We start from the raw sequence: 57671 nt of genomic DNA, 5'->3' as shown, positions 1-57671 counted from the left end.
GTATAATCTAGGGGCGTTGCTTTATATTTTTTAGGTATTTTTAAAGTGGGTTTTTTCTTACATCTTAAGATCTTTAAAGATTTTAAAAAGCTAATACAGCAATAGTTGGACATTAAGGACATAGCTCTTTAATTTCAATCATTTACAAGGAGTTTGATAAAGATATGGGTAATCATTTTTCTAAATTAGGATTTGTTTTAGCGGCTTTAGGGAGCGCGATAGGTTTAGGGCATATCTGGCGCTTTCCTTACATGACTGGGGTGAGCGGTGGGGGTGCTTTTGTTTTATTGTTTTTATTTTTATCCTTAAGCGTTGGTGCGGCGATGTTTATCGCTGAAATGCTATTAGGACAAAGCACTCAAAAAAATGTAACAGAAGCTTTTAAAGAGCTTGACACTAACCCTAACAAACGCTGGAGATACGCAGGGCTTTTGCTTATTTCTGGGCCTTTAATACTGACTTTTTATGGCACCATTTTAGGTTGGGTGCTTTATTATTTAGTGAGTATTAGTTTTAATTTGCCTAACAATATCCAAGAATCTGAACAAATTTTTACTCAAACTTTGCAGTCTATAGGGTTACAATCCATAGGGCTTTTTAGCGTTTTATTCATAACCGGATGGATTGTTTCTAGGGGGATTAAAGAAGGCATTGAAAAACTCAATTTGGTTTTAATGCCCTTACTCTTTGCCACTTTTTTTGGTTTGCTTTTCTATGCGATGAGCATGGATTCTTTTTCTAAAGCTTTCCATTTCATGTTTGATTTCAAACCAAAAGATTTGACTTCTCAAGTGTTCACTTATTCCTTGGGGCAGGTTTTCTTTTCTTTAAGCATCGGTTTAGGGATCAATATCACTTATGCTGCGGTTACGGATAAAACGCAGAATTTGCTTAAAAGCACCATTTGGGTGGTTTTATCAGGGATTTTAATTTCTCTTGTGGCAGGGCTTATGATTTTCACTTTTGTGTTTGAATATGGGGCGAATGTCTCACAAGGCACAGGGTTAATTTTCACTTCTTTACCGGTGGTTTTTGGCCAAATGGGAGCGATAGGCGTTCTTGTTTCAATTCTTTTCTTGCTCGCGCTCGCTTTTGCTGGCATCACTTCTACGGTGGCTTTATTAGAGCCAAGCGTGATGTATCTTACCGAAAAGTATCAATACTCTCGTTTTAAGGTTACTTGGGGTCTTGTAGCGCTAATTTTTGTGGTAGGCGTGGTGCTGATTTTCTCGCTCCATAAGGATTATAAAGACTATCTCACTTTCTTTGAAAAAAGTCTTTTTGATTGGTTGGATTTTGCCTCAAGCACCATTATCATGCCTTTAGGCGGGATGGCAACCTTTATTTTTATGGGCTGGGTTTTGAAAAAAGAAAAATTGCGTCTTTTGAGCGTGCATTTTTTAGGCCCTAAATTGTTTGCAACTTGGTATTTCTTGCTTAAATATATCACCCCTTTAATTGTGTTTTCCATTTGGTTGAGCAAGATTTATTAAAAAATATTTAGCATGGGAAAATTTTCTAAATTAGGCTTTATTTTAGCCACTTTAGGTAGCTCTATCGGTTTAGGGCATATCTGGCGCTTTCCTTATATGGTAGGCCATAATGGGGGGAGTGCGTTTGTGCTTTTGTATCTGGCGCTAACCTTGAGTTTAGGCGTTGCTATGCTTTTAGTGGAAATGCTGATTGGGAATTTGGGTAAAAAAGATGTTGTTTCTAATTATCAAATACTGGATCCTAAAAGGAAAAAATATTACCCTTTCACTTCTTTTTTTATTTTAGGCGGCCCTCTCATTTTATCCTTTTATGCGGTGGTGTTAGGCTGGGTGCTTTACTATCTTTTTGTAGTAACTTTTGATTTGCCTAAAGATTTAGAGCAGGCTAAAATGCAATTTAGCATGCTCCAAAATGGCAGTTTAATCTGGCCTGTTATTGGCTTTAGTGCATGCTTATTGCCGACAATATGGTTTGTTTCTAGGGGGATTGAAGAGGGGATTGAAAAATTAAATGTAGTGCTTATGCCGTTATTGTTTGTGATTTTCATAGGGCTTTTAATCTATGCGATGACTTTAGAAAGCATGCCTAAAGCTTTGCACTTTTTATTTGATTTTGAGATTCAAAAGATTGATTTTAAGATTGTTATGGACGCTTTAGGGCAGATGTTCTTTTCTTTGAGTTTGGGGGTAGGCACGATTATTACTTATTCAGCTTTCACGCCCAAAAAAGAAAATCTGTTCAAAAGCTCTTTATTTATTGTCTTGCCCGGTATTTTAATCTCTTTGATTGCCGGGGTGATGATTTTTACCTTTGTGTTTGAATACCATGCGGATGTTTCTCAAGGGCCAGGGCTTGTTTTTATTTCCTTACCTTTGACTTTCGCTAAAATGGGAACAAGCGGGCAGATCGTTTCGCTTTTTTTCTTTATGGCGCTTGTTTTTGCCGGGATCACCTCTACGGTTTCTTTGATAGAGCCTTTAGCGCTTTATTTAATCAATCGTTTTAATTTTTCGCGCACTCAAGCGTCGCTATGGATAGGGGTTGTTGTGTATGTTTTAGGAGTTTTAGTCATCCTTTCTATGAATGAACGATACGCTAAGTTTTTGAGTTTTGCTCATAAGAGCGTGTTTGGGTGGCTGGATTTCATCACTTCTTCATTTTTAATGCCTTTGGGAGGCTTGTTTTCAGTCTTGTTTGTGGGGTGGGTTTTAAATAAAAAGCACTCTTTTTTAGCCACGAAGCATTTCTTTAACGCAAACGCTTTTAAAGCGTGGCATTTTAGCGTTCGTTTTATCGCGCCTGTAGTGATTTTAGCGATTTTCATCTTGCAATTTAAGTGAAATAAGGATGCTTGATGAAAAGCATTTTGCTCTTTATGATTTTTGTAGTTTGTCAGTTAGAAGGCAAAAAATTTTCACAAGATAATTTTAAGGTGGATTATAACTACTATTTGCGCAAACAGGATTTGCACATCATTAAAACGCAAAACGATTTGTCCAATGCCTGGTATCTCTCTCCACAAAAAGCCCCCAAAGAACATTCTTGGATGGATTTTGCTAAAAAATATTTAAACATGATGGATTATCTAGGCACTTATTTTTTGCCTTTTTATCATAGTTTCACCCCCATTTTTCAATGGTACCACCCCAATATCAACCCGTATCAACGCAATGAGTTTAAGTTCCAAATTAGTTTTAGAGTGCCTGTGTTTAGGCATATTCTTTGGACTAAAGGCACGCTTTATCTGGCTTATACCCAAACTGACTGGTTTCAAATTTACAATAACCCCCAATCCGCTCCCATGCGAATGATCAATTTCATGCCTGAACTCATTTATGTTTATCCTATCAATTTTGAACCTTTTGGGGGTAAAATAGGGAAATTTTCTGAGATTTGGATAGGTTGGCAACACATTTCTAATGGCGTAGGGGGTGCGCAATGCTACCAGCCTTTTAATAAAGAAGGCAATCCCGAAAACCAGTTTCCAGGACAACCTGTAATCGTTAAAGATTATAACGGGCAAAAAGATGTGCGCTGGGGGGGGGTGTCGTTCGGTGAGTGCGGGGCAACGCCCTGTGTTTCGTTTGGTGTGGGAAAAGGGAGGTTTGAAAATCATGGTCGCTTATTGGCCCTATGTCCCTTATGATCAATCCAACCCTAATTTGATTGATTATATGGGGTATGGTAACGCTAAAGTTGATTACAGGAGAGGGCGCCATCATTTTGAATTGCAACTTTATGATATTTTCACGCAATACTGGCGTTATGATCGCTGGCATGGAGCTTTCCGCTTAGGCTATACCTACCGCATTAACCCTTTTGTGGGGTTTTATGCGCAGTGGTTTAATGGCTATGGCGATGGCTTGTATGAATACGATGTTTTTTCCAATCGTATAGGGGTAGGAATACGCTTAAACCCTTAAAAAGCGTTCTTTTATGCTATAATTAAGACCAAAAATTCAAAGGGATTATTCAGCTATGAAAATCAGTGTTAGTAAAAACGATTTAGAAAATGCTTTGCGCTACTTGCAAGCTTTTTTGGATAAAAAGGATGCTTCTTCTATCGCTTCACACATCCATTTAGAAGTCATTAAAGAAAAGCTTTTTTTGAAAGCTAGCGATTCCGATATTGGGCTAAAAAGCTATATTTTTACGCAATCTAGCGATAAAGAGGGCGTTGGCACGATCAACGGGAAAAAGTTTTTGGATATTATCTCATGTTTAAAAGACTCTAATATTATTTTAGAAACTAAAGATGACAGCTTGGTGATCAAACAAAATAAAAGCTCTTTCAAACTCCCCATGTTTGACGCTGATGAGTTTCCTGAATTCCCTGTTATTGAGCCAAAAGTGGGTTTAGAAGTCAATGCCCCCTTTTTAACCGATGCGTTTAAAAAGATCGCTCCTGTGATTGAGCAAACCAGCCATAAAAGGGAATTAGCCGGTATTTTAATGCAATTCAATCAAAAACATCAAACCCTTTCAGTGGTAGGCACGGATACCAAACGGCTCTCTTACACGCAGTTAGAAAAAGTTTCTATCCATTCCACTGAAGAAGACATCTCTTGCATTTTACCTAAAAGAGCTTTATTAGAAATCCTTAAGCTTTTTTATGAAAATTTCAGTTTTAAAAGCGATGGCATGTTGGCGGTGGTTGAAAACGAAACGCACACTTTTTTCACCAAGCTTATTGATGGGAATTACCCCGATTATCAAAAAATCCTCCCCAAAGAATACGCTTCTTCTTTCACTTTAGGCAAGGAAGAATTTAAAGAGAGCATTAAGTTGTGCAGTTCTTTAAGCTCCACCATTAAACTCACTTTAGAAAAAAACAACGCTTTGTTTGAATCTTTGGATTCTGAGCATAGCGAAACGGCTAAAACCTCTGTTGAGATTGAAAAAGGTTTGGATATTGAAAAAGCCTTTCATTTGGGCGTGAACGCTAAATTTTTCCTCGAAGCCTTAAACGCTTTAGGGACAACGCAATTTATTTTAAAATGCAATGAGCCTTCTTCGCCTTTTTTAATCCAAGAGCCTCTTGATGAAAAGCAAAGCCACTTGAGCGCTAAAATCTCCACTTTGATGATGCCAATCACATTATAAAGGCTTGATTGAATGCAAAATTACCAGAGCCATAGTATTAAGGTTTTAAAAGGCTTAGAGGGGGTTAGGAAACGCCCTGGAATGTATATTGGAGATACCAATGTGGGCGGGTTGCACCACATGGTGTATGAAGTCGTAGATAACGCTGTAGATGAGAGCATGGCGGGTTTTTGCGATGCGATTAATATCACTTTGACTAGTGAGGGGTCATGCGTTGTAGAAGATAACGGGCGAGGCATTCCTGTAGATATTCACCCTACGGAAAAAATCCCCGCTTGCACCGTGGTTTTAACGATTTTGCATGCGGGGGGCAAGTTTGATAATGATACTTATAAAGTTTCAGGCGGTTTGCATGGCGTGGGCGTTTCGGTTGTGAACGCTTTGAGCAAACGCTTGATTATGACCATTAAAAAAGAGGGTCAAATCTATCGCCAAGAGTTTGAAAAGGGTATCCCCATTAGCGAGCTTGAAATCATTGGCAAAACCAAAAGTGCTAAAGAAAGCGGCACGACTATTGAATTTTTCCCTGATGAAAGCGTGATGGAGGTCGTTGAATTTCAAGCGGGTATTTTGCAAAAACGCTTCAAAGAAATGGCGTATCTTAACGATGGCTTAAAAATTTCTTTCAAAGAAGAAAAAACCCAACTGCAAGAGACTTATTTCTATGAAGACGGCTTGAAACAATTCGTTAAAGACAGCGCTAAAAAAGAGTTGCTCACCCCCATTATTTCGTTTAAAAGCATGGATGAAGAAACGCGCACTTCTATAGAGGTCGCTTTGGCGTATGCTGATGATTACAATGAAAATACTTTAAGCTTTGTGAATAATATTAAAACTTCTGAGGGTGGCACGCATGAAGCGGGCTTTAAAATGGGCTTGTCTAGGGCGATTTTACAATATATTGATGAAAACATTAAGACCAGAGAATCCCGCCCCATTTCTGAAGACATTAAGGAGGGCTTGATTGCGGTTGTGAGCTTGAAAATGAGCGAGCCTTTATTTGAAGGGCAGACTAAATCCAAACTCGGTAGTTCGTATGTGCGTGCGTTGGTTTCAAAATTAGTCTATGATAAAATCCACCAATTTTTAGAAGAAAACCCTAACGAAGCCAAAATCATTGCCAATAAAGCCCTTTTAGCCGCAAAAGCCAGAGAAGCCAGTAAAAAAGCCAGAGAGCTTACAAGGAAAAAAGATAATTTGAGTGTCGGCACTTTGCCTGGAAAATTAGCCGATTGCCAGAGTAAAGACCCCTTAGAGAGTGAAATCTTTTTAGTGGAGGGCGATAGTGCGGGTGGGAGTGCTAAACAAGGGCGCGATAGGGTTTTCCAAGCGATCTTGCCCTTAAAAGGTAAGATTTTAAATGTGGAAAAAAGCCATTTGTCAAAAATCCTAAAATCAGAAGAAATTAAAAACATGATCACGGCTTTTGGGTGCGGCATTCAAGAGAGTTTTGATATAGAAAGATTGCGCTATCATAAAATCATTATCATGACCGATGCTGATGTGGATGGGAGCCATATCCAAACCTTACTGATGACTTTTTTCTATCGTTATTTACGCCCGCTGATTGAACAAGGGCATGTTTATATCGCTCAAGCCCCTCTTTACAAATACAAGAAAGGCAAGACAGAAATCTATCTTAAAGACAGCGTCGCTTTGGATCATTTCTTAATTGAGCATGGCATCAATTCGGTGGATATTGAAGGGATTGGCAAGAACGATTTGATGAATTTGTTAAAAGTGGCACGCCATTACCGCTATGTGCTTTTGGAATTAGAAAAACGCTACAATTTGCTAGAAATTTTACGCTTTTTGATTGAAACTAAGGACGCCTTAAGCTTTGATATGAAAATTTTAGAAAAAAGCATTTTGGAAAAATTAGAGGGCTTGAATTACCAGATTTTACGCTCTTTTGCTACTGAAGAAAGCTTGCATTTGCACGCGCAAACCCCTAAAGGCTTGGTGGAATTTAACCTAGATGACAATCTCTTTAAAGAAGTGTTGTTTGAAGAAGCGAATTACACTTACCAAAAACTTATGGAGTATAATTTAGATTTCTTAGAAAATAAGGATATTTTGGCGTTTTTAGAAGAAGTGGAAAATCACGCTAAAAAGGGAGCGAATATCCAGCGCTATAAGGGGCTAGGCGAGATGAACCCTAATGATTTGTGGGAAACGACTATGCACAAAGAAAACCGCAGCTTAATCAAACTCAAAATTGAAGATTTAGAAAAAACCGACGCAGTCTTTTCGCTTTGCATGGGCGATGAGGTAGAGCCTAGAAGAGCCTTTATCCAAGCGCATGCTAAAGATGTGAAGCAGCTAGATGTGTAAGGGATTTTGATTAACCCTAAACATTTAAATAAGCGAGAGAGCGTGAATTTAGGGGCTTATTACACGCCCCCTTATTTAGTGGATTGCACTTACAAGCTTTTAAAAAAGCATGTTGGTATTGAAGACTACACGCTTTTAGACACCGCATGTGGCAATCAAGAGTTTTTAAAGCTCCACCACCCTAAAAAAATAGGAGCGGATATTGACCCTAATTGTGGTGCTTTAATAATAAACGCTCTAGCTAATCCTAAAAGAGAAAATTATGGTATTAACCAAGATGAGCCTTTAATCATCGTGGGCAATCCCCCCTATAATGATAGAACTTCCTTTATCAAACAAAATATTAAAGATAAAGATTTCATTTTTGAGATAGACAACGATTTGAAGTCTAGGGATTTAGGGATAAGTTTTTTAAGATCTTTTGCAATTTTAAAGCCGGCGTTTATTTGCGTGTTACACCCTTTATCTTATCTCATCAAAGAAGCTAATTTTAAGCAATTAAAGCTATTTAAGGATAATTACAGGCTTTTAGACGCTTTTGTTGTTTCTTCTAAATCTTTCACTAAAAGTAACGAATTTCCTATTGTGATAGCTTTATATGAGCGAGGGCGAATGGACTATGCAGATATTAGGCGTTTTATTTTTCCAACTGATTGCGATACGACGCTATGCTTAAACGATTTTGACTATATAGCCAATTATGTGGATAAATACCCTAACGCTAAAAAGGTTGATGCATGCGTGGGCTATTTTTTCCCCATGCGAGACATTAACGCCCTTAAACGCAACAAAACTTTTTTAAACGCGCCAAGCGAAAATGCGGTGCGAATCAGTCAAGATAAATTGATCTATTACCAATATATCCATTATTTTAAGGAAATTGCCCCTAAAATCCCTTATTATTTTGGTAATTTGGATATTATTATTGAAAATTCCGCTTTTTTAGAAATTAAAGACGCTTTTTTAAAAGATAAAAGAGTGCGTTTAGAATATTTTAAAAAATTGTTTCAAGGACACGCTTGTGAGTTTGATTAAAATTAACCATGATGAAAAAGTGATTGGGATTTTTATTCCTTTAACTTCAATTTCAGGCAAAGTGCGTGTGAAAATCAGACATGCCTTTAGCGATTATGGTGTTTCAACAGCGACTAGAACAATCCCTTTTAGTTTAAAGCATTATGTAGAGTGGCAAATCGGTTATGATGTCCCCATTAAAGATAAAGAAAAATTTGAACTTACTACTTTAAAAGATAAAAAATATCATTTTTTAGGGGCTAATAATAAAGTAAAAACTCTTTATGAATTGAGCGAGATTATTTACTATGCCAAGCAATTAGATTTAATCAGTTTAGAAAATTTAGAAAATACTTTAAAATATTTAGAAAAACAAAAACAATTTATAGAAGATAATTTTATGATTACAAGAGAAAGATTTAGATCACATCAATTTGGTGGCATGGATTTTGAACTTTCACACATTTTTTATCCTTTACTCATTCATTCTTTTAATGATAATCAATTGAGCGAAATTGTTATTAGAGAACAACAATATGGTTCTAAAACCCAAGCCATGCTGTATTTTTGCTTTTCTATTTTGGAGTTAAAAACCGCTCCTCCCTTATTAAACAGAACGGCTACGCCCAAAGAACATGCTCTTTTGATTATCCATAAAACCAACGCTCCCATGTTTTTAGAAATGCTTAAAATTTTTGGACTTTTAAGCCAAGTGCACCATGACGATGTGTTAAAGATTTTAAAAAAAATACTTCAAAATTAACAATGATACGGATTGATTAAAAAGGAATACCCAACGCTATAAGGCGAGATAAAACCATTTATGAGAAACCACCATGCACCAATAAAACGCGCTCCATAAAGCTATAAAAACAAGGCTAGGCTTCAAACTTGTATCGTTTTTCTTTAACGGCTTATGTTATACTAATAAAATACAGATTCAATTGAAGGCATTAAACAACTGCATGGTATTTTTTCATAAGAAAATTATTTTAAATTTTATCTATTCTTTAATGGTTGCTTTTTTATCCCATGGGGTTCTTTTAAAAGCCGATGAAATGGCTAAAAAGCAAACTTTATTGGTGGGTGAAAGGCTTGTGTGGGATAAGCTCACGCTGTTAGGGTTTTTAGAAAAAAACCATATCCCTCAAAAACTCTACTACAACTTAAGCTCTCAAGATAAAGAATTGAGCGCTGAAATTCAAAGCAATGTTACCTACTACACCTTAAGAGATGCTAACAACACGCTCATTCAAGCCCTTATCCCTATAAGTCAGGATTTGCAAATCCATATTTACAAAAAAGGAGAGGATTATTTTTTAGACTTTATCCCCATTATCTTCACTCGTAAAGAAAAAACCCTCCTTCTTTCTTTGCAAACTTCGCCCTATCAAGATATTGTCAAAGCCACCAATGACCTCCTTTTAGCCAACCAATTGATGAACGCGTATAAAAAAAGCGTGCCTTTTAAACGCCTAGCAAAAAACGATAAAATCGCTATCGTTTATACAAGGGATTATCGTGTGGGGCAAGCGTTTGGCCAACCAACCATTAAAATAGCCATGATTAGCTCTCGCTTTAACCAATACTATCTTTTTTCCCATTCAAACGGGCGCTATTATGACTCAAAGGCGCAAGAAGTGGCAGGGTTTTTACTAGAAACCCCAGTGAAATACACCCGCATTTCTTCGCCTTTTTCGTATGGGAGGTTCCATCCTGTCTTAAAAGTCAGACGGCCTCATTACGGCGTGGATTATGCGGCTAAACATGGCAGTTTGATCCATTCTGCTTCAGACGGGCGTGTGGGTTTTATAGGGGTTAAGGTGGGGTATGGGAATGTGGTTGAAATCCATTTGAACGAATTGCGCCTAGTGTATGCTCACATGAGCGCGTTTGCTAAGGGGTTAAAAAAAGGATCATTCGTTAAAAAAGGGCAAATCATAGGGAGAGTGGGAAGCACCGGTTTAAGCACCGGGCCGCATTTGCATTTTGGCGTGTATAAAAACTCCCGCCCCATTAATCCTTTAGGCTATATCCGCACCGCTAAAAGCAAATTACACGGCAAGCAAAGAGAGGTTTTTTTAGAAAAAGCTCAGCATTCTAAGCAAAAATTAGAAGAACTTCTTAAAACCCATTCTTTTGAAAAAAATTCATTTTATCTTTTAGAGGGTTTTTAATGTCTTATTTTAAGAATGCTTTCAATCAAAAATCTTTAATAGATAATTCCAGTGTGTATTTAGAGCCTTGTTCTAGCTCTAATTTCATAGAATTAAAACGCATGCATTATAATGAAGAGAATACTAAGAAAACATGGGATATTATTAAGTCTTTAGACAGCGTGGCGGTTTTACTCTATGAAAAAGAATCCGATTGCTTTGTGATTGTGAAACAATTCCGCCCAGCCATTTATGCGCGCCATTTTCATTTTAAGTGCGATCAAGATCAAAATATTGACGGATACACTTATGAATTGTGCGCGGGGCTTGTGGATAAAGCTAATAAGAGTTTAGAAGAAATCGCTTGCGAAGAAGCACTAGAAGAATGCGGTTATCAAATTAGCCCTAAAAATTTAGAAACCATAGGCCAATTTTATAGCGCGACCGGGTTGAGCGGGAGTTTGCAAACGCTCTATTACGCTGAAGTGCATGAGGGTTTGAAGGTTTCAAAGGGTGGGGGGATTGATGCCGAAAAGATTGAAGTGCTGTTTTTAGAGCGATCAAAAGCTTTTGATTTTATAATGGATTTTCAATACGCTAAAACCACCGGATTGTCTTTAGCCATTTTATGGCATTTAAAAAAATTTAAAAATATTAAAAATGTTTAAAAGGAATTTTATGTTAAGGCTTTTGATAGGACTTCTTCTAATGAGTTTTATAAGCTTGCAATCAGCCTCTTGGCAAGAACCCTTAAGAGTGAGTATAGAATTTGTGGATTTGCCTAAAAAAATCATTCGTTTTCCGGCTCATGATTTGCAAGTGGGGGAGTTTGGTTTTGTCGTTACTAAACTTTCAGATTATGAAATCGTTAATTCTGAAGTGGTCATTATTGCCGTTGAAAATGGTGTTGCAACGGCTAAATTCAGAGCGTTTGAGTCTATGAAACAAAGCCATTTACCCACTCCAAGAATGGTCGCTAGAAAGGGGGATTTAGTCTATTTTAGGCAATTCAACAACCAAGCGTTTTTAATCGCTCCTAATGATGAACTCTATGAGCAAATCAGAGCGACTAACACCGATATTAATTTTATTAGTTCTGATTTGTTGGTTACTTTTTTGAACGGGTTTGACCCAAAAATCGCTAATTTAAGGAAAGCGTGCAATGTTTATAGCGTGGGGGTGATTTATATTGTAACCACGAACACGCTCAATATTTTAAGCTGTGAGAGTTTTGAAATTTTAGAAAAAAGAGAGCTGGATACAAGCGGCGTTACTAAAACTTCTACGCCGTTTTTTTCTAGGGTTGAGGGCATTGATGCAGGCACGCTAGGGAAACTTTTTTCAGGCAGTCAATCTAAAAATTATTTTGCTTACTATGACGCTTTAGTGAAAAAGGAAAAACGCAAAGAAGTAAGGATTAAAAAGCAAGAAGAAAGGATTGATTCTAGAGAAATTAAACGAGAAATCAAGCAAGAGGCCATTAAAGAGCCTAAAAAAGCCAATCAAGGCACAGAAAACGCTCCTACTTTAGAAGAGAAAAACTACCAAAAAGCAGAGCGCAAACTTGATGTTAAAGAAGAAAGGCGCTATTTAAGAGATGAAAGGAAAAAAGCCAATGCCACCAAAAAGGCTATGGAATTTGAAGAAAAAGAAAAAACGCATGATGAAAGAGATGAGAGAGAGACTGAAGAGAGGAGGAAGGCTCTAGGCATGGATCAAGGCAATGAAAAAGCCAATGCCAAAGAAAATGAGCAAGAAATCAAACAAGAAGCCACTAAAGAGCCAAGTCATGAAAATAACGCCACTCCAAAAGACACAGAAAACACTCCTGTCTTAAAAGAGAGTGCCATTAAAAAAGAAGCGTCAAAACCAAGCTCTAAAGAAGAAAAACGCCGCTTGAAAGAAGAAAAGAAAAAAGCCAAAGCCGAACAAAGGGCGAGAGAATTTGAAAAAAGAGCCAAAGAGCATCAAGAAAGAGATGAAAAAGAGCTTGAAGAGCGAAGAAAGGCTCTAGAAGCGGGTAAAAAATAGCATGTTAGAGAAGCAACACATCCAATATTTTAAAAACCTGGTAGGGGGAGAGGATTTTTTCACTGATTTAGCGCATTTGAACGCTTATTGCTATGACGCTACCAAAGAAAGGCATTTGCCTAGCGGTGTGATTTTCCCTAAAAATGAGCAAGAAATCAGCCAGATTTTAAAATATTGCAACGAGCATCGCATTATCGTTGTGCCTAGGGGGGCTGGGAGCGGTTTCACCGGGGGAGCGTTGAGCGTGAGCGGAGGGCTAGTTTTAAGCGTGGAAAAGCATTTGGATAAGATTTTAGAGATTGACACTAAAAATTTAATCGCTAGAGTAGAACCGGGCGTGATCAACAAGCATTTCCAAAACGAAGTGGAAAAATTGAATCTATTCTACCCCCCAGATCCAGCGAGTGAGAATCAAAGCACTTTAGGGGGGAATGTCGCTGAAAATGCCGGTGGCATGCGCGCGGCTAAATACGGCATCACGAAAGATTATGTCATGGCGATGAGAGTGGTTTTAGCGAATGGTGAAATCATAAGGGCAGGCAAAAAAACGATCAAAGATGTCGCAGGCTTTAATGTTGCAGGGCTGATGATCGCTAGTGAGGGGTGTTTGGGCGTGATTTCTGAAATCACTTTAAAGCTTTTAGTCAAACCGCCCCTAAAACAAAGCGCGATGGGGGTTTTTAACCATATTGAAGACGCCATGAATGCTGTTTATAAGACAATGAGCAGCGGCGTTACGCCTGTGGCGATGGAATTTTTGGATAATTTGAGCATCAAAGCGGTTGAGGAACGATTTTCTAAAGGCTTACCCAAAGACGCTGGAGCGATACTCATCACTCAAGTAGATGGCGTGGTAAAAGAGCAGATTGCATGGCAACTCAATGAGATAGAAAAGCATTTTAAAGCCAATGGGTGCGTGGGTTTTAAGATCGCTCAAAACGAACAAGAAGAGCAAGATTTATGGTTTTCAAGGCGTAACGCTTCTCAAAGTATTAGCGTTTATGGTAAAAAGAAATTGAATGAAGATGTAACCGTTCCTAGGGCGAGTTTGCCGAGTTTGTTGCAAGAAGTCGCCAAAATCAGCCAAAAATACGGCTTTAAAATCCCTTGTTTTGGGCATACGGGCGATGGCAATGTGCATGTGAATATCATGCTAGAAGATCCTAAAAGAGATTTAGAAAAAGGCCATAAGGCTATGGAAGAGATTTTTCAGGCCGCTATTAGTTTGGAGGGGACTTTAAGCGGGGAGCATGGCATAGGCTTGTCTAAAGCTAAATTCATGCCTTTAGCGTTTAATCATAGTGAAATGGAGCTTTTTAGGAATATTAAAAAAGCCCTTGATCCTAATAATATTTTAAACCCTTTTAAAATGGGGTTGTAAGATTGAAAAGCAAGGAAAGCGCATGAAAATCGGTGTTTATGGAGCGAGCGGTCGTATAGGGAAACTGCTTTTAAAAGAATTAAAAGGGGGGTATAAGGGATTAGCGCTGTCTAGCGTGTTTGTTAGGCAAAAATGCGAAACAGATTTCAGCTCTTTTTCGCACACCCCTTTAGTAACCAATGATTTAAAAGCGTTTGTGAGAGCTTGCGAATGCGTGATTGATTTTTCTCTACCTAAAGGCGTGGATCATTTGCTAGAGGCTCTTTTAGAATGCCCTAAAATTTTAGTTTCTGGCACGACCGGTTTAGAAAAAGAAACGCTAGAAAAAATGCAACAATTAGCCTTAAAAGCGCCGCTTTTGCATGCGCACAACATGTCTTTAGGGATCATGATGCTCAATCAATTAGTCTTTTTAGCCTCTTTGAAATTAAAAGATGCGGATATTGAAATTGTAGAAACGCACCACAATCTCAAAAAAGACGCCCCGAGCGGCACTGCGTTGAGTTTGTATGAAACTTGCGCTAAGGCTAGGGGGTATGATGAAAAAAACGCTCTTACCACTCACAGAGAAGGTTTGCGCTCTAAAGAAAGCATTGGCATAGCCACTTTAAGGGGGGGCGATGTTGCCGGGAAGCACACGATAGGGTTTTATTTAGAGGGCGAATACATAGAGCTTAGCCATACAGCGACTAACCGATCTATTTTTGCTAAAGGGGCTTTAGAAGTGGCTCTGTGGCTTAAGGATAAAGCCGCTAAAAAATATGAAATCAGCGAAATGTTTGGTTGAATGTTTTAATTCTTTTTGTATAGATGCACGCTTCTATAATGAAATCACCGCCCTTTATTAGCCTTATTAAAGGGCTTTTACTGCTATAAGGGATATTGCTGACAATCAAGCTGTATTGGAAAGGTTTGTTTTTTTAAGGATTGATCTTGCCTCGTGTGGCTAGGACACAAGTCTAGCAAGACTTACTATAATTTTAATTCAAGGAGCCTAACTAAAATAAAATGAGTGATTTTAGTTAGGGCTTTATTATAGCAAAAATTAGCAAGGCTTACAAAGGGTAGCGTTTATGGTTTGGATTTAGGGCGTTATTGTGATTGTTTTGAATTTCATTTATTTTTTGTTTAATAATAAATCTTAACTATCATAAACGCATGATTAAAGTATTTGAGTTATTAAAAATTTTAAAACAAAAGGATATAAAATGAAAACCATTAGAAATAGTATGTTTATTGGAGCGTCTTTACTCGGCGGTTGCGCTAGCGTTGAAACTCGTTTTGACGCTTTGCGTGTTGCTTGCATTAAAGACGCTGTTATGGAGAAAGAAGTGTACTACACGCCCAAAGACTTTGATAGCCCTTATTTTAGCAATCAAACTGATATTGGGTTTTAGTTGGGTTTTTAGGGGTGTTATTTTAGATACTCTCTGTTCCCTTAAAGAAAATAAATTTCTACCATAAAATAAAATCTTAAATTAAGGCGACTAAAACCCCATTTTTAAAGATTAAAAAGCGTTAAGCAAAACTTATCCAAAAAGCAAAGAAAATCAATTTTTCCAACCACTTTTTTGAGAACAAGGTATTTTTTTCTTATTCTAAACTTTTAGAGTGGGATTATTGATTTGCTCATTGTTTTAGCATGAATAAGTGGTGATAAATTCAAAGGGATGGGGTTTGCTCTCCCATGGGAACACTTCAGCGTTGAATTTAAGAGACTGATAGGCCTGGATAAATTCTTCGCTAAAGACCTGACCTTCTTTTAAATACTGCTTATCGGCTAGCATTTCTTCTAACGATCTCCTTAAAGTGTGGGGCATTTGTTTGATACCTTTTTCCCTAATTTCATCTAAAGTCAATTTGAAAAGGTTAATATCCATCGCTTCGCCGGGATCCATTTTGTTTTTAACGCCATCAATGCCCGCCATTAAAATAGCCCCAAAAGCCAAGTAGGGGTTTGATGAGCTGTCAGGAAACCTGAATTCAAACCTAGCACTGTTTTTAGAAATCCCATAAGGGATACGCACGCTCGCACTCCTGTTATTAGCCGAATAAGTTAAAATGGATGGGGCTTCATAGCCAGGAATTAGGCGTTTGTAAGAATTAGTGGAAGCGTTAGTGAAAGCGGCTAACCCTCTAGCGTGGCGCAACACGCCCCCTAAAAAATGCAAGGCAAACTCGCTCAAGCCCTTGTAAGTTTCGCCGCTAAAAAGGTTTTCGTTGTTTTTCCAAACGCTCACATGGGTGTGCATCCCGCTTCCGTTATCCCCATATAAAGGTTTTGGCATGAAAGTGGCGGTTTTCCCGTTTAAATGAGCGACCATTTTAACCACATATTTGAGTTTTTGGACATTATCAGCGGCTTCCACTAAATCCCCAAATTTCACGCCCACCTCGCCTTGCGCTTGCGCGACTTCATGATGGACAACAAAAGTTTCTAGCCCTACTTGGTTTAAGACTTTCACGATTTCTGTGCGAATATCCATCATCGTATCCGTTGGCGGCACAGGTATATAGCCTCCTTGCTTGCCCGGTCTATGCCCAAAATTCACGCCATTTTCAAAGCTTTTATCCCTATTCCATTCGCCCTCTTCGCTATCCACTTCGTAGTATTGGGAATTAGAAGCATCTTTAATCTTAATAGAATCAAAGATAAAAAATTCATTCTCCGCACCAAAATAAGCCACATCGCCCAAACCTGAATCTTTTAAATGTTGTAAGGCTTTTTTAGCGATACTTCTAGGGCATTTCTCATAAGGCTGGTTTTTATACACATCATACACATCGCAAAACACGACTGCACTCACATCCGCGCTAAAAGGGTCAATGAAATAACGCACCAAATCAGGGGTTAAAATCATATCAGAATGTTCAATGCCTTGCCAACCTTTAAAAGAGCTCGCATCAAAAGGGATCCCCTCTTTAAACATGCCATGCGTTAAAGCCCCAAAAGAATAAGCGATATGGTTCCAAGTGCCTTTAATATCGCTGAATCTAAAATCCACAAATTCCACTTCATTTTCTTTGCAAAATTCAAAAAACTCTTTGATCTTGCTTTCGCTATTTTGAGTTCTTACTATCATTAACCACCTTTAATTGTTATGAATTGAGTTTAATTGATAGGGGTGATTATAGCATTTATGGGGTAAAAAAAGTAAAATCTGTATCCAGTTTGATTAAGATGCATGCGGTAAAATCCTCTAAATCAAGGAGTGTATTATGAAAGCAGACGCAACTACACTATTAGGATTTTTTGAAGAAAATCAAAACAATCAATTTGTCATTCCTATCTATCAGAGGTTGTATAGTTGGAAAAAGGAACAATGCGAACAATTATGGGATGATATTATAAAAATTGGTGGAAATGATAAGGCGAATGGGCATTTTATCGGTTCTATTTTGTATGTGCGAGATGGTAATACGCACTCTAGCCCATTACTCATCATTGACGGCCAACAAAGGCTCACCACTATCACGCTTTTACTCATCGCTTTAAGGAATCGCTTAAGCGATGAAGTTAAAATTTTGGAAAAATTTTCGCGTAAAAAAATAGAGAGCTATCTTATTAACAGCGATAAGGACGGCGATAAGAAATTCAGACTCATCTCATCAGAGTCTGATAAAGACACCTTGCTGTCTTTGATTGATAAAGACAAAAGAAAACCGAGCGAGCCTTCGTTAAAAATAGTGGAAAATTTTAAATTATTTGAAAAATGGATCAGTGAAAACACCGACAAACTAGAAACCATTTTTAAAGGATTAGACAAACTCATGATAGTTTGGATTGCTTTAGAAAAAGAGAAAGATGATCCTCAACTTATTTTTGAGAGCATGAACTCAAAAGGTATCGAACTCACGCAAACGGATTTGATCAGAAACTATATCATAATGGAAACAGAGGTTGAAAAACAGGAAGATTTTTATAATAGATATTGGAGGGCTATGGAGGAGGATTTTAAACAAAATGAAAAATTATTTGATCGGTTTGTCCGGCATTACCTCACGATCAAAACAGGAAAGATTCCCATTGAGAAAAGAGTTTATGAAGCTTTCAAGGGTTACCAGCAAAAAGAAGGGATAGAAATAGAGGATTTATTAAAAGATTTGCAAAAATATTGCGGGTATTTTTGCCAGATTGCATTCAAAAAAGAAGCCGATAAAGATTTAAACAAGGCTTTAAGTTTTCTTGTAGATTTAGAGATGGATGTGGTGTATCCGCTATTACTAGAGCTTTATAGCGATTATAAGGATGGCGTTTTATCCAATCAGGATTTTATCTCTATTATCGCTTTAACAGAGAGCTATCTTTGCAGAAGGGCGGTGTGTGGTATTCCTTCCAACGGACTCAATAAATTCTTTCCCTCTTTTACAAAAAAGATTGATAAAAAGCAATACCTTAAAAGCGTGGAGGAGCATTTTGGGTCGCTAACAGGGAAGCAAAAATTTCCAAACGATTCTGAATTTAAAGATTCTTTTATTACGAAAGAACTTTATGATAAAAAGAAACCATGGAAAACTAAAAACTTTCTTGAAAGGTTAGAAAATTTTGACACAAAAGAACCGGTCGATACTCAAAAATGCAATACAGAACATATAATGCCTCAAACCCTTACTTTTGAATGGAAAAGGGATTTGGGTGAAAATTTTGAAGCGATACACGAGAAATACCTCCACACAATAGGGAATCTCACTCTAACCGGTTATAACGAGAAGTATAGTAACAATTCTTTCCAAGAAAAAAGAGATATGGAGAAGGGCTTCAAACAAAGCTCATTAAAGCTCAATCAAGGTTTAAAAGATTTGGAATCTTTTGGCGAAAAAGAGATTGAAAAAAGAGCTAATGATTTAGCAGATTGGGCTTTAAAGATTTGGACTTATCCAAAGCTAGACCCTGAAACATTAAAGGCTTATGATTTAAGCTCTTATAAGTTTGGCCCTGATTCAAGGGAATTGTTTGATATTTTAAGAAAAGAAATTAAGGCCCTTGATGAAAGGATAACTGAAAATTTTATGAAACATTACATAACCTATAAGCATGGCACCATTTTTGTGAGTATTGTTCCCTTAGAATATGAATTAAATCTGTATTTAAAGATGGATTTTTCTGAGTTACAAGATGAAATAGAGGAAAAACTAAAAATTAGAGATGTTTCCAAAACCGGTCATTTGGGTGTTGGAGATGTGGAAGTAAAGTTAGAAACAAAAGAGAATATCCCTTATTGTTTGGGATTGATCAAGCAGGCTTTAGAAAAACAGATGGGTGGTAGGAATAGGCAATAAAAACCCAACTTATTAAAATAAAGAGTATAATTACAAATTACTTACAACTTAAAGGGGATATGATGAAAGTTCTATTATTAGAAGATGTGAAAAATTTAGGCAAAGCGGGTGAAGTGTGTGAGGTTAAAGATGGCTATGGGAATAACTTTTTAATCGCTAACCAAAAAGCCAAACTCGCCACTAACGAAGTGATCAACAAATACAAAGCCGAAGTCAAAAAGAAAGCGGAAAAAGAAGCCCTAGAAAAGGCACAAAAATTGCAAATGGTAGAAACTTTACAGACCATCACGCTGACTATCCATAAAAAAGTCGGCGCGAACGGCTCTTTATTTGGAGCGATCACTAAAGAAGAAATCACGGAGCGTTTGAAAGAACAGCATGCGAGTTTAGATTTAGATAAAAAAGACATTGAGCTCAAACACCCGATTAAAAGCACAGGGATTTATGAGATTGAAGTCAAACTTGGATCGGGGATTGCGGGCGCATTTAAAATTGATGTGGTGGCTGAGTAGAAAATGTTTGAAGCGACAACGATTTTAGGCTATAGAGGGGAATTGAATCATAAAAAGTTCGCGCTCATTGGAGGCGATGGGCAGGTAACTTTGGGTAATTGCGTAGTCAAAGCCAATGCGACAAAAATCAGAAGCTTGTATCACAACCAGGTTTTAAGCGGGTTTGCCGGAAGCACCGCGGACGCTTTTAGTTTGTTTGATATGTTTGAACGCATATTGGAGAGCAAAAAAGGGGATTTGTTTAAAAGCGTGGTGGATTTCAGTAAGGAATGGCGCAAAGACAAGTATTTACGCCGACTGGAAGCGATGATGATCGTTTTAAATTTGGATCACATTTTTATTTTGAGCGGCACAGGCGATGTTTTAGAAGCCGAAGACAATAAGATCGCTGCTATTGGGAGTGGGGGGAATTACGCCTTAAGCGCGGCTAGGGCTTTAGATAACTTCGCTCATTTAGAGCCTAGAAAACTTGTAGAAGAGTCCTTAAAAATCGCAGGGGATCTTTGTATTTACACCAACACGAATATTAAAATTTTGGAGCTTTAATGTCTAAATTGAATATGACCCCAAGAGAAATTGTCGCTTATTTAGATGAATACATCATTGGGCAAAAGGAAGCTAAAAAGTCTATCGCTATCGCTTTTAGGAATCGTTACAGGCGTTTGCAACTGGAAAAATCCTTACAAGAAGAAATCACGCCTAAAAACATTTTAATGATTGGCTCTACTGGTGTGGGTAAAACGGAAATCGCAAGAAGAATAGCAAAAATCATGGAACTCCCCTTTGTGAAAGTGGAAGCGAGCAAGTACACAGAAGTGGGTTTTGTGGGGCGTGATGTGGAGTCTATGGTAAGGGATTTGGTCAATAACAGCGTGCTTTTAGTGGAAAATGAGCATAAAGAAAGATTAAAAGACAAGATTGAAGAGGCGGTTATAGAAAAAATCGCTAAAAAACTCCTACCCCCCTTGCCTAATGGGGTGAGCGAAGAAAAAAAACAAGAATACGCTAACAGCCTTTTAAAAATGCAACAAAGAATCGTGCAAGGCGAGTTGGATAGCCGAGAAATTGAAATTGAAGTGCGTAAAAAAAGCATAGAAATTGATTCTAATGTGCCGCCTGAAATTTTAAGGGTTCAAGAAAACTTGATTAAGGTTTTCCATAAAGAACATGATAAAGTCAAAAAAACTTTAAGCGTTAAAGAGGCTAAAGAAGCCCTAAAGGCAGAAATTAGCGACACGCTTTTAGATGGCGAATCCATTAAAATGGAAGGCTTGAAGCGTGCGGAAAGTTCAGGGGTGATTTTTATTGATGAAATTGATAAGATCGCTGTAAGCTCTAAAGAAGGAGGCCGTCAAGATCCCAGTAAAGAGGGGGTTCAAAGGGATTTGTTGCCGATTGTAGAGGGGAGTGTGGTGAATACGAAATATGGCTCTATTAAAACAGAGCATATTTTATTCATTGCAGCAGGGGCTTTTCATCTTGCTAAGCCAAGCGATCTTATCCCTGAATTGCAAGGCCGTTTCCCTTTAAGGGTGGAGTTAGAGAGTTTAACCGAAGAAATCATGTATATGATTTTAACCCAAACTAAAACCTCTATCATCAAGCAATACCAAGCCCTTTTAAAAGTGGAAGGCGTAGAAATTGCGTTTGAAGATAACGCGATCAAAGAGTTAGCCAAACTCTCTTATAACGCCAATCAAAAAAGCGAAGATATAGGCGCTAGAAGGTTGCACACCACCATTGAAAAAGTGCTAGAAGACATTAGTTTTGAAGCGGAGGATTATTCTGGGCAAAATGTTACTATCACTAAAGAGTTGGTTCAATCAAAACTAGAGGATTTAGTGGCTGATGAAAATTTAGTGAAGTATATTTTATAATGAAAACTAAGGCGGGCTTTGTAGCTCTTATGGGCAAACCAAACGCTGGAAAAAGCACTCTTTTAAACACTTTATTAAACGCTCATTTAGCCCTTGTTTCGCATAAGGCTAATGCGACCAGAAAATTGATGAAATGCATCGTGCCTTTTAAGGATAAAGAAGGGTATGAGAGCCAAATCATTTTTTTAGACACACCAGGGCTTCATCATCAAGAAAAATTACTCAACCAGTGCATGCTCTCACAGGCTTTAAAAGCGATGGGCGATGCTGAATTGTGTGTTTTTTTGGCTTCTGTGCATGATGATTTAAAAGGCTATGAAGAGTTTTTGAGTTTGTGCCAAAAACCCCATATCTTGGCTGTGAGTAAGATTGACACCGCCACGCATAAGCAGGTTTTACAAAAATTACAAGAGTATCAACAATACGCGTCGCAATTTTTAGATTTAGCGCCTTTGAGCGCGAAAAAATCTCAAAATTTAAACGCGCTTTTAGAATGCATCAGCAAGCATTTAAGCCCTAGCGCATGGCTTTTTGAAAAGGATTTGATGAGCGATGAAAAAATGCGCGATATTTATAAGGAAATCATTAGGGAGAGTTTGTTTGATTTTTTGAGCGATGAAATCCCTTATGAAAGCGATGTGGTAATTGATAAATTTATAGAAGAAGAACGCATAGATAAGGTGTATGCACGCATTATCGTAGAAAAAGAAAGCCAAAAAAAAATCGTGATAGGCAAAAACGGGGTGAATATCAAACGCATCGGGACTAACGCTAGATTGAAAATGCAAGAAGTGGGCGAAAAAAAGGTTTTTTTAAACTTGCAAGTGATCGCTCAAAAATCATGGAGTAAGGAAGAAAAGAGCTTGCAAAAACTGGGTTATATCCATCAAAGGAATAGGGATTGAAAAAAATATTATCGGCTCTGTTAATGGGGTTTGTGGGATTGAATGCTAGTGATCGTTTGTTAGAAATCATGCACCTTTATCAAAAACAAGGCTTGGAAGTGGTGGGTCAAAAGCTGGATTCTTATTTAGCGGATAAATCTTTTTGGGCAGAAGAGCTTCAAAACAAGGACACGGATTTTGGCTATTATCAAAACAAGCAGTTTTTATTTGTAGCGGATAAATCCAAGCCCAGTTTGGAGTTTTATGAGATAGACAACAACATGCTTAAAAAAATCAACAGCTCTAAAGCCCTTGTAGGCTCTAAAAAGGGCGATAAAACTTTAGAGGGCGATTTGGCCACGCCCATTGGAGTGTATCGTATCACGCAGAAATTAGAGCGCTTGGATCAATATTATGGCGTTTTGGCTTTTGTAACGAATTACCCTAATTTGTATGACACCTTGAAAAAACGCACCGGGCATGGCATTTGGGTGCATGGAATGCCTTTAAATGGCGATCGGAATGAATTGAACACCAAGGGCTGTATTGCGATTGAAAACCCGCTTTTAAGCTCTTATGACAAAGTGTTAAAAGGCGAAAAAGCGTTCCTTATCACCTATGAAGACAAGTTTTTCCCAAGCACCAAAGAAGAATTGAGCATGATTTTAAGCTCCCTTTTTCAATGGAAAGAAGCCTGGGCTAGGGGCGATTTTGAACGCTACATGCGTTTTTATAACCCCAATTTCACTCGCTATGACGGCATGAAATTCAACGCTTTTAAAGAGTATAAAAAAAGGGTGTTTGCAAAAAATGAAAAAAAGAATATCGCTTTTTCTTCTATCAATGTGATCCCTTACCCCAACTCTCAAAACAAACGCTTGTTTTATGTGGTGTTTGACCAAGATTACAAAGCCTACCAGCAAAACAAGCTCTCTTATAGCTCCAATTCTCAAAAAGAACTCTATATAGAAATTGAAAACAATCAAGTGTCTATTATAATGGAAAAATAAGAAAAATAAGGCTCTGTTTTAATTAGGGTAATCTAAGCGGATTTTTCTAATCCTTAAAGCTTTGATATAAGTTTGATTAAAAACTACAGAGCTTCCATAGCTTTTTCATAGCCAAATTCTGCGGATTTTTGCAAGAATTTTTTAGCCCTACTTTTTTGTTTTCTGGTGCCAAGCCCTTCTTTATAAGCGATCCCAATTCTATAAAGGATTTCCCCCATTTGTTGTTTGAGTAAAATAATATTGCTTGAAATTTCAGCAATATCTTCCCAAAGAAGTGTCTTATCTTTGATTTGAGTGGATTTCTTAACAAGTATTCCAAATTTCTTTCCAAATTTTATAGGATTCGCGCTCAAACCTGAAAGATCAATGAATCGCGATCCAATAAGCATACTAGTGAACGCAAGGTTTGGTAATCTAAAATTGTTAGCAAAATAATTTGTGCTTTTATTAGAAAACATGCGAACCACATGCCTGTAAGTCTTGAGCGCTTGTTTCAAATCCTTTTTCATCCCTAAGCCTTCTGCTTGCATGTATCCTAAAATTAAAGCGCCCCCTAAAAATCCGCTCCCATACCCTTTGATAGCGTTTTGTGCATAGAATTGCGCTTTTTTGTAATCCACTTTCACGCCCTTTCCCTCCAAATACATTTTGGCTATAAACACTGCCAAGCCCAATGCTGTATTCTTGCGCCAATTTAAAATCTTTAAAGGCTTGTTTGTATTGGCCTTGATTAAAATGGTCTAAACCATTTTCAAAATAATATGTCTTATGATTTCGCGCAATTTCATCCCACTGATTTCGCGCCCTTTCATCCCAATCATCACTTATGCTAATATATTCATCAGCTATACAAAGTGAAAACGGCAACAATAAACCTAATGAAAGCAATAAAGGCTTTAAAAAAGAGAGGGTGGTGCGATAAAAATCTTTAAACATGTCAAGTCCTTTTACAATTTGAGCCATTCTTTAGCCTGTTTTATCATCTTTTTTAAATTACAAACAACAGCATAATGACAACATGGAGATGGTTTTATATTTTTTGCTATAATGACATGGATTTGTTTCATAGTAGTAACAAATTGAAAATATACCATTATGGAGGTAATGCTATGGCTGACACAATCAATACAACTGAAACAACCCATGAAACAAAGAAACCAAACGCTTTTGTAAATTTTTTCAAAAACAGTTTGACTGACAAGCGTTATGATGCATTAGGTCTCATTGGAGCAGGGGTTTTATGTTGTGTCTTGAGCGGTGCTATGGGGATTGTTGGGATAATCTTTGTCGCAATAGGAATCTTTTTGTCTTTTTCTAATATCAACTTAGTGAAATTAGTTGAAAAATTGTCCAAAAAACAACCTAAAGCGGCAACAACTGTCAATAACGAAACCCAAAAATCTCAAGCAACAAGCGTTACCAACGGACCAACTGAAGCTAAAGAGAATAAAGATTGAGGTAAAACAGCGATTTTGACTGAAGAAAGAATAAGAGAAAATTTCAAAAATTTAGGTGTTCTAGTGGTTTATTACTCACTGCATGACCTACACAAGCAACCTATAGATTCTTTTTCTCTAAAGACTTCTAATATCATAGGATTCTCTATTTTTATCTGCGAACATGCACAAAAAGAAGTCATGCAAAAAGTGGCTTCAAGGCACACTGGCGATTCAAATAAGTTCAACATCAAACCCAAAGAAAAAATTGATGAGAATGTCATTAACGCATTAGAGACAAGTTTGAAATCTAAAGGGGTCGTTTCAGAAACGCTAGAAAGTATCAAAGAAGCTAAAAACAACAAAGAGTATGAGAATTTGTCCAATAGGGGGTTTTTAAGGGCTAAATTGGATCAAGGGGTAGGGATCAACTTTCAAGAGTCTCTAGGCTACAACTTGAGCGCCCTACAAAAAAAGGCAATCTCTCTGTTAAAAATCAGCCCCAATCAGATATTAGAATTAGTCCAAAAACTATATATGAAAGGGCGTATAAGCTATCCTACTGAATATTTGTTTGAAGAGACTTTCAAAAAAAATTTATATAAGATTTACAAAGACTCAGAAAATGATTGCTTCAACAAGAATGTGGCTGATGAAGAAAAAGTTCTTTTAGGGTTTCCTAACAGAAAATTCACTCCCAATGAGCTTTTTACAGCTGTATCACTTATCTTAAATGCAAGGGAATTTTGTCTCTATATCAATCTGAAAAAAAAGGAAACTAATGTTTAGAAAACTAGCAACCTCTGTATCGCTCATAGGCTTACTAACCTCTAACACTCTTTATGCTAAAGAAATAAGTGAAGCCGATAAGGTCATTAAGGCCACTAAAGAAACTAAAGAGACCAAGAAAGAAGCTAAACGACTCAAAAAAGAAGCCAAACAGCGCCAACAGATCCCTGATCATAAGAAACCTCAATATGTTTCTGTTGATGACACAAAAACTCAAGCGCTTTTTGATATATACGACACCTTGAATGTGAATGACAAAAGTTTTGGGGATTGGTTTGGTAATAGTGCTTTGAAAGACAAAACCTATCTCTACGCTATGGATCTATTGGATTACAACAACTACTTATCCATAGAAAATCCCATTATCAAAACAAGAGCAATGGGAACCTATGCGGATCTCATCATCATCACAGGCTCACTAGAACAAGTCAATGGGTATTACAACATTCTAAAAGCGCTCAACAAACGCAACGCTAAGTTTGTCTTAAAAATCAATGAAAACCTGCCTTATGCTCAAGCGACTTTTTTGAGAGTGCCAAAAAGAAGCGATCCCAATGCCCATACGCTTGATAAGGGAGCGTCAATTGATGAGAATAAGCTTTTTGAACAACAAAAACGCGCGTATTTCAACTACGCCAACGATGTGATCTGCAGACCCAATGATGAAGTGTGTTCGCCCCTAAGAGATGAAATGGTAGCTATGCCCACTAGCGATAGCGCTACTCAAAAACCTAATATCATTGCTCCTTATAGCTTGTATAGGCTAAAAGAGACAAATAACGCCAATGAGGCTCAACCATCACCTTATGCCACTCAAACCGCTCCTGAAAACAGCAAAGAGAAGCTCATAGAAGAGCTAATCGCTAACTCCCAACTCATAGCCAATGAAGAAGAGAGGGAAAAGAAACTCTTAGCAGAAAAAGAAAAACAAGAGACTGAATTGGCTAAATACAAGCTCAAAGACTTAGAAAATCAAAAGAAACTAAAAGCTTTAGAAGCAGAGCTGAAAAAGAAAAATGCTAAGAAACCTAGAGTGGTGGAAGTGCCTATTTCTCCTAGAACAAGTAATCCTGATGAAACAATGAGAGTTGTCAAGGAAAAAGAAAATTATAATGGATTGTTAGTGGATAAAGAAACCACGATCAAAAGAAGCTATGAGGGGACTTTGATCAGTGAAAATTCTTACAGCAAAAAAACACCTCTCAACCCTAATGACTTGAGGAACTTAGAAGAAGAAATTAAGAGCTACTATATCAAGTCTAATGGCTTGTGTTACGCTAGTGGCATTAGTCTCTATGTAAAAATCAAAAATGATCCCTATAAAGAGGGAATGCTGTGTGGTTATGAGAGTGTTCAAAATCTGCTCTCACCACTAAGGGACAAGCTCAAATACGACAAGCAGAAGTTACAAAAAGCGTTACTGAAAGATTCAAAGTAAGTTAAAGTTTTGTTTGAGAAATGGATTGGTCTGACTTTGCTTCTTAATTCCTTAGCCTATCCATGCCAAAAGGTAGCCATTAGTTTCAAGCAATACGAAAATCTTATCCATATCCATCAAAAAGGCTGCGACAATGAAGTGGTGTGCAGAACGCTCATCTCTATCGCTTTACTAGAAAGCTCTCTAGGGTTGAACAACAAGCGTGAAATTTCCCAAAAAGACACTTCTTATTCCATGTTTCATATCACTTTGAACACCGCTAAAAAATTCTACCCTACCTATTCTAAAACGCTTCTCAAAACCAAATTGTTAAACGATGTGGGTTTTGCGATCCAATTAGCCAAACAAATTTTAAAAGAAAATTTTGATTATTACAAACAAAAACACCCCAACAAAAGCGTGTATCAATTAGTAGAAATGGCAATAGGCGCTTACAATGGGGGAATGAAACACAACCCTAATGGCGCTTATGTGAAGAGATTTCGTTGCATTTATTCGCAAGTGCGATACAACGAGTAGAGCATACTAACTATTTTTGAATCTTTGTAATTTTTACAAGCAATCTTGATGATACACTTCTACTATCTTATTGCTTTATAATAATATCATTTACATCATTATCTTTTAATTTTTCTAAAATATATTTTGCTTCTTTTTATTAAGATATTTTGTCTTTTTATTTTTTGGAATAGGCTTTTGCTTTCCTTATAAAGACATATAGCGTAAGAATTATTCCAATTCATGCCATTTTCTCTGGGCATAGGTGCTGTAAAAATGGATTGATGAATTTTAATCTAGCGCATGCAGCAATCCAATAAGAGCGATGGCTGGCAAATCAAAGAACACACAAGCTTTTGATGAGTGAAAATTTCACTAAGATATAGAAAAACTCAAACGCTTCATGCAAGACAAAGATTATTTTTTTAGTAAAGCAACGCTTGATCTGATTTTGAAAGATTTCCAAAACGAAATCAATGATTAGAAATTAAAATCACAGTTCGCTTGAACCCACAGGCACTAAAGATTTATCATAGCTCAATTCGCCTCTAGTTTTAGCGGCTTGCAAATCATCATAGAATGTTGCTTGATTAGGCACTTTTCCCAATTTGTATTTCTTGCTCAAGCTTGGACTTACCTTAATAAGCTCATCAGTGAAGAATGGATCATCATAGTAAAGCGCCTTGTGGCACTTGATGGGTTTGAGCGTGTTTTCTAGAATGATAAGCTCATCGCCCATAGTCATCAATTCATCAGGGGTCATCAAAAAGCGCTCTTTGTTGCTGATAGAAGTATTGGTCTTACCGGTATTATCATCAATGCTTCGGCTCACATCTTGCCTTGTGTATTTCCCTAACACCTTAGAAAGTTTTTCAAAATGTTCATAGTAGTTATCGTTGTTAATCCCATAATACATATTCAAAGAAAGGTTGTCTAAAATAGTCTTAGCGCCATTCCTACCATAACCAAGTGGGGGGTCATTCTCTAGTTGCGCCTTACTTTGAAACACAAACGCAGGGCGCATGTTGTATTCTGCCATAATCCCTACCGCTTTAACAAAGGTCTCTAAATAGCCACAAAGCGTAAATTCGTCCATGAGCATTAAACAACTTCTTTTGCATTGTGGATCATGGATTGGCAGAATAAGGTTGCTATAAATCATCACATTGAAAAACAGCTCTAATATCGGCCCAACAATAGTGCTTTCTTTAGGATTAGCGATCACGCCAATACTCACTTCATCAATCCTTAAACGCCTGAAATCAAAATCATTAGCGCTCGTGAAATTTCTGATCATGGCGTTGTTGTAGGGGGCAAACGCTGAGGTATAGACCCCTTGAACAGAGCTGTAAGTTTCTTTAGCGCCACCCATTGTCTTGAAATTATTCCACATGTTTCTAGTGGCAGGACTAAGCACTCTTATATTATCGCCACTCTTATCTTCTTCACCTCCAAAAAATTCCATCAGAGACACGACTTTTTCCATGTTTGTGTCTTCATCAATCAAGTTGATACCGCTTGCCATAGAACCTATGAAAAACATCGTGGGGGTTTCAGGCATGATGATTTTTTTTCTTTTGACAAACTCAAGCCCCTTTTTAGTCCACATGAGATCTCTATAAATATTGCAATTGATGACAAAAAGGTTTCGCGCTTGATTGCTAAAAAAAGGATCTTTTTCATTAGGTCTTTCAGGGAAAACGAGCTTTGCCAATCCAAAGATTTGAGTGGAAAAATCCCCCCCACTAGCCACCATCCCATGCCCTTTTAGGCGTGTGTCAATTTGAGAGAGTATGTCTTCAGTCAAAACCACATCATTACCAAAATCCACATAAGCGAAAGGATTGAATCGGTGTGTTTTTAAGGAGAAAGGTTCATAGATATACACTTTTTGGTTGAAGCGTTTTTCTCTGATTTTTCCGCAAGTTTCCATAGTGTCAGCCTTAGGGTCAAACACAACGATATTTTGAGGATAATTGATCATATTAGGCATGATGAAACCCACCCCCTTACCGCTTCTGGTAGGAGCAATCAAGCCAATGAACGCCTGTCCTGCGTAAGCGATAAAATCTCCCAAACCACGCCTGCCTACGATAACCTCTCGTTTGTCAAAGGCGCGTTTTTTATTATTGGGTGTGATAAGTTTAGCTTTGATCATTTTTTCTTCGCTCTCCCAACTCGCGCTACCAAAGAGATCATCAACTTTTTTATTCGCTCCTATGTCTCTAGTCCGAGTTAAGTATTTTAAGAACCACACAAAAAAGGTAATGAATATATAAGAGCATAAAATAGAACTATATACGACTAAGGATATATTGAACCCATAAATCTTGAGTGAACTAAAACAAAGCGCCTTAAAATAGTATGCAGGAAAATCTTGTATCGCATAGATCCATATATCAAAAAGATCATCATCACTCTCAGGCAATTTATTATCATCATAAAAATTACCTAATAGGATCAAGAAAAATAACCCTGATGTGATAAAAGAATAGGATAGTAATAGTGTCGCTTGTAACCAAAAGCCAAAGGTTTTAACCCTTTCTTTCAGCCCTTCTATAATGATTTCTTTAAAGTTTTTTTTCTTTTGAGGTTGGTTAGCTTTATCTTTAAAAGCTTTTTTTTGAGCTTTTATGAATTTGTAGAGAAAAAATAACGCTATTAACCCTATGAAACTAAAAATAATAACTAACTTATAATCCTCTATGAAATATAAGGTGTTATACAACAAGTCTTCCATTGTGCCTACTACCTATGTTTGATATAAAATTCATCACACTGTTTGTGGTGGTTGATATGGACAATCATATCAATTAAATCTTTAAAGCCCTCAATGAGGCTTTCAAACTTGATATTCCTTGCTGCGTTATTAGATGAACTCATGTTGGCTAAACGGATAAACGCTTCTTCACTGCTCCCTGCATGTAGAGTGGTTAGCGTGCCTTTATGACCGCTACAAAGCACATTATAAAAATCATATGCCTCACTGCTTCTGAGTTCTCCTAAAATGATTCTATCAGGTCGCATTCTCAAACATGACTTTAAACAATCAGCAGAGGTGATATTCCCACCAAAAAAAAGCTGTGTGTAGTTCTTGTGGTGTTTGAATACAATCTCTTCGGTGTCTTCAATGGATATGATCCTTTCTTCTTTAGGGATAAACTCCATGATGCTTTTGATATAAGTCGTTTTACCGCTTCCTGTGCCGCCACAAACAATCACATTCTTACCAATAGCAATACCATCTTTAATCGCGCTGATCGCTTGTTCTTTATTATCTAGTAGATTATAAAAACCCTGTTCTTCAAAGAAGCTATGAGGATAGGTTGTTTTGCTAGGTATCCTTATGGATATGGAAATGGTTTCATCATTAACTGTAACAGGGGAAAGGACAATCTGCACCCTTTCACCATTCGCTAAATTGCTGCTCAAAATAGGATTTTCATAGTTGTCTATTGTTTTTTTCTTAAAACTCGCACAACACCGAGCAAAATGCATTAAACGAGATAGACTAAAGGCTTTCTTGTCTCTCACATCAAATGGTTGCCATTCGCCATTATTTTTTAAAACCCATACAACCTTGTTCCCATTGTAACAAATCTCAGTGATATTTTCCATTTTTAAAAAATCACCAAAAAGTTCTTCAGTAGCATGCCTTAGAGGATTTAATGCCGCTTCTTTTAAAGCTCTTTCCACTTCTAGAAATTTTTTATCTTCTGCACTCAATCTGTCTTCAGTCATGTTCTTATTCCAAATTTAATTTTAATTGGGTTATCAATTTAGCTCTTTCTAAAGAAGTGAGATAGGTCTTATTTTTGCTCAAAATAATATATTTAGTCCCTATATCTTGGACAATCTCATTGAGCTTCCTTCCAAAATCATCTATCCCTAGAATCTGAAACGCCACGCCCATCATATTGCCATCTATGAATGGCGGTAAATACTCTCTTGGCAGATAAGAAGCCACTAGGTCTGAAATTTTTGCCACTTCATCACACATAAAATTATTGAAGTTGTCAGAAATTTCTACAACAAACTCCCCAAGCGTTAGTTCATTTTTGATCGTGCTTTCTGCAAAAGTCTTTTCTTGTTTGCAACGATTGTAACTGGCTAACACAAGGTTGTTCAAATAGTTGTAATAAGCATCAAAACTAATAAAATTCTTTTGCATATTGATTCTTAACTCTTGAACTCTTCTCAAAAAATCTTGCGGATCGTTGCTATCTTTTAAAGAAGTGGCGTAATTTTGAATAAACTTATCCCTTACTTCATTTGCATTTCCCATAAGAGATCTGTTGCTATCTAAGATTTTTTGTCTTTCTGTTTCATTGAAACCGAGTTCCATTGCTGTTTCCTTTCATTGTTTTTGCTTGGTTTTTTCCGCCACTACATCCTCTAGAAGAGCCTGTTGTTGGTTTTGTCTTTTATCTTGTAAAGAACCAAGTTTGGTAACATAGATATATTTTATCCTTTCTTTTGAATTAATTGCCACCTTTGGGGCTTGTGGTGATTTCTTCATGCTCTCTAGACAAAGTTTTAGTGCTTTGTTTGATAATTTCATCTACCACAGATTTGTTGGTAATTTTAACATCATACACGCCACTAAAATCAATATCGTCCATTGTGAGAATCTTAATACTATCGCCCTCATTTTTGTAAAAACTTGGGGGGATATTCATCAGTTGCCCTAGAATTTGATTAGACATCTGAGCTGAACTTTGCATACTACCATTGATAGCTTGACCCAAAGCGTAATTAAATTCAGGTGTCCTTTCACTTCTACCTTTGCCAAGACCTATGAGTTTATCTAGAGCTATGATAGGCGCAGTTTGCAAGAAGCTATTAACCACGCTTGCTATCACAGCAAAGCCTATGCGCTTCATAAAGTGGTTATTCACATAGCCATCTACCCCTGCTTCACCCAGCATGCCTGCTGCTTGAGCGTTTGCTAGAGGTATTATCACACCATCAGGCGTAATGGCTTTAGTAAAGACTATCATTAAGCGTGTCATAATGGGTGTGCCACCCTTCACGCTTTGATAATTCCCATACACCTTAGTGCCTTTGTCCAGTAAGATCATAGTGCCGTTCATGTTCCATACATCTTTGGCTACAACCCCACTCACTATACCTGTGAGAGTGGCATCTACTTTAGAAGTCAGAGTGATTTCAATAGGGGTGTATTGCGCTAAAACAAATGTGGGATCACTCTTGCCTATAAAGGCCTGTTTGACAGGGCTTGTTTCATCTTGTGTTTCTGTTTTCTTTTTGTCATCAATGGGATTACCATTTTCATCTACAAATTCCCCACTCTTTTCTTTTTTGTTCTTAAGAGCGATTTCACTGATATTTTTGGCAGTTTCTGCGACATCTTTGTCTATCTTATTGCTTTCTGTTTTAGCTTCTGCTGTGGATTTTTTACTTTTTTCTTTATCGTCATCTTTTTTATTACCACCTAAAGCCTTAGCTAATTTAGCTTCTAAATTCTTATCCTTAATGGTTTTTTCTGTTTCGTATTGCTTGGTAATGTCAGGCTCTATGGAAGCATAAATAGGATTATCGCTAGCTATTTTGTCCGCATCAACATTAGTGGCGTTAATAGTGGCAATATCGCCGCCATTTTTGAAATCCATTGGTAACAATGGATAACCTTTAGCCGCCATGTTATCAAAGGTTTTGCGGTTTCTTAGATCGCTATAAATCAGATCCACTTCATCAGCTTGTCGTTTAATTCCTAGAATTAGTGCCCTTTCACTATCGCTCAAGCCCTCTAAACATTGCTCTATGGCTTCTTGATCAGTAGGGTCATCTAAGTTATCCAAGCACTCGCTTGCTTGATGCAATCTTTCTGTTTTACTCAATTGATTTTGTTTGCTTTGTGTCCTTTTATTTTGGATTTCTTGGATCAAATCGCTATAAAGGTTTTGACATTTCCTTTTTTCTTCATCGGTCCTAGCCGTTTTCAAACAATCCAAGACAGCCTTTTCTCTAGCTTCTTGCAGGTATTTGAGCTTCTCTTCATCGCTCAAACCATCCAAACACTTCATAATAGCCGCTCTGTCGTTAGGATCGGCGTTTTTCAAGCAATCTTTGATCGCTTTATCTTTTTGTTGGAGTTCTTTCGCTAAAAATTTCCTCGCTTCAGGCGTGAGTAATTTCTCGCATTCTTGTTTCTCTTTTTCATTCCTAGCTTTTGATACGCAGTCCAAATAAGCCTTAACGCTCTTCTTAACTTCTTGCTCTAAGAGTTTTCTCGCTTCAGGGGTGAGTAATTTCTCACAAGCTCTCCTTTCTTCTTCATTTCTAGCTTGAGAGAGGCAGTCTTTATAAGCTTTAAGACTTTCTTTAGCTAAAACATTTTTCTGTAAGTCTTTAGGGATATTTTTAAGACATGCTTTTCTTTCTTCTTCATTTCTAGCTTTTTCCAAACAACTTAGCACTTGCTTCGCTAAAAATTTCCTCGCTTCAGGGGTGAGCAATTTCTCGCATTCTTGTTTCTCTTTTTCATTCCTAGCTTTTGAAACGCAGTCCAAATAAGCCTTAACGCTCTTCTTAACTTCTTGCTCTAAGAGTTTTCTCGCTTCAGGGGTGAGTAATTTCTCGCAAGCTTTCCTTTCTTCTTCATTTCTAGCTTGAGAGAGGCAGTCTTTATAAGCTTTAAGACTCTCTTTAGCTTCTTCTAAAAGCTTTTTCGCTTCAGGGGTGAGTAATTTCTCGCATTCTTTTTTCTCTTTTTCATTCCTAGCTTTTGAAACGCAGTCCAAATAAGCTTTAACGCTCTCTTTGGCTAAAACCTTTTTCTGCAAGTCTTTAGGGAGATCTTTGACACACCTTTTTTTCTCAGCTTCGGTTTTAGCACTTTTCAAACAATCTAGCGCTTGTTGTTCTAAAAGATTTTTCGCTTCAGGCGTGAGTAATTTCTCGCATTCTTTTTTCTCTTTTTCATTCCTAGCTTTTGAAACGCAGTCTTTATAAGCTTTAAGACTCTTTTTAGCTTCTTCTAAGAGTTTTTTCGCTTCAGGCGTGAGTAATTTCTCGCATTCTTTTTTCTCTTTTTCATTCCTAGCTTTTGAAACGCAGTCTTTATAAGCTTTAAGACTCTTTTTAGCTTCTTCTAAGAGTTTTTTCGCTTCAGGCGTGAGTAATTTCTCGCATTCTTTTTTCTCTTTTTCATTCCTAGCTTTTGAAACGCAGTCCAAATAAGCCTTAACGCTCTCTTTGGCTAAAACCTTTTTCTGCAAGTCTTTAGGGAGATCTTTGACACACCTTTTTTTCTCAGCTTCGGTTTTAGCACTTTTCAAACAATCTAGCGCTTGTTGTTCTAAAAGATTTTTCGCTTCAGGCGTGAGTAATTTCTCGCATTCTTTTTTCTCAGCTTCAGTTTTGGCTTGAGATACGCAATCCAAATAAGCTTTAACGCTTTTTTTAGCTTCTTCTAACTTTTTTTTCGCTTCAGGCGTGAGCAATTTCTCGCATTCTTTTTTCTCAGCTTCAGTTTTGGCTTGAGATACGCAATCCAAATAAGCCTTAACGCTCTCTTTGGCTTCTTCTTCTAAAAGTTTTTTCGCTTCAGGCGTGAGCAATTTCTCGCATTCTTTTTTCTCGGCTTCAGTTTTGGCTTTTGAAACGCAGTCTTTATAAGCTTTCAGGCTCTCTTTAGCTTCTTCTAAAAGCTTTTTCGCTTCAGGCGTGAGCAATTTCTCGCATTCTTTTTTCTCGGCTTCAGTTTTGGCTTGAGATACGCAGTCCAAATAAGCCTTAACGCTCTCTTTGGCTAAAACCTTTTTTTGCAAGTCTTTAGGGAGATCTTTCAAACACTTTTTTCGTTCTTCATCGGTTTTAGCGCTTTTCAAACAATCTAGCGCTTGTTGCTCTAAAAGTTTTTTCGCTTCAGGGGTGAGTAATTTCTCGCATTCTTTTTTCTCAGCTTCAGTTTTGGCTTGAGATACGCAATCCAAATAAGCCTTAACGCTTTTTTTAGCTTCTTCTAACTTTTTTTTTGCTTCAGGCGTGAGCAATTTTTCGCATTCTTTTTTCTCAGCTTCAGTTTTGGCTTGAGATACGCAATCCAAATAAGCCTTAACGCTTTTTTTGGCTTCTTCTTCTAAAAGTTTTTTCGCTTCAGGCGTGAGCAATTTCTCGCATTCTTTTTTCTCAGCTTCAGTTTTGGCTTGAGATACGCAGTCTTTATAAGCTTTAACGCTCTCTTTAGCTAAAATATCGCTTTGTAAGTCTTTAGGGAGATCTTTCAAACATTTTTTTCGTTCTTCATCAGTTTTAGCACTTTTCAAACAATCTAGAACCTGTTGTTCTAACTTTTTTTTCGCTTCAGGCGTGAGTAATTTCTCGCATTCTTTTTTCTCTTTTTCATTCCTAGCTTTTGATACGCAATCCTTGTAAGCCTTGACGCTCATATCAGCTAGTAGTTCTTTTTGCAAGTCTTGGGGAATATTTTTCAAGCACTCGTTTCGTTCTTCATCGGTTTTAGCGTTTTTCAAACAATCTAGCGCTTGCTGTTTCAATCTTTCTATAGCTTCTTTAGACAAGCCTTTCAAACATTCGTTTTTCTCAGCTTCTGTTTTGGCGTTTTTGATACAATCCTTATACTCTTGAAGCTCTTTTTGAATCCCTAATTCCTTACGGAATTTCTCTCTAATCTCAGGGTCATTTATGAGTTTTAGACACTCGTTTCGTTCTTCATCGGTTTTAGCGTTTTTCAAACAATCTAGTGCCACTTGAACTTTTTGTTGGTTCAATAAGCTTTTTTTCAGGTTTTCATCTTTGATTAAATCTAAACACTTGATCCTTTCTTCTTCAGTTTTGGCATTTTTGATGCAATCATTATAAGCCTCTAAAGTCTTTTTCATTTGATCTTGAAGTTTTTTGTCTTTGATAAGCTTCAAACATTCTTCATAGTTGCCACCATTACTAATACATTCATAAAAGGCTCTCAATGGGTTTTTGTCCTCAATTTCTGCAATATTCAAATAGTTGTATAAGGTTCTATTGGGATCGTCATTGAAGAAAAGATTCTTATCGATCATATTGCCTTTTTCATTCCGTTCTTTCAGCAAGCGGTTATACTCTTGCCTTATTTGGATTTCATCATTGACATAAAGATTCCTGTCTTTGCTAAAACGAGAGCTTTTATCTTCCAAAGGTATGAAGTAGTGAAAAATGCTTCTAGAAAATAAAATAATCACAATAAGAACAGCGACTACAATGCCACCAATAATGTATTTCTTTTTGCTTCCTTTGATAATTTCTTGATCGTTAGAATCGTTAGTTATTTCTTCTGACTCGTATTCATCAAAATTGGTTTTAGTTTCTGTGGGGTTGTCAAGATGATGATCTGAGCTTTCTTTGGATTCTTTTGAAGAATCTTCAAAGTGATTGGCTTCTGTTGTTTCTTCATTGGATAAATCTTGGGGTGAATGTTGTGGGGTTTTTTTAGAAGTTTCATCATCAATTAAGCCCGTTTGAATTTCTTCTTGATACTCATTATTTTTTTGATCATCTTCTTCGTTCAGTTTTTGGACTTCTTCATCTAAACTTTTTTGCTGAGTGAAAGGTCTTTTATCATCAACTAATTTTCTGGCTTTCTTGAATAACTTGTCTGCTAGACTGCCATTGCTAGATTCTGAAGTTTCATTACCTCCAGAATCTATTTGAGTTTGGGTTTCTTCTAGCTTGTCTTCATTAAAATTGGTTTGAGTTTCTGCGGAATTGTCAAGATGATTGTCTGAGCTTTCTTCTTTTAAAAGATCTTCAAAATGATTGGCTTCTGTTGCTTCTTCATTAGATAGATCTTGGGGTGAATCTTGTTGGGTTTTTTTAGAAGTTTCAAGTTTATCGTTTTCTTCATTCATGTCTTAACGCCTTTTTATTTATCTCTGACAAGAGGGAGCTTTTTAATCACACGCTCCAATTCACCATAGTTTTTGATATTGTAATTTTTTGTCAATGGATTTTTCCCATAGCCTTTATTTATTACTGTTACAAGGGCTTTGTCTTTAATGAGCTTAAACTTTTCTGCAATTTCATTAACTCTATACCATCTCAATCCTGAATTGGTCATGTTAGGATCAATAGCAGCATCAGTCATGCTTAATTTCCCATCAGGCTGAACCACAAAAATAGCAGGTTGGAGAGTGATGTTTTTGAAACCAAAATAAGTGAATGTGCCATCATCAAAAATTTCAGAGGGCATAATATGCTTAGAGCGTTTTTCAGGCGCTTGGTAGTAATTGTAGTTTCTAGGCACAGGGTTTCTTTTTAATGCATTATGCACGTATTGAGTCTCTAGTGCCTTTGCTTGATCTAAAATAATTTTTTGTTTTTCTTCTCTTATTTTTTCTTTGTTGATAATCTGTTCATTGCTCGCCATCATTACTCTATTGATGTAGGCTGTGGTATTAAGATTTTCTTGCTTGATCAATTCTCTCTGTCTCTTTGCTTCTTCTCTCTTTTTTAACTCCTCTTCAATAACACTAGAGACTTCGTGTCTTTGTGGGTATTCTAATTTGACTGTTAGATACGCCGAAGCAAAATTGTCTTTTTGAGCTATTCTCAAAATGAATTGATACAAGGCTTTATTAGTCCGCACAACAAGATTAGTTCTCCAAGCGCTATCGCTAGGAGATAATTCTATGGAGTTATCCTCAGGGCTTTTTTGAGACTTATCTGTCTTAATACTGATTTTATCCTTGGCTCTTTGTTTCACTGCCTCTTCAGCTTGTTTTTTGTTGAGTTCTTCAATTTGTTTGAGTGCATTAGCTTGAGCCTGTTCTTGCATGTCCTCTAGTCGTTCCATTTGGTCTAATTCATTTTCTCGTTGTTGCTTGATAAGTTCGCTAAGATTTTTGTTATTGCTCAAATTTTGTGGGTTACTCATAGCGTTAGTGAGATTTTCTAAATTGGCTCTATTTTTTGCACGCTCTTCCTTTCTTTTTTCTCTTTTATCTTTTTGCGCTTTTTGCGCCTGTTCTTTAGCTTCTTTTTCTTTTTCTAGAGCTTTTTTTTGTTCTTCTAATTCTTTAGGGTCAGGCGCATCTACGATAAGTTTTTTTGTTTTTAAAAATTCTTGGTAATCTCTTGTCATTAGGGCAAAATTCACTGCTTCTTTTTCAAACATGAGATTACTTTTTACCGATTTAGGTTGAATGAATATATGATTAGAATTAGGCACAATACTCCAACCTTTATTGAAACCTGTTGTGATGTAAGAAATAGTTTCATCTTTTTCAAGTTGGATCACAGTAACATTGTCTAATGAAGTCCAAATCGTAATAGGTTTTTCATCTCCCAAATAAGCAATCTTCTTATTCACCACTTTCACCCTACCACGATTAAAATTTTTAATGTCAGGTGCTGCTTCTATTACGCTAGATAAAAATAAATAACCAAGACAGAAACAGCCAACAATTTTTTTAAAAAATGCCTGCTCCATCAACAATCCCTCTTAAAAAATATTTGTAATTGTAACACAAGAATAAAGTGGCTTATCCTTTAAACATAGATCCACCAACTCTTCCCACCATTAAGGCATCTCTTTCTCTATCCATTCTGCTACCATCCATAGATACAGAGCTGAAAATGGTATTAACGATCGCATTGACACTCTCAATAATCGTCTCTATGAAACCTTTTAAAATAAATAAAGTGATCAAACTCGCAATAGTTGAATCGATACCCAATCCCCCTTGATTGATGTTTTGTATAGCAACAGAGGGCGTTATGGTCAAATTGAATGCCAATAATGCCAAAACACCAAAGAGCAAAATAGGAATAGCTAGAACCAAGATAAACAAATTATTAATAAACCATATCAATATGTTTTTCATAGAATCTTTGAACCAATCTAGCACGATCAAACATACCGCAATAGGGAACACAATACCGCTAAAAGCCCCCGCTATCAAAGGTTTCACAACAACAGTGCTTATTCTCATAATGATAGTTACTTGCATAAAAATAGCGAATAAAGAAATACCTGCCACTTGCAAGCCTTGTAACAAACTAGGAGCGTTGTTGCCAACATTAGAAAAAACAGCCCTTACCGCAGGTAAAATTGAATTAACAGTGTAATTCAGCACTAAATCTAAAGCCCAAAAAAGAACTTGATTCAACCCAAAAGCGCCTGCTAAACCAAAATAAATGGAATAAGAGATTTTATAAAGATAACCAAAACCTGCATAGGCGATAAAAGAAACCATCGCCATTTTGAATAATGTCCCCCCAACAAATCGCATGTATTCAAAACCTATGTTAATCTGAATGCCATTTGAAATATCTCTCAATTTCATAAAAGAAATAAAAACAAAAATCCCAAAAACAATATAAATTAGGTAAGAAACAAAATCAAGATATGACCCTTGCCCTATGATAATATCAGGCAAATTGACTACACCATATGCAGGAAGAACAGCAGCATCCGCTCCTTTGACAACAGATTCCAGTGCGGCAAAAGCAAGCATGGCTGTAGCGTTGTTTTGCAGTTTATTTGCAGTGAATTCTTTACCAATCAGCCAAATTAAACCATCAGCTGTAATATTCGTAGAAGCTTGAGCGGTTATTGAGCTAATTATTTGTAAAAGAACATTGCCTTTCACATTGTCCTCAATACCGCCTTTGGTAAAATTCCGAATCTTGTTGCTCAAATTGTCTAGCATACTATCCATGGATACATCTATGTTTTTATTTATCAATGCATTCCAACCAAAGTTACAGCCACTTGATGGCGTTAGAGCAAAACCTTGTATAGCTGTAGCAACACTTGCCCACGCCGATCCCCATAAAGGACCTAAAGTATTCAAATATTTCACCAGATTGCTAGCGGCTAAACTTGTGGCTAATGGTGTGCTAAGCGCTTCGATCACACCCTGCCCTGAACTCTTTCCACTTCCTGATGCACCAATAGATGTATAACCTGTCAAAATATCTGCAAAACTTTTGTTGGTTAAAACATAACTCGGTATCAGCATGCAATAAACTGTTTGGTAAATTTTGAGATTTGAAACAATGGGCAAATCAATAGCTTTCAACCAATTAGGAACAATGAGAAAAAAACTCATGATCGTTATTAAAAAAGTCCTTTTAATATTAAACATGCTCTTATTTCGCTAGTGCCTTATTTTTTGATTCCACTTCTTTAATCTTTCTCAAAATTTCGCTTACCGTCTGTTCGTTTTGTAAATCTGTGATTTGAATGTCAAACACTTTGAAGCCAAAAGGATTGATGATAAGATTTTCTTGAGAAGAGTTACCTCTAGCAAAATCATAATAAATAGTTACTTGTTTTTTAGTAATATATTCATAATTTTCCATTGTATCAGGTGTGATTTTGATGGTAATGAAAAATGTTAATCTCGTTAAGGGACTATTTTTGACTTTTTCTCTTTGTATGTTAGAGCTAATGATAGCTTCTGCTCGGACTTTATCTACGAATTGTCTGATATTTTCATTGAACATTCTCATTGCTTGGGTTTGGAAACTCACATCGCAATACTGCATTAGTTGATCCTTGCGATCCCTCAAAGAATTTTTGCTATAACCAAACAGCAATGAGACAAATTTTGAAGTTGCGCTATCCACAACAGCTTCAGAATTGACAATTTGCCTAGCATCGGAGCGTTTGACAATTTTAAATTCTCCTGTGTATCGATCAATGCCATAAACAAATATATCTGTTTTCTTCAAAGGCATCATCATCACAATACTCGCTACAGCGGCGATATTGAGTGCCATAGAGAGATAAAAAGCCCTTTTGAAAGTCCTATTGGCTTTATTGAGTTTTGCCAATCTATCAAGAGCTATCACACCCCCAACTAAATTTTCATCAATCAAGACTTCCTCGTTTTTTTTCCCTAACATGCGACAGCTTTATGGTTTAGTTATTGGTTTGTTGGTTGTAGAACTTGAGAAATTTTTTCATTAAGAACCCCTTAAAATACCTTAAATTGTAGTATAGCAAAATTTCTGTAAAAATATGTATTTAATTTAAGGTAAGAGCAATGAGTAAGCTAACCCAGTAATGAAATTTTAGAAGCGTCTAATTCAAAGAGGTAAGACAATCACAACTCAGAGAGAGAATGGTATAATAAGAAAACAATTTCTCAATTTAATTCTTGAAAGGAGTTTCATGAACGATACAACAGAGCATCATGGATCCAATCCGCTAAACGCCCCATCACCTAGCAACTCACAGAGCAATGATCTTTTAAATTTGCTAGACTCGTTATATCCCAAAGGGAGTTTAGGGGAGCAAAGATTTCACGAAGCTCTAAAGAATCAAGAAGAGTTGAAAAATATCCTAATAGAAATAGAAAAGCTACCGCAAGAAAAAAGGTATGAACTTCTGATGCAGATAGGGCAAGCCAAACAGAGAATAATGGAAGCATACGCTCATTCATTCTTGGGATATATAGGGGGACTAGAGCATCTGTTAGGATTATGTATGGGTGGGATATTTGTTCTGTTTGCAATCTATTTTGTATTTTTAAGAACTAGCAAAAACATGGATTTGGTGGAAAGTCTAAAAACAAAACTAAAACTTCAGTATTTTTACTATGCCTTTGGTGCAGGTGCGGTTTTGTTTTTTGGATTAGAAACAATTAGATCTATTTATGAACTATATATATTAGGAATTGGTAGCACTAACGACAAGGTGCTCTTTGTTTTGAAAAACATTTGCTTCATAGGTATGGGCTATTTGATTTATAAAGTTATTAAGGTTATTGGTATAAAAAATTTTATCAATGGTCTTTTCACTTCAAAGAAACAAGAATAATAAGGAGAAACGACAATGAAACTGAGAGCAAGTGTTTTAATCGGTGCGACAATTCTGTGCTTAATCTTAAGCGCATGCAGTAATTATGCGAAAAAAGTGGTGAAACAAAAGAACCATGTTTATACGCCTGTGTATAATGAACTGATAGAGAAGTATAGTGAGATACCCTTAAATGACAAACTCAAAGACACACCATTCATGGTGCAAGTGAAGTTGCCAAATTACAAGGACTATTTGTTGGATAATAAACAAGTTGTATTAACTTTCAAACTTGTTCATCATTCTAAAAAGATTACGCTCATAGGCGATGCCAATAAGATACTTCAATACAAGAATTACTTCCAAGCTAATGGAGCAAGATCTGACATTGATTTTTACTTGCAGCCTACTTTGAATCAAAAAGGTGTGGTGATGATAGCGAGTAACTACAATGATAATCCTAACAACAAAGAACAACCACAGACCTTTGATGTGTTGCAGGGAAGTCAGCCAATGCTAGGAGCTAACACAAAAAACTTACATGGCTATGATGTGAGTGGAGCAAACAACAAGCAAGTGATCAATGAAGTGGCAAGAGAAAAAGCTCAGCTAGAAAAAATCAATCAGTATTACAAAACGCTCTTACAAGATAAGGAACAAGAATATACCACTAGGAAAAATAACCAACGAGAAATTTTAGAAACATTGAGTAATCGTGCAGGTTATCAAATGAGGCAGAATGTGATTAGTTCTGAGATTTTTAAGAATGGCAACTTGAACATGCAAGCCAAAGAAGAAGAAGTTAGGGAGAAGCTACAAGAAGAAAGAGAGAATGAATACTTGCGCAATCAAATCAGAAGTTTGCTCAGTGGTAAGTGATTGGAAGAAAGGGAGAGAGTAGATTTTTCTAAGGGTAAAGAGCAACGCCAATAGGCGTTAGCCTTACTTGATAGGTAAGGCGATCAAGTAGGTAATCTTTTTAAAGCACTCATCATTTTTTAATTCTGTCTCCGCCTAAGACAAATATTTTTCAAACTGAAGTTTGTTAGTTACACCGAGATTTTTTGTTCGTTTTCCACATCAAGCATTTTGCACTCCTTTTTCTTTCATGTATTTTTCAAGATCAAATTTTATCAGCAAATCCCTAACATAGTCGTTATATTGTTCAATGGTTTTTAGATTAGCATAGAAATTCACTTCTTCATCTGTCATCACAAACAATTTCAATAGTGGGAGTTTAGTGCCATACAATTCTATTTGCGAGTCCATTTCTCTAATACTCATCTTGAACATGATGGGCTTACTGAAGAAAGGCAGAAATATTCCAAGAATTGATCGATCAAATTTAGAGAATAAGAAATTAGGATTCTCTGCAATCGCATGCAACAGCTCCATAGTCTCACTCTCAAGCAATCGATAAACCTTTTTAAACTTATCAACACCAATGCTTTTGATAACAGCACGATAATCTTTCATGTAATTTCTTAGAACCTTATCTAACGCTCCCTTGTTTGTATGCATCTGTTTGAAAAAATCATGCATGGTTTTTATTTGAGCTATGATTTTCTTTTTTTCATCAGTGTTTAAAAGTTCGTTCTCCTGCAAGCTCTCAATGAGTTTTTCTTTCTTATCTTTTGAGTTGGCAATCATTGAGAAGAGTTTTCGCATGTTATTACTCATATCGCTCTTGATCCTTTCAATGGATTTGGTTTCTCTTTAGATTGTTCAGATCGTAAAAGTTTATATTGAAATTATACAATATCTGTTGTGTGAAAATTTCAGAGCGGTCATAATTCAAAGAGCAAAAAACTATTTTTTTAACCATAAAATATTGTTTCAATCACTCTTATATCTATTTTTCAAAACCTACAAAAACACTTTCACAAATAGCCCTAAAAACCGATTTAAAAAGTTTTAATATTATAATTATTTTTAAAAAGCAAGATCGGTTGTAAAAATGCGTTACAACTAAAATAAAGAGTTAAGATAACTCATTTTCAAAAAGGAGTCTTAAGTAATAAAGTCATAATGTTCAGCCAGTAATCTATTGCCTTGTTGATCAAACAAAGCTCTGCATGAAAGATGAAAAAATTTCATCTTTAGATAGTTAATACACAACTAGAGTCTTACTTGTGGGACACTCATTTTATTAGTGGATTTGTCTGATTTGCTACTACCAAAACCATTACCAACCAAAGCAGATCCCATGTTTTTGATACTATCGAATCCATTCTTCAGCACTTCTGCCATAAAACTCTTGATATTGTCCATAGGCAAGTTAAATTTTTTCCCTAATACTTCATTAAGTCCCATCATTAACATCAGAAAGAACAAAAAATTTAATATCATAGAAAACAAATCACTGGATAAACCTGTAAAAAGATTTGTTCCGCCACCCAACAAAGAAGCTAAAATTTTTCCCATGATCAGTCCTTTTATTTTTGGTTGTGTAAGTTCTTGCTTGTTCGGATCTCTAATGCGTGTTTTAGTAGGAAGCATTTCACAATAGCATGCCTAAAGCTACTAAGAAAATTCTTGAATCTATTGGTAAGATTACTCATGAAATCAAGCGATAAGTAACCACCAATCGCAAACAAATCAAATATTTTGCCACCAAACAAGCCATATCCTTTTTGTTTTTATCTCCTAATTATAGCAAATTTTTCTCAATATTAATTTGGAAAACCACCACCATATCAAAAACAAATTACTAACACACTAGATGCAGAATTATTTTTAAAAAACGCTCACTTAAATTTAAAATCATGGGGTTTTAGGATTTGAATACCAAAAATAGATTGGTTTTTTCAAATAAGCTAGCTTTGGGTATGCACTTAAAAAGATTTTAGTTTTTAGCCAGTAAGGTTTTATGCTAATGTTTAGAAATAAAAAAATTTCTCTAAATCAAGTCTTGAGAAATTTTTGGACGAATCATAAGAACCAATTTTGCCATTGAGTCATAAGTATGATTAGCTTCATTGTGAAATTTGCGTGGCTTAAGAGATAGTATTTGCTTATTATACTGAGAGAAACGAGTAACAAAAGATAAGTAGTGTAATAAAAAAAGCTAGGCTTTACTATAAGAGCAAACAAGAATAATATTGGATAAACTAAAATCACCCCTGCCCCATAAGAAAAAAGTGCTATTAAAAAACCTATAACGATAGAGCTGATATTGAACAGCCTATAATAAAGGCTGTATTTATCTAAATGTTTGTTGAAAGAATGTTTGAATTGTAAAAAGTTTTGTTTTAATTTGCTAATCGGTCGTTTCATTTTGGTTTTGAAAGAACTAGTTCAAGGCGGTGAACCTATAAAGGAGCAAAGGAGCATAGGAAATAATAAGTATTTTACAAAACCACCTTAATCTAGCTCAAAATCCCAAAGAATACCCTACTATGCTGATACTAACATGTGATATAACACAAACCAATGATTTGTTTATTTAATGTCAAACAAAGAATAGAAAACACCTATCAAGGAATAAGGGAGTTTCTATCCAAAAAACACAAGTCCATTGTATAAAAATAACCTTAAGAGAAACTTAAAAAATACCAACAAGCCACATATGAACAAGCAAAACATAACACTATAAGACCTAGATTTTACTTACCTTTTTGACATGGAAAAATTTTAATCTATAGTTTTGTGGAAATTGTGGTAGAATATAATATATTGATATTTTTTGAAAATTTAAGGTTACAAAAACTATAAGATGCTTGCAAAAATCGTTTTTGGCTCGTTGGTTGCGTTTGGAGTTTTGTCGGCTAATGTGGAGCAGTTTGGTTCATTTTTCAACGAGATAAAAAAAGAACAAGAAGAAGTGGCTGCAAAAGAAGACGCTCTCAAGGCTAAAAAGAAGCTCTTAAGCAATACGCATGATTTCTTAGAAGACTTGGTTTTTAGAAAACAAAAAATCAAAGAGCTTATGGATCATAGAGCTAAAGTCCTTTTAGACTTAGAAAACAAATACAAAAAAGAAAAAGAGGCTCTAGAGAAAGAGACAAGAGGTAAAATCCTTACTGCTAAGTCAAAGGCTTATGGTGATCTAGAGCAAGCCTTAAAAGATAACCCTCTCTATAAGAAACTTCTTCCTAACCCTTATGCCTATGTTTTAAACCAAGAAACATTCACGCAAGAGGATAAGGAGCGTTTGAGTTATTACTACCCTCAGGTGAAAACGAGCAGTATTTTTAAAAAAACTACCGCTACCACTAAAGATAAGGCTCAGGCTTTGCTTCAAATGGGTGTGTTTTCTTTAGATGAAGAACAAAATAAAAAAGCGAGCCGATTAGCTTTATCTTACAAGCAAGCGATTGAAGAATATTCCAATAACATTTCTAATCTGTTGAGTAGAAAAGAATTGGATAATATAGATTATTACTTGCAGCTTGAAAGAAACAAATTTGACTCCAAAGCAAAAGATATTGCTCAAAAAGCTACTAACACGCTTATTTTTAACTCGGAACGCTTGGCGTTTAGCATGGCGATTGATAAAATTAATGAGAAATACTTAAGGGGCTATGAGGCTTTTTCTAACTTGTTGAAAAATGTCAAAGATGATGTGGAATTGAATACTCTGACTAAAAACTTCACCAATCAAAAATTGAGTTTCGCACAAAAACAAAAATTGTGTTTGTTGGTTTTAGACAGCTTCAATTTTGATACCCAATCCAAAAAATCTATATTAAAAAAGACTAATGAATACAATATCTTCGTAGATAGCGATCCTATGATGAGCGACAAAACAACTATGCAAAAAGAACACTACAAGATATTTAATTTCTTCAAAACAGTGGTTTCTGCATACCGAAACAATGTTGCCAAGAATAACCCCTTTGAATAAGAAAGGAGACGCTCTTGAAAAGTATCTTCAAAAAATTAGGTTCTGTCGCTCTTTATTCTTTAGTTGTTTATGGGGGCTTAAACGCTATCAATACAGCATTGTTACCGAGTGAATACAAAAAATTGGTGGCTTTAGGCTTTAAAAAAATCACAACACTCTATCAAAGACATGACGACAAAGAAATTACAAAAGAGGAAAAAGAATTTGCCACTAACGCTTTGAGAGAAAAATTACGGAATGATAGGGCGAGAGCAGAGCAAATTCAAAAGAATATTGAAGCGTTTGAAAAAAAGAACAACTCTTCTATTCAAAAAAAAGCGGCTAAACACAAAGGACTACAAGAATTAAACGAAACTAACGCTAACCCTTTGAATGACAACCCTAATAGCAATTCTTCCACTGAAACCAAACCCAATAAAGATGATAACTTTGATGAGATGATCAATAAGGTGAATGAAGCTTTTGTGAAACCTGCTGCTCCGCTTGTGCCTAATGAGCAAAGAACACCTGAAATTGAAATCATTATCAATGAGTGTATTATTTCAAGCAACGATTACGATGGGTTAAGAAAGTGTTTGATCAAAGGCATCAAGGATCAAAAAATTCTTGCCCCCTTATTAGAAAAAATTCAAGAAATAGAGACAGAAAATAACAAGTTTTCTAGACAACACTTGAGTGGTTTAAAACTCGCTCTTAATAACAGCAACAATAGAGCCTTTCTTATAGCTTCGTGCGCTATTTGTGAGAAGAGAAAAAAAGAAATGGAGCAAGAAAACAACCACCAAGATACTACAAATGCAAGTGAGTTTGGAGCTACTGACACAAAAGAAAATGAAGCAAAAGATGCAGCATTCTCAAACAATCGTTCTAAATCTGAACTGCCCAATAGCGTCATTAATCAAATAGAACAAAGCATCGCTCATGGAAAAAAATAGCGATCAAAATTATTAGCTCAAAAAACCTAGAGAAACAAATCCCAAAGGTTAGAAATCATAGCTTGTTGTCTCAGAAAAATCATTTAACAATAACCTTACTTGATTGCCTTTCTTGTAGGTATTGCCGCTTGCTTTGTTCTAGGGATATTTCTAATGCGTCCAACTTCTCTAAATAATTTAAAAAGACCTTGTCGTGAGCTAACATGAGCTTTCTGATTCCTTTAATGAAATTTTTATTCTTTAGGCTTTCTACAAGCGTCTGTGAAGCAGTGATTAAGGAAGCTGTACCTCCAATGTTGCTCTGATACGCCTTTAGAGAAGTTTCTAAACGCTCTCTTATATTTTGTTTTTCTTGCTCGATTTTCAGCTTCCCCTCACAATAAAGAACTAAAACTTTATCGGATATTCCGCATTGCTGCTCAGCAGTCTTTTGATCTAAGGGATTGATTTTCATATAGGTTAATAAAAGTTCAGGGCTAGACATATAAGTCTTGAAAATCACATCTTCTGAGATGAAAAATAACTCATTAGCTTCAAAATTGGCTTTCAATAACGCTAAATCTCCCCTCAAAGCAATGGCCGCTTTTTTGATGTTTAGAGCATCTTCTTTACCTATTGTATCATTAGCGCTAGGGCTAGTGGTTGAAAAAATTTCATCTAAGTTTTTGAGCACTTGTTGGTTGGTCTCTTGGTAGGTGCTATCCAGTTGCTTTAAGCCGCTTGTTATATCTTCTGCCATCAAAACAGACAAGAGCAAAAAAGAAGATATGGTATTTTTCACGAGTGTTTTCATTTGACAATAACTTTAGAGCCAGCAATGTTTCTTGCTGTCGTTTCTCTCTCTAATTTCAGTTGTTCTTCCCAAAGGTCGGCTTTTTTTTCAAGATTCTCTATATAGTTTAAATGATTTTCTGCGTTTAAGATAGCAGCTTCTATGAGCGCGTTCAAATCTACTGATCCTTTTAAGGTTTTGATTTCTCCATTGATCCCATTCAAATAAGCGATATTTTGAAAATCTGCATCACTCAGTTTATTTTGAATAAGGGCTACAATCATTCTGTAATTTTGAATAACCTGTTCCATAAGGCATGCTGAAATTTTTAGCCCATCAAGATAGGGGCATTTTGTGGGTGCTAGAGTGAATGTTTCAATGATTCCAAATGGTGTGCCCATGCTTGAAAAAAAACTAAGAGCAGGCGCATAGATGGCGCTTTGAAACAAAGCCTGACCTGTTAGGGAATTGTAGTCAATAAGGGTCGCTTTTTTCATAGCCTCTTTCAACCATGTTTCAAAACCTTCTAAGGTTTCTTCAAACGCCTTGATGCCAATCGTATTGTAAGCGATGTATTTAGCGTTATCAGAAGAACTTCCTAGAGCTTGAGAAAGCATTTCCATTTGTGTTTTTAGAGTAACGCTCGGTTCAAAGCTGTTTTTTAACGCTTCTAAGAGAGCGTTTTGCTGGTTCATTTTGAGCTTGATTATTTCGTTATTTTTTTGGAGCGCGATTTGCATGTTTTGGATTTCTGTTTGGGTGTTAATTTTTTGTTTTTCCACGATTATTTTAACATTCCCCCCCAATGCGCTAAGCGCGCTTGAATACCCTTCCATGACGCCAAGCAAGATGTCTGAACCTGCAAAAAACCCCCCTGTCATGCCATTGACACCATTAATAACGCCATTAGCCCCTTTTAACATAGCGCTTATAGTTGCAAGCTGGGTTCTCAATTCTCCCTCTATTTGCGCTTGAATGGCTTTTTCTTTGGCACTAGATTGAGCTTCTATGGCTTTTAATTCAGCTTGAGCGGTTTTTTGTTTGGCTTGTGCGTCCGCCTGAATGGCTTTTAAGGCAGATTCAAGCGTTATTACTGCCCCTGCACCATTCAGAAACAAACCACAAAAAGTTAAGAAAGAAAATATGCTTAAAAAACATTTCACATCTCTTTCCTCACTTCACGATTATTTTAGTTTGCACCCTTTCTGTTAAGTAGCTATCTTTTTGCCCCTTAAGCTTGTCTTTGATGTAATCAAGGTAAGTCAAATGCGATTTCAAAAAAGATTTATTCGCTACTATATTGTAATTATATAGCGAACTTATGTTAGAAATCGCTTGAGTGTCATAGGTGCTAGTAGCTAATCCTGATTGACCGAGTATCATTTGAGAAGCGTTCTGCAACAAATTGGTATTGTTTTTCACAAATTCTATATAGTATTCTCTCAAAATTTCTGCTACTTTTTCAGCATAGCAATAAACGGCAAGAACTTTGTCCCCAATAGGGCATGCAGGGGTGGTCATAGGATTAGTGCCTGAAGTTAGGGCATTAGTGACTAACGCTTGGTATTTGGCATAAACAGTGGGCATAGAGACACTCATGGGCGTCATAGAAATTTGCATGCAACTAAAAAACACTTTTGATGAGCCAACAAGTGCACCCAAAGCGGTACAGCTATCAAGGGAATCGGCTGTGTCATTCATTGAGCTGTTGCTTGCTTGAGAACGCAGTTGCTCTTGTAGAGCTAGGGCGTATTTTGGTGCTGCGCTTGTAATATTGCCTAATATACCGCTCATCATTTCAACCGTTGTTGGCACGCTGGGAACAGCGATTTGATTCGTCGCATAAGCTTCAATAGCGCTAGGATTTTTAGGGGTAGTGTTACTCGCTAAAATGCTCGCAATCTGACTATTAACAGCACCAATTTGCACGCCTTGCGTGTTGCCTTGCGCGTTAAATTCCCCTGTTAATTTGCTGATATTTAAGATATTGTTCCCCACAGCCATGCTTTGATCGTTAAAACCTTGATACAATTGGTTGTATTGTTGGTTAGCGGCTTTCATAGGCACGCTTACGGCTTCAGCGATGCTTTGATTGTATTGGGTCATGATAGCGGTCATTTGCGGATTAGTAAATCCCACAATAATAGGAATAATCGCTGCTGTCATAGCACCCGCTACTATTCCTGCAAAGGGCCCTGCGACACCACTTGTGCTTGAGATGATTGAGGAGACTTCCGATAAGAATCCTGCAGAAGATGATTCATATATAGCTTGTGTGCCTGCCATGTTAATACCCCCTAGTTAATACCCTAAGATCGGTGGTAAAAACGATGAATCTGAGTATGTTGGCGCATAGCCATACATGAAAGAATTGTTTGGACCGTAATTGCTCATCATTTGGCTCATGAGAAGATTTTGAATGCCCCACATCGCATTGATGCCTAGATTATCATTAGGTTGAAAACTCCCTAAACTTATGTCGTCAAACTTGATATTAACATTTTTATCATTATAGTCATTGAGTATGGCCACTTTTTGCTCTAGGGTTTCTTTAGGGATCTCTATTTTTAGCTGATCTCTAGAAACAAGCCCCACGCTATTTAGTGCCATATCTTCAGGACTAATATCCTTTATATCAGTGTTTTGGTCAGCGTTAAGCGGAGCGTTAAACATGCCAATGATAAGACACCAAGCAAATAGTAATTTAATTTTATAAAAATTCGTTTTCATACTTTTAACTCCTTTATTCTTATTTTTAGCATTATTCTAGCGCATTAACACCACTCAATCGCTGTTTTTGTTTTGATTTTCTTGATCGAGCATTTTGTTTGTTACTTCATCAATGTTTTGAAAATATTTTTCAAAAAGCTCTTTCTTTTTAGCTTCAACGCTCATATCAATTTGAATCCAATTAGGAACAATGGAGTCCATGATTAAATGCGTGAAGTCATAGGCATGATTTGTTGGGTATATTTTGTTCTGAACATAGTATTCTAAAAAATTGGCTTGAACAAAAAAATTCTCTATATCGCTCTGCATGTCCTCGCTTATGTTGTTATTGATAGGTTTTTCTAGTAATCTGAGAATCCTATACGACTGCATGATAGTTTCTAGCATGAAGAAAGTATAAACATAAACTAATGAGACAAAAGAATTATTGGCTTTAAACGAGCTTGCATCATTTTTCCCACTTTGAAGAGGAATTAATCTTGATAATGTTTTTTGGGGATCTTGCCCATCGTTTATTTCTTTAAAAAAGCGGAAGTCTAAATCCTGATTATTGAGAAATGACTTGACAAAGTGAAGATTAGCGTTAAGACTGTCTATGAGACCTGAATAAAGGTGTTCTGTTTTGATATCATCTATATTCAAAACATCCTCATAAAACACATTGACATGGTCTTCTAAGAAATTAGAAAAATCATAAAGAGCGGTAAGGTTCTGTTCGGTGATTTCACCCTCCATTTCTTCTTCTATGAAGTCCAATTCTTCTCTCAGTTCAAAAAGGTAATTAGAAAAACTATCCAAAATCGTCAAGACATCATTTTCTAAAATTTTCAATAATTTTTGTTCGCGCAAACTTTGTTTCATTTTAATACTCCTTTATTTGTTGATACATTTGCCTCAAGGCCTGATATTTATCTATGATACTATGGTTTTGGATAATCTTGTCAATTTCTTTGACAAATACAGTATCTGTGGATAAAATTTTCAAATATTCTTTAGGAATGCCTCTCAAATTAAAACTAGCGATAACGCTAGGGCTTCCATCTTGTTTGTAGAGAATTTTCCTATCTAACCCCTTAGTGATGATTTCAAATTCTTTTTCTGTAACATTGGCTAATCTTTGGTAATCAGAAAGATTTCCCCCATCGTTTCTCAAAAAAATCTTTGTAGGGCATTGTTCTCTAATAGTATCAGCAATAGGGCAAGCCAAAAGATCAGTGATGCTTTGAGTCGCAAGTCTAACAATAGCGTTTCTTTTCCTTGCAGTTTTTAGCATGTCTCTTACAAAATAAGCGACCTTTGGATCGCCTAAATATTTCCAAGCTTCATCAATATCTAAGACAAATCTACGCCCATCCATTGCCTCTTGAATACGAGCGAAAAGGTAAAAACAAATAAAGGGCGAAACATCATTATTGTCTAGGAAACTTGACCCATCAACGCCAATAATCGTTTTTGAAAAATCTAAGCGATCGGTTGCTTGATTATCAAAAAGCCATTGAAATTCACCATTGGTTGATTTGCAAAAAGGCGCTAATCGCGCGACAAGCCCATTAGGATCATTGTGGTCTTTTCCGAAAGCATTAATCAGTTGGGTGATGGGATAATCTAGGTTCATATCTCCCGTGATAAGGTTGGTTACTGCCGCTGCAAGCGTATTAGAATCAGCTAGGCTAAAAGTGGTGCTGTTGCCATTTTCATCTTTTTCATCGCTTTTGGTGGCTAAGTTTTTCACAAGCTCTTTGACAACAGAAATAGCTGTTTGTTTTTGCTCCATTGTTGCATTGGATTTTTGCACACAAGCCGCCCAAGCAAAAGGATTTAATCCTGTATCTGTCCCTAGCTCAATCTTGACATACTCCCCACCCATTGCAACAATGTTTCCATAAGCGCCATAATCTTTATCCATATAGACCATAGTGAGCTTTTGTCTGTCTTTGCTGACATTAGCAGGAAAATTGTAAGCAAATTGTCCCATAGCGTTCAAGGTCATTGACATAAACACCGTCTTACCTGAACCGGTTGAGCCAAGTATCAAAGTGTGTCCTGCTGAAGCTGAACCAAAATCAGTAGGCATGTGGAAGTTCAGATAAAAAGGCGAATTGATCTCGCTTTTTAGCGTCATGACGCTATTACCCCAAGCGTTATTCTCTTGATTGCCATCAAAACTCATAGCCCTCATAGCGATAAAGTCAGCAAAATTATTAGAAGTTACATCAAAAATAAAAGGAAGCGTGATAAAAGAGCAATGTTTGGCAAAAAAGTAATTTTCCATAGAGAAAGTCGCTGCGTTGGCTAAAAAACCTTTAGCGTTAAGACTAGAGACGCATTCCTTAACGCTTTGTTTCATTTTTTCAAAGCTATCAGCAAACAGCACTAAAGAATTACCATAACTGCCTAGCGTAATATCACCATTACCCACTAATTCGCTCAAGCAACCTAAAGTCATGCCCTGCTCTTTAGAACCCCCACTAATAATAATCCTTCTAGAGGTGAAAGCTAGTTTGTCCTTTAAAACCTGTGAGTTTTTAGGCGAATAAGCATGCATAAAGATAAATTCGCTGTCTAGAGCGTTGATCTTGTCAAACAAATCGCTCTGTGATTTAGGGGCGTATTCACTAATCTCAATAGCGCTAAAATATTTTTCACTCAAATCGTCATTTAAGATTTTTCCATGCTTATTGGCAAAATAAACTTCTTTCACCCCACCATGCATTTTTTCCTTGAGATACAAGTCTTTTCGGTTGCAAATAAAAGGGGCCTCATTCATTCCCACAAGAAAATTGTAAAACTCGCATTGTTTGGAATAAACAACCCCATCTTTAGTGTATTCTTTTAATCTAGTGGGGTGGTATTTACTCAATAGCTCTTCTATGAGCTCTATCCTATCTTTGAAGTTTTCAAGCTTGGCTCTAATAATCCTTTGAAACTCTTCAAAATTATTGTCTGCAAAATGCTTTTTATTCATAACAGGTTCATTGAGAGTGTCTAATAAATCTTGCTCTATGGTCAGAAAAAAACTAATATCATAAAAACTTTCTCTCTTTTGCTTCTCATTATAGGCTCGCATGAAATCATTAGAAAAAATAAGACCATAGTCCCTATTGGTTTCATCAATAACGATTTTCTTTTTAACAGTGTGGAAATAAAATTTGAATTCAGGGGTAACAAAATTCCTAAAAACGCTATAAATAGAAGCGTGTAACTCTATGAGATCTTTTTTGGAAGTGGTTAAAAAATCAATGCCCCCCAATTTGATTGTGCCTAAAAGAGAATAGTTGTTAGTAAGGATCACCCCATCATCTAAAAAACATTCATAGTTATTCGCTAGATAAGAATTTGCAGCGCTCACAAGTCTGTCTTCTCTGTTTGGATTTAAGTGGATGTCATTAGCCATTTCTTTACTAGGCTTCATGGAAAAAATGCTCATGAACGCTTTGTTTTTCACGCCCTTAAACAAAAAAGGTTTTTTAAATTTCATCGCTCGCTCCATTCTTTGATAAAGCCTGTAATCTTTCTTGAATCCAAGAGCTACAAGCACAATAACAATCGCTACAATCAAAACAGGTTCATAGGCTTGAAAAAGAATAACAGATAATACAATTGTTACAAACAATATAAATATAGAGGAATAAATAAAAGTTTCAGGGAAACCAAACAACCTATTCCCCCCATCAAACAAGACTTTAAAAAAGGGATTGACACCTTTTTGCATGTCTGTTTTAAGTTCTTCTATTTTTTGAAATTGGCGCTTTTGAACCTCTTGCTCTATGATTAGCTTTTTTTGTTCATCAGCTTGCTTGCTCGCCACAAACACCCCTCTCTTTATAGATATACCGCTTCACATGTAATCGTATAAAAGATTTTTTTGAGAGACTCTATGGTGCTAATGTGTTTCAAAAGATCATTAGGGTCATAAGAATTGAATACGGCCAATAAAACATTATACAGCTTATCATCGCACAGAATTTCTCTTGTTTCTCCGCGCAATGACAGAAAGCAGCGTTGTTTATTGGTCGTGCTGATGCTTTTAAAAGTAAAAAAGTCTTTCACTTCAGGATTGATCTGTAATTCCACATTCAATCCCATTTCTTTACCCTTTTCATCAAAGATTTTTTCAATAATTGGATCGTAATGCTTCAAATCCTTTATTTTTTTAAGGACTCTATTGACAATCACAAAATCAAAAACTTCATTTTTGATAATATCGGGATTGACTTCTTTGAAAGTTACTTTCTTGTCTTGCAAATTTTTGATAGTCGCCTTGAAACTATCAAAATCTAAATTCGTATAAACGCGCCCACTAGGAGTGTTTTTTTCTTTTTCTAGCGCTTCTTTTTTCGCTTGGTTATCATCATTTGCCAACCCATACGAACTGAAAACAACGAGACTTAAGAGAACTTTCAAAAAAAAGTCTCTTATTTTTTTATTACTATTATTGTTGATCAATTTAGCTAGCTCCTCCACTCTCGCCAATATTGAAGCCAAACTTAGTGCTCAAATAGATAATACCGCCTGCCACCGCTAACATAGCTATGGGCTGCGCATAAGCAAAAACGGTTGCCTGACCTCTTTTGATGTCATCAGAGATTTTCCAAATATCTGCTATGCCTTTGACCCCTAGAGCGCAACCACCTACGATCGCTAAAACAGAAATGATCTGAATAACCAAAGATTTAGTCTCAGTAACGCCTGTTGTAGGACTGTTGAACGCCATTAAAGGATTGGTTGTTACCATTAGTAGCCCTAAAGTTACTACAACTTTCTTGTAGCTGTCAGTGATTCTTGTAAGAAATTTCATGCGTTTCCTTTCAGATTGAAATAATGGTGTGATTATACCAAAAAAAAATATTTTTACACTTTCACGCAAGCACCACTAGATTAACTGGCCTTGTGTGTATCCTTTTTGATTGAGATAAAAACCGACACTTTTGTTTGACAATTGACACAATTTAGAAACAATAAACCTACTTGTCCCAACCTTTTTTGCTTCTCAAGTCATTGTAGAATTGTAGATCTTTAGGATCTTTGATGTATTTTTTAATTGTCTCGGGTTGAAACCTAAAAACAAGTAAAAACAAACCCAAGCTGATCAGAGTGAGAATAAGGCTCCATTTTAAGCAACTCCATAGACCACTAAAGAAACTTTTTTTGAAGCTGTCTTTGAAAATCTGTCCTATTGATTTATTTTCCATGTGGATCACAAACACTTCTTGTTAAAATTTGTCTATTCTAGCAAGTTTTTGTTAATTGTGGGTAAAAATGTGAATCGTTCCTAGCCTTTAGACGCTTGCAACGACTGGAATTTTTCAATATTAACAAGATTAATGAAAAAATGCCTAATATTGTAGTATAATAAGAATGTTCAAAGACATCAATTGACCACTCAAGCGTGTGGTGGTTTTTAGCAGTCTTTGATACCAAATCCAATTTTAGGTAAAGGAGAAACAATGACTAATGAAACCATCGATCAAACAACAACACCGGATCAAACAGATTTTGTTCCGCAACGATTTATCAATAATCTTCAAGTAGCTTTTCTTAAAGTTGATAACGCTGTCGCTTCATTTGATCCCGATCAAAAACCAATCGTTGATAAGAATGATAGGGATAATAGGCAAGCTTTTGAGAAAATCTCGCAACTAAGGGAAGAATACGCCAATAAAGCGATCAAAAATCCTGCCAAAAAGAATCAATATTTTTCAGACTTTATCAATAAGAGCAATGATTTAATCAACAAAGACAATCTCATTGCTGTAGATTCTTCTGTAGAGAGCTTTAAGAAATTTGGGGATCAGCGTTACCAAATCTTTACGAGTTGGGTGTCCCTTCAAAAAGATCCGTCTAAAATCAACACCCAACAAATCCGAAATTTCATGGAAAATAT

49 protein-coding genes and 2 pseudogenes (1 of these 51 cut by a window edge) are annotated in these 57671 nt (G+C 36.5%); 29 read left to right on the top strand and 22 right to left on the bottom strand.

Annotated elements, in window-relative coordinates:
• The first annotated feature begins 164 nt into the window (after positions 1-164).
• The 13 genes and pseudogenes from DBU79_RS03735 to DBU79_RS03675 all read left to right on the top strand — a co-directional run bounded on the left by DBU79_RS03735 (position 165) and on the right by DBU79_RS03675 (position 15410).
• Entirely contained in the window at positions 165-1493 is a 1329-nt protein-coding gene (locus tag DBU79_RS03735) for a sodium-dependent transporter (RefSeq protein WP_154411572.1), read from the top strand.
• 12 nt (positions 1494-1505) lie between these two features.
• Positions 1506-2834 carry a sodium-dependent transporter gene (locus DBU79_RS03730; protein ID WP_154411571.1) on the top strand — a complete coding sequence of 443 codons (1329 nt, stop codon included), beginning with the start codon at positions 1506-1508 and terminating at the stop codon, positions 2832-2834.
• 14 nt (positions 2835-2848) lie between these two features.
• Positions 2849-3917 (top strand): annotated as a pseudogene (locus DBU79_RS03725) (phospholipase A).
• Between the two features lie 55 nt (positions 3918-3972).
• Positions 3973-5097 carry a DNA polymerase III subunit beta gene (gene dnaN, locus DBU79_RS03720; protein WP_154411570.1) on the top strand — a complete coding sequence of 375 codons (1125 nt, stop codon included), beginning with the start codon at positions 3973-3975 and terminating at the stop codon, positions 5095-5097.
• A 12-nt stretch (positions 5098-5109) separates the two neighbouring features.
• Positions 5110-7431, top strand: a complete 2322-nt coding sequence (gyrB, locus tag DBU79_RS03715) for a DNA topoisomerase (ATP-hydrolyzing) subunit B (protein ID WP_154411569.1) — start codon at positions 5110-5112, stop codon at positions 7429-7431.
• A 42-nt stretch (positions 7432-7473) separates the two neighbouring features.
• A complete protein-coding gene (locus DBU79_RS03710; RefSeq protein WP_154411583.1) occupies positions 7474-8466 on the top strand; it encodes a DNA methyltransferase family protein in 993 nt (330 codons plus the stop codon).
• Positions 8453-9208, top strand: a complete 756-nt coding sequence (locus tag DBU79_RS03705) for a R.Pab1 family restriction endonuclease (protein WP_154411568.1) — start codon at positions 8453-8455, stop codon at positions 9206-9208. Before DBU79_RS03710 ends, DBU79_RS03705 begins: the two co-directional genes overlap by 14 nt.
• A gap of 202 nt (positions 9209-9410) precedes the next feature.
• Positions 9411-10622, top strand: coding sequence for a peptidoglycan DD-metalloendopeptidase Csd3 (gene csd3 / locus DBU79_RS03700; RefSeq protein ID WP_154411567.1), 1212 nt, complete (start codon positions 9411-9413; stop codon positions 10620-10622).
• Positions 10622-11269, top strand: coding sequence for an NUDIX hydrolase (locus tag DBU79_RS03695; RefSeq protein WP_154411566.1), 648 nt, complete (start codon positions 10622-10624; stop codon positions 11267-11269). The genes csd3 and DBU79_RS03695 overlap by 1 nt, the downstream gene beginning before the upstream one ends.
• Positions 11270-11279: 10 nt before the next feature.
• Positions 11280-12632 carry a plasminogen-binding protein PgbA gene (gene pgbA / locus DBU79_RS03690; RefSeq protein ID WP_154411565.1) on the top strand — a complete coding sequence of 451 codons (1353 nt, stop codon included), beginning with the start codon at positions 11280-11282 and terminating at the stop codon, positions 12630-12632.
• A 1-nt stretch (position 12633) separates the two neighbouring features.
• Positions 12634-14013, top strand: coding sequence for a glycolate oxidase subunit GlcD (glcD, locus tag DBU79_RS03685; RefSeq protein ID WP_154411564.1), 1380 nt, complete (start codon positions 12634-12636; stop codon positions 14011-14013).
• A gap of 22 nt (positions 14014-14035) precedes the next feature.
• Positions 14036-14800, top strand: coding sequence for a 4-hydroxy-tetrahydrodipicolinate reductase (dapB, locus tag DBU79_RS03680; protein WP_154411563.1), 765 nt, complete (start codon positions 14036-14038; stop codon positions 14798-14800).
• A gap of 421 nt (positions 14801-15221) precedes the next feature.
• Positions 15222-15410 (top strand): urease-enhancing factor, encoded by a 189-nt coding sequence (locus DBU79_RS03675; protein WP_154411562.1) that lies wholly within the window; start codon positions 15222-15224, stop codon positions 15408-15410.
• A 240-nt stretch (positions 15411-15650) separates the two neighbouring features.
• Here the strand turns inward: DBU79_RS03675 and glnA are convergent, their stop codons facing one another.
• Complete coding sequence (gene glnA, locus DBU79_RS03670; protein WP_154411561.1) at positions 15651-17096, bottom strand: type I glutamate--ammonia ligase; 1446 nt, start codon at positions 17094-17096, stop codon at positions 15651-15653.
• A 136-nt stretch (positions 17097-17232) separates the two neighbouring features.
• Here glnA and DBU79_RS03665 point away from each other — a divergent pair, with 136 nt between their 5' ends.
• From DBU79_RS03665 to csd6, 6 genes are all read left to right on the top strand, one after another.
• Complete coding sequence (locus DBU79_RS03665) at positions 17233-19293, top strand: DUF262 and DUF1524 domain-containing protein (RefSeq protein WP_154411560.1); 2061 nt, start codon at positions 17233-17235, stop codon at positions 19291-19293.
• 62 nt (positions 19294-19355) lie between these two features.
• Positions 19356-19805, top strand: a complete 450-nt coding sequence (gene rplI, locus DBU79_RS03660) for a 50S ribosomal protein L9 (protein ID WP_014658479.1) — start codon at positions 19356-19358, stop codon at positions 19803-19805.
• A gap of 3 nt (positions 19806-19808) precedes the next feature.
• A complete protein-coding gene (hslV, locus tag DBU79_RS03655) occupies positions 19809-20351 on the top strand; it encodes an ATP-dependent protease subunit HslV (protein WP_064433511.1) in 543 nt (180 codons plus the stop codon).
• On the top strand, positions 20351-21682 hold the full coding sequence (gene hslU, locus DBU79_RS03650) for an HslU--HslV peptidase ATPase subunit (protein WP_154411559.1): 1332 nt from the start codon (positions 20351-20353) through the stop codon (positions 21680-21682). Before hslV ends, hslU begins: the two co-directional genes overlap by 1 nt.
• The gene (gene era / locus DBU79_RS03645) at positions 21682-22587 is read left to right on the top strand and encodes a GTPase Era (RefSeq protein WP_195834220.1); all 906 of its coding nucleotides are present in this window, start codon (positions 21682-21684) and stop codon (positions 22585-22587) included. Before hslU ends, era begins: the two co-directional genes overlap by 1 nt.
• Positions 22584-23576 carry a cell shape-determining L,D-carboxypeptidase Csd6 gene (csd6, locus tag DBU79_RS03640; RefSeq protein ID WP_134890094.1) on the top strand — a complete coding sequence of 331 codons (993 nt, stop codon included), beginning with the start codon at positions 22584-22586 and terminating at the stop codon, positions 23574-23576. Before era ends, csd6 begins: the two co-directional genes overlap by 4 nt.
• A gap of 83 nt (positions 23577-23659) precedes the next feature.
• Here csd6 and DBU79_RS03635 read toward each other — a convergent pair.
• Positions 23660-24512, bottom strand: a pseudogene (locus DBU79_RS03635) (sel1 repeat family protein).
• A gap of 173 nt (positions 24513-24685) precedes the next feature.
• Here DBU79_RS03635 and DBU79_RS03630 point away from each other — a divergent pair.
• From DBU79_RS03630 to cag4, 4 genes are read left to right on the top strand one after another with little or no spacing between them, the layout of a single operon-like run.
• Positions 24686-25033, top strand: a complete 348-nt coding sequence (locus DBU79_RS03630; RefSeq protein ID WP_000785788.1) for a cag pathogenicity island protein Cag1 — start codon at positions 24686-24688, stop codon at positions 25031-25033.
• Between the two features lie 15 nt (positions 25034-25048).
• The gene (locus tag DBU79_RS03625; protein ID WP_134890096.1) at positions 25049-25801 is read left to right on the top strand and encodes a hypothetical protein; all 753 of its coding nucleotides are present in this window, start codon (positions 25049-25051) and stop codon (positions 25799-25801) included.
• Positions 25794-27239, top strand: coding sequence for a type IV secretion system outer membrane cap subunit Cag3 (cag3, locus tag DBU79_RS03620; RefSeq protein WP_154411557.1), 1446 nt, complete (start codon positions 25794-25796; stop codon positions 27237-27239). The genes DBU79_RS03625 and cag3 overlap by 8 nt, the downstream gene beginning before the upstream one ends.
• Before the next feature lie 9 nt (positions 27240-27248).
• Positions 27249-27758, top strand: a complete 510-nt coding sequence (gene cag4, locus DBU79_RS03615) for a VirB1 family T4SS lytic transglycosylase Cag4 (RefSeq protein WP_050852235.1) — start codon at positions 27249-27251, stop codon at positions 27756-27758.
• Positions 27759-28230: 472 nt separating this feature from the next.
• Here cag4 and cag5 read toward each other — a convergent pair whose 3' ends face one another.
• The 7 genes from cag5 to cagV all read right to left on the bottom strand — a co-directional run bounded on the left by cag5 (position 28231) and on the right by cagV (position 41609).
• Complete coding sequence (cag5, locus tag DBU79_RS03610) at positions 28231-30477, bottom strand: VirD4 family type IV secretion system ATPase Cag5 (protein ID WP_154411556.1); 2247 nt, start codon at positions 30475-30477, stop codon at positions 28231-28233.
• Positions 30478-30485: 8 nt separating this feature from the next.
• Entirely contained in the window at positions 30486-31478 is a 993-nt protein-coding gene (gene virB11 / locus DBU79_RS03605; RefSeq protein ID WP_000133871.1) for a cag pathogenicity island type IV secretion system ATPase VirB11, read from the bottom strand.
• Between the two features lie 4 nt (positions 31479-31482).
• On the bottom strand, positions 31483-32082 hold the full coding sequence (gene cagZ, locus DBU79_RS03600; RefSeq protein WP_000418829.1) for a cag pathogenicity island translocation protein CagZ: 600 nt from the start codon (positions 32080-32082) through the stop codon (positions 31483-31485).
• 136 nt (positions 32083-32218) lie between these two features.
• Positions 32219-37606, bottom strand: coding sequence for a type IV secretion system apparatus protein CagY (gene cagY, locus DBU79_RS03595; protein ID WP_154411555.1), 5388 nt, complete (start codon positions 37604-37606; stop codon positions 32219-32221).
• 14 nt (positions 37607-37620) lie between these two features.
• Entirely contained in the window at positions 37621-39186 is a 1566-nt protein-coding gene (gene cagX / locus DBU79_RS03590; protein WP_058338970.1) for a type IV secretion system apparatus protein CagX, read from the bottom strand.
• Positions 39187-39238: 52 nt separating this feature from the next.
• Positions 39239-40846, bottom strand: a complete 1608-nt coding sequence (cagW, locus tag DBU79_RS03585) for a cag pathogenicity island VirB6 family T4SS protein CagW (RefSeq protein WP_017281238.1) — start codon at positions 40844-40846, stop codon at positions 39239-39241.
• 4 nt (positions 40847-40850) lie between these two features.
• The gene (cagV, locus tag DBU79_RS03580) at positions 40851-41609 is read right to left on the bottom strand and encodes a cag pathogenicity island type IV secretion system protein CagV (RefSeq protein WP_000900762.1); all 759 of its coding nucleotides are present in this window, start codon (positions 41607-41609) and stop codon (positions 40851-40853) included.
• 268 nt (positions 41610-41877) lie between these two features.
• Here cagV and cagU point away from each other — a divergent pair, with 268 nt between their 5' ends.
• A complete protein-coding gene (gene cagU, locus DBU79_RS03575; RefSeq protein WP_001000441.1) occupies positions 41878-42525 on the top strand; it encodes a cag pathogenicity island translocation protein CagU in 648 nt (215 codons plus the stop codon).
• Positions 42526-42540: 15 nt separating this feature from the next.
• A complete protein-coding gene (gene cagT, locus DBU79_RS03570; protein ID WP_000776460.1) occupies positions 42541-43383 on the top strand; it encodes a type IV secretion system apparatus protein CagT in 843 nt (280 codons plus the stop codon).
• A gap of 201 nt (positions 43384-43584) precedes the next feature.
• On the opposite strand, the gene cagS is transcribed toward cagT, so the two are convergent.
• The 4 genes from cagS to cagP all read right to left on the bottom strand — a co-directional run bounded on the left by cagS (position 43585) and on the right by cagP (position 45780).
• Complete coding sequence (gene cagS, locus DBU79_RS03565; protein ID WP_154411554.1) at positions 43585-44184, bottom strand: cag pathogenicity island protein CagS; 600 nt, start codon at positions 44182-44184, stop codon at positions 43585-43587.
• Between the two features lie 438 nt (positions 44185-44622).
• Positions 44623-45003 (bottom strand): cag pathogenicity island type IV secretion system protein CagQ, encoded by a 381-nt coding sequence (gene cagQ / locus DBU79_RS03560; RefSeq protein ID WP_128047786.1) that lies wholly within the window; start codon positions 45001-45003, stop codon positions 44623-44625.
• Positions 44940-45125, bottom strand: coding sequence for a hypothetical protein (locus tag DBU79_RS07905; protein ID WP_120904831.1), 186 nt, complete (start codon positions 45123-45125; stop codon positions 44940-44942). The genes cagQ and DBU79_RS07905 overlap by 64 nt, the downstream gene beginning before the upstream one ends.
• A gap of 310 nt (positions 45126-45435) precedes the next feature.
• Positions 45436-45780, bottom strand: a complete 345-nt coding sequence (cagP, locus tag DBU79_RS03555) for a cag pathogenicity island protein CagP (RefSeq protein WP_134890030.1) — start codon at positions 45778-45780, stop codon at positions 45436-45438.
• 439 nt (positions 45781-46219) lie between these two features.
• On the opposite strand from cagP, the gene cagM reads away from it, so the two are divergent.
• Positions 46220-47350 (top strand): type IV secretion system apparatus protein CagM, encoded by a 1131-nt coding sequence (gene cagM, locus DBU79_RS03550; protein WP_154411553.1) that lies wholly within the window; start codon positions 46220-46222, stop codon positions 47348-47350.
• 14 nt (positions 47351-47364) lie between these two features.
• Entirely contained in the window at positions 47365-48285 is a 921-nt protein-coding gene (gene cagN, locus DBU79_RS03545) for a cag pathogenicity island type IV secretion system protein CagN (RefSeq protein WP_154411552.1), read from the top strand.
• A 79-nt stretch (positions 48286-48364) separates the two neighbouring features.
• Here cagN and cagL read toward each other — a convergent pair whose 3' ends face one another.
• Genes cagL through DBU79_RS03530 form a run of 3 tightly spaced genes read right to left on the bottom strand, consistent with a single transcriptional unit; the run spans position 48365 to position 51175 of the window.
• Positions 48365-49078, bottom strand: coding sequence for a cag pathogenicity island VirB5 family T4SS-associated adhesin CagL (cagL, locus tag DBU79_RS03540; protein WP_154411551.1), 714 nt, complete (start codon positions 49076-49078; stop codon positions 48365-48367).
• Positions 49075-50220, bottom strand: coding sequence for a cag pathogenicity island type IV secretion system translocation protein CagI (cagI, locus tag DBU79_RS03535; protein ID WP_154411550.1), 1146 nt, complete (start codon positions 50218-50220; stop codon positions 49075-49077). Before cagI ends, cagL begins: the two co-directional genes overlap by 4 nt.
• Positions 50221-50230: 10 nt before the next feature.
• On the bottom strand, positions 50231-51175 hold the full coding sequence (locus DBU79_RS03530) for a sodium:calcium antiporter (RefSeq protein ID WP_229764008.1): 945 nt from the start codon (positions 51173-51175) through the stop codon (positions 50231-50233).
• Between DBU79_RS03530 and DBU79_RS07900 the strand changes: the two genes are divergently transcribed.
• Complete coding sequence (locus tag DBU79_RS07900; protein WP_229764007.1) at positions 51162-51362, top strand: hypothetical protein; 201 nt, start codon at positions 51162-51164, stop codon at positions 51360-51362. The two genes, DBU79_RS03530 and DBU79_RS07900, sit on opposite strands and share 14 nt — an antisense overlap.
• Here the strand turns inward: DBU79_RS07900 and cagG are convergent.
• The 6 genes from cagG to cagB form a co-directional block, all read right to left on the bottom strand.
• Positions 51359-51787 (bottom strand): cag pathogenicity island type IV secretion system translocation protein CagG, encoded by a 429-nt coding sequence (gene cagG / locus DBU79_RS03525; RefSeq protein ID WP_000855888.1) that lies wholly within the window; start codon positions 51785-51787, stop codon positions 51359-51361. The two genes, DBU79_RS07900 and cagG, sit on opposite strands and share 4 nt — an antisense overlap.
• Before the next feature lie 54 nt (positions 51788-51841).
• The gene (gene cagF, locus DBU79_RS03520) at positions 51842-52648 is read right to left on the bottom strand and encodes a type IV secretion system chaperone CagF (protein ID WP_154411548.1); all 807 of its coding nucleotides are present in this window, start codon (positions 52646-52648) and stop codon (positions 51842-51844) included.
• Between the two features lies 1 nt (position 52649).
• Complete coding sequence (gene cagE / locus DBU79_RS03515; protein ID WP_154411547.1) at positions 52650-55601, bottom strand: cag pathogenicity island type IV secretion system ATPase CagE; 2952 nt, start codon at positions 55599-55601, stop codon at positions 52650-52652.
• An 8-nt stretch (positions 55602-55609) separates the two neighbouring features.
• Positions 55610-56233: a cag pathogenicity island type IV secretion system protein CagD gene (gene cagD / locus DBU79_RS03510; RefSeq protein ID WP_154411546.1), complete on the bottom strand. Its 624-nt coding sequence runs from the start codon at positions 56231-56233 to the stop codon at positions 55610-55612.
• Position 56234: 1 nt separating this feature from the next.
• The gene (locus DBU79_RS03505) at positions 56235-56585 is read right to left on the bottom strand and encodes a CagC family type IV secretion system protein (protein WP_154411545.1); all 351 of its coding nucleotides are present in this window, start codon (positions 56583-56585) and stop codon (positions 56235-56237) included.
• Between the two features lie 166 nt (positions 56586-56751).
• Positions 56752-56979 carry a cag pathogenicity island protein B gene (cagB, locus tag DBU79_RS03500; protein ID WP_154411582.1) on the bottom strand — a complete coding sequence of 76 codons (228 nt, stop codon included), beginning with the start codon at positions 56977-56979 and terminating at the stop codon, positions 56752-56754.
• 255 nt (positions 56980-57234) lie between these two features.
• Here cagB and cagA point away from each other — a divergent pair, with 255 nt between their 5' ends.
• Positions 57235-57671, top strand: partial view of a type IV secretion system oncogenic effector CagA gene (gene cagA / locus DBU79_RS03495; RefSeq protein ID WP_154411544.1) — the 5' end (the start) only. It continues 3082 nt past the right edge of the window; only the first 437 of its 3519 coding nucleotides appear in the window; its start codon is at positions 57235-57237; its stop codon lies off the right edge, out of view.

The sequence above is a fragment of the Helicobacter pylori genome (assembly GCF_009689985.1).
GTDB classification, from domain to species: domain Bacteria; phylum Campylobacterota; class Campylobacteria; order Campylobacterales; family Helicobacteraceae; genus Helicobacter; species Helicobacter pylori_CG.
This window is presented reverse-complemented; position numbering and strand designations above follow the sequence as displayed.

What these genes read in the sequence shown, in the direction of transcription:
- DBU79_RS03735 (WP_154411572.1), top strand. Translation starts at nt 165, where the DNA reads ATGGGTAATCATTTTTCTAAATTAGGATTTGTTTTAGCGGCTTTAGGG.
- DBU79_RS03730 (WP_154411571.1), top strand. Translation starts at nt 1,506, where the DNA reads ATGGGAAAATTTTCTAAATTAGGCTTTATTTTAGCCACTTTAGGTAGC.
- dnaN (WP_154411570.1), top strand. Translation starts at nt 3,973, where the DNA reads ATGAAAATCAGTGTTAGTAAAAACGATTTAGAAAATGCTTTGCGCTAC.
- gyrB (WP_154411569.1), top strand. Translation starts at nt 5,110, where the DNA reads ATGCAAAATTACCAGAGCCATAGTATTAAGGTTTTAAAAGGCTTAGAG.
- csd3 (WP_154411567.1), top strand. Translation starts at nt 9,411, where the DNA reads ATGGTATTTTTTCATAAGAAAATTATTTTAAATTTTATCTATTCTTTA.
- DBU79_RS03695 (WP_154411566.1), top strand. Translation starts at nt 10,622, where the DNA reads ATGTCTTATTTTAAGAATGCTTTCAATCAAAAATCTTTAATAGATAAT.
- pgbA (WP_154411565.1), top strand. Translation starts at nt 11,280, where the DNA reads ATGTTAAGGCTTTTGATAGGACTTCTTCTAATGAGTTTTATAAGCTTG.
- glcD (WP_154411564.1), top strand. Translation starts at nt 12,634, where the DNA reads ATGTTAGAGAAGCAACACATCCAATATTTTAAAAACCTGGTAGGGGGA.
- dapB (WP_154411563.1), top strand. Translation starts at nt 14,036, where the DNA reads ATGAAAATCGGTGTTTATGGAGCGAGCGGTCGTATAGGGAAACTGCTT.
- DBU79_RS03675 (WP_154411562.1), top strand. Translation starts at nt 15,222, where the DNA reads ATGAAAACCATTAGAAATAGTATGTTTATTGGAGCGTCTTTACTCGGC.
- glnA (WP_154411561.1), bottom strand. Translation starts at nt 17,096, where the DNA reads ATGATAGTAAGAACTCAAAATAGCGAAAGCAAGATCAAAGAGTTTTTT.
- DBU79_RS03665 (WP_154411560.1), top strand. Translation starts at nt 17,233, where the DNA reads ATGAAAGCAGACGCAACTACACTATTAGGATTTTTTGAAGAAAATCAA.
- rplI (WP_014658479.1), top strand. Translation starts at nt 19,356, where the DNA reads ATGAAAGTTCTATTATTAGAAGATGTGAAAAATTTAGGCAAAGCGGGT.
- hslV (WP_064433511.1), top strand. Translation starts at nt 19,809, where the DNA reads ATGTTTGAAGCGACAACGATTTTAGGCTATAGAGGGGAATTGAATCAT.
- hslU (WP_154411559.1), top strand. Translation starts at nt 20,351, where the DNA reads ATGTCTAAATTGAATATGACCCCAAGAGAAATTGTCGCTTATTTAGAT.
- era (WP_195834220.1), top strand. Translation starts at nt 21,682, where the DNA reads ATGAAAACTAAGGCGGGCTTTGTAGCTCTTATGGGCAAACCAAACGCT.
- DBU79_RS03630 (WP_000785788.1), top strand. Translation starts at nt 24,686, where the DNA reads ATGGCTGACACAATCAATACAACTGAAACAACCCATGAAACAAAGAAA.
- cag3 (WP_154411557.1), top strand. Translation starts at nt 25,794, where the DNA reads ATGTTTAGAAAACTAGCAACCTCTGTATCGCTCATAGGCTTACTAACC.
- cag5 (WP_154411556.1), bottom strand. Translation starts at nt 30,477, where the DNA reads ATGGAAGACTTGTTGTATAACACCTTATATTTCATAGAGGATTATAAG.
- virB11 (WP_000133871.1), bottom strand. Translation starts at nt 31,478, where the DNA reads ATGACTGAAGACAGATTGAGTGCAGAAGATAAAAAATTTCTAGAAGTG.
- cagZ (WP_000418829.1), bottom strand. Translation starts at nt 32,082, where the DNA reads ATGGAACTCGGTTTCAATGAAACAGAAAGACAAAAAATCTTAGATAGC.
- cagY (WP_154411555.1), bottom strand. Translation starts at nt 37,606, where the DNA reads ATGAATGAAGAAAACGATAAACTTGAAACTTCTAAAAAAACCCAACAA.
- cagX (WP_058338970.1), bottom strand. Translation starts at nt 39,186, where the DNA reads ATGGAGCAGGCATTTTTTAAAAAAATTGTTGGCTGTTTCTGTCTTGGT.
- cagW (WP_017281238.1), bottom strand. Translation starts at nt 40,846, where the DNA reads ATGTTTAATATTAAAAGGACTTTTTTAATAACGATCATGAGTTTTTTT.
- cagV (WP_000900762.1), bottom strand. Translation starts at nt 41,609, where the DNA reads ATGTTAGGGAAAAAAAACGAGGAAGTCTTGATTGATGAAAATTTAGTT.
- cagU (WP_001000441.1), top strand. Translation starts at nt 41,878, where the DNA reads ATGAACGATACAACAGAGCATCATGGATCCAATCCGCTAAACGCCCCA.
- cagT (WP_000776460.1), top strand. Translation starts at nt 42,541, where the DNA reads ATGAAACTGAGAGCAAGTGTTTTAATCGGTGCGACAATTCTGTGCTTA.
- cagS (WP_154411554.1), bottom strand. Translation starts at nt 44,184, where the DNA reads ATGAGTAATAACATGCGAAAACTCTTCTCAATGATTGCCAACTCAAAA.
- cagQ (WP_128047786.1), bottom strand. Translation starts at nt 45,003, where the DNA reads ATGCTTCCTACTAAAACACGCATTAGAGATCCGAACAAGCAAGAACTT.
- cagP (WP_134890030.1), bottom strand. Translation starts at nt 45,780, where the DNA reads ATGAAACGACCGATTAGCAAATTAAAACAAAACTTTTTACAATTCAAA.
- cagM (WP_154411553.1), top strand. Translation starts at nt 46,220, where the DNA reads ATGCTTGCAAAAATCGTTTTTGGCTCGTTGGTTGCGTTTGGAGTTTTG.
- cagL (WP_154411551.1), bottom strand. Translation starts at nt 49,078, where the DNA reads ATGAAAACACTCGTGAAAAATACCATATCTTCTTTTTTGCTCTTGTCT.
- DBU79_RS07900 (WP_229764007.1), top strand. Translation starts at nt 51,162, where the DNA reads ATGATAGCGGTCATTTGCGGATTAGTAAATCCCACAATAATAGGAATA.
- DBU79_RS03530 (WP_229764008.1), bottom strand. Translation starts at nt 51,175, where the DNA reads ATGACCGCTATCATGACCCAATACAATCAAAGCATCGCTGAAGCCGTA.
- cagG (WP_000855888.1), bottom strand. Translation starts at nt 51,787, where the DNA reads ATGAAAACGAATTTTTATAAAATTAAATTACTATTTGCTTGGTGTCTT.
- cagF (WP_154411548.1), bottom strand. Translation starts at nt 52,648, where the DNA reads ATGAAACAAAGTTTGCGCGAACAAAAATTATTGAAAATTTTAGAAAAT.
- DBU79_RS03505 (WP_154411545.1), bottom strand. Translation starts at nt 56,585, where the DNA reads ATGAAATTTCTTACAAGAATCACTGACAGCTACAAGAAAGTTGTAGTA.
- cagB (WP_154411582.1), bottom strand. Translation starts at nt 56,979, where the DNA reads ATGGAAAATAAATCAATAGGACAGATTTTCAAAGACAGCTTCAAAAAA.